Source organism: Inquilinus ginsengisoli (genome assembly GCF_031453975.1).
GTDB lineage: Bacteria > Pseudomonadota > Alphaproteobacteria > DSM-16000 > Inquilinaceae > Inquilinus > Inquilinus ginsengisoli_A.
This window is the reverse complement of record NZ_JAVDPW010000009.1, coordinates 336,460-391,531: the sequence shown is the minus strand read 5'-3', so window position 1 is coordinate 391,531 and position 55,072 is coordinate 336,460. Positions and strand designations below refer to the sequence as shown.

The window sequence follows — 55,072 nt, the reverse complement described above, 5'->3', positions numbered from 1 at the left end:
GGCGAGACCCGCAGCACCGGCGCCTTCCTGCAGGACGCCTTCGGCGGCCGGGTCGAGATCGGCGACCGGCTGCCGGTCGGCGGGGTCGAGCTGATCGTCCGCGCCGTCGACGACGAGAATCTGGTGACCGAGGTCGGGCTGGCGCTGGAGCCGAGCCGCGGCGCCCAGCCCAAGCTGCCGGTGTTCCAGAACCTGTCGGAGATCGCGGCCTGGTTCCGCCACCGCCTGCGCGAAAGACGGGCCCGGCGGGCCGCCCCGCCGCCCCGGCCCGCGGCCGCCGACCCGGCGCCGCAGCCGGCGGCCGAAGCGCTGCCGACAATGCCCGAAGGCACCGGCCGGCCAGACTGAGCCGCGGCCCCAAAGGTCGGACGATCCCCGTTCCGGCGCCCGCGCGCATCCGCTATCGTCGCCCGGCGACAGGAAAAGCGGGGACACGATGCTGACGATCTATTCAGAGGACCACCGGCTGCAGCACGGCAAGGTGGAGCTGACCGGCGGGCACTTCATCCCGGTGGTGGAGAAGCCGGAGCGGGCCGAGACAATCCTGGCGCGGATCCAGGCGATCGGCCTGGGCGAGGTGCGGGCGCCGGAGCGCTTCGGCACCGACCCGATCGCCCGGGTGCACGCCCCCCATTTCATCCGCTTCCTCGAGACCGCCTGGGACGAGTGGGCGGCCGCGCATGGCGAGATCGACGCGCTGCCGACCAACTGGGCGGTGCGCAACATGCGCCAGGTCATCCCCAGCTCGATCGAGGGCAAGCTCGGCTATTATGCCAGCGACTGCGGCACCCCGATCACCGCCGGCACCTGGCGCGCGGCGCTGAGCTCGGTCGACGTCGCCCTGACCGGGGCGAAGCGGGTGGCAGCGGACGGCAAGCCGGTGTTCTCGCTGTGCCGGCCGCCGGGGCACCACGCCTCGACCGATGTCTATTGCGGCTACTGCTTCTTCAACAACGCCGCGGTGGCGGCGCAGTGGTTCCGCGACAACGGCGCCGCCCGCGTCGCCGTGCTGGACATCGACTACCACCATGGCAACGGCACGCAGGAGATCTTCTACGGCCGCGACGACGTGCTGTTCGTGTCGCTGCACGCCGACCCGAATGTCGAATATCCCTATTATCTCGGCTATGCCGAGGAGCGCGGCGAAGGCGCCGGCGAAGGCTTCAACCTCAACCTGCCGATGCCGTTCGGCACCATCTGGGACCGTTATCGCGAGGCGCTGGACGCCGCCCTGGCGCGGATCCGCGACTACGGCGCGGACGCGGTGGTGCTGTCCTTCGGCGCCGACACCTTCCAGGAGGACCCGATCTCGCAGTTCAAGCTGAACAGCGACGATTTCACCCGGATGGGCGAGATCCTGGGCCGCGGCCTGGGCGCGCCGACGCTGACGGTGATGGAGGGCGGCTACGCCGTCGACGCGCTGGGCGTCAACGTCTCGAACCTGCTGCAGGCGCTGGACGGATCGGCGCGCTGAGACCGGACCGGGCATAGCTGCCATCGACATGTCACGGCTGCGGATACCATCAGTATCCGCAGCCGCCCGGGAAATATCAGAGGAAGCCGCCTGACATCGGCGCGATCATCCTTCCAAATCGGCGTGAGATCCCATAATTTTCTCAATATAACATTTGTTAAACTCGAACCGGGTATCGCCGGATTTGGGGAAAATATAAAAACCGATCTGTCTTTTTGTCGCCGAAGATGCGCTTCACGGCGAAATTAAAGCGGAACATCTGCCGGTCTGCTTCGTTTAGTTCGCATCAACGACAACAGGATGCGATGCCATGACGGCCATCTCCGCCGCGACAGAGCGACAATTCCTGCAAATCGTCGCTCCCTGCATTCCCGACCTGCGCCGCTATGCGCGGTCCCTGACCCGAAACAGCGCCGACACCGACGATCTGGTCCAGGAGACCATGGTGCGGGCCGCCCTCAAGCTGCATCTGTGGCAGCCGGGCACCAACATCATGGCGTGGCTGGTGGTCATGATGCGCCGCCTGCACCTGTCGCAGAACGTGGTCGGCAAGCGCAACCAGGCCATCATGGTCCCGATCGACGATTGGGATGCCGTGACCCCGCCGTCCCAGACCCAGGCGGTCGAGCTGCGCGAGATCGCGGCGCGCTGGCCCGAACTCTCGGCGATCCATCGTGACGTGCTGGAGGCCGTGGCCGTCGGCGGCGAATCCTACGAGCAGGCGGCGGAGCGCTTCCAGGTGCCGGTCGGCACCATCCGGTCGCGCTTGGCCCGCGCCCGCTTAAGCCTGCGCGAGGCCGTCGCGACGGCGCATTGACGGGCTGCTGACCGACTACGCTTCCGGATCGCGCTGATCCGGAATGTCGATGGTGAAGCGCGTGCCGGCCGGGCTGCTGGCGATGTCGATGGCGGCGTCGAGCTGCCGCACCTGCGCCTGCAGCACCATCATCCCCAGCCCAGTGCCGTTGGCCGGCGGCTTGCCCTCGGGCAGGCCGACCCCGTCATCGGCGACGGTCAGGCGATAGCCGCCCTCGGCCCTATGCCTGAAGCCGATCTCCACCCGGCCCTCGCGCCGGTCGGGGAAGGCGTATTTCACGGCATTGGTGACCAGCTCGTTGACGATCAGCCCCAGCGGCACGATGCGCGACGGCGGCAGGTCCGCCTCCACCGCGTCGATCACGATCTCTTTGGCGCCGTTGTCGGGCAGCAGTGCGCGGGACAGGTCGTCGCACAGCCCGGTCAGATAGCTCTTCACCTCGACCCGGTCGACGGCGGCATGGGCGTAGAGCCGGCGGTGGACGATGGCCAGCGCCTGGATCCGGTCGTTGGCCTCGGCCAGCGCCTGCTTCGCCTCCGGCGTCCTGGCCCGCCGCGCCTGCAGCCCGAACAGGCTGGACAGCAGCTGGAAGCTGTTCATCACGCGATGGTTGATCTCGCGCAGCAGCAGGTCCTTCTGCTTCAGGTTCTGCTCGATCTTCTCCGCCATGCTGTCGAAGGCGAGGCCGAGCCGCCCGAACTCGTCGCGGCCGTGGCGCAGCGGGACGCGGGCGCTGAGGTTGCCGCGCTGCCACTCCCGGGCGGCCGACAGCAGCCGGTCGATCGGCCGCAGCAGGAACAGCCGCCCGCCGATGCCCGCGGCGGCGAGCGAGACCAGCAGGCCGGCGACGATCATGGCGATGCCGCGCTGGGTGGCGGCGTCGATCGTGGCGAAGGCGGCCGCCCGGTCGATGCCGACCAGGACGAAGAGGTCCAGCTCCTCCGATCGCATCGGCACGTAGCCATAGATCCGCACCGTGTCGTCCAGGGCGCCCGATGTGACCGAGCCGGCCTGCGGCGAGGCCAGCAGGTCGAGGAACGGTTCCGGCACCTGGCGCCCGATCCAGCGGCTGTCGGGCCCGGGCAGTCGCGACATCACCACCCCGGCCCGGTCGGTGATGGTGATCACCGCGCTGCGCGATTCGGTGTCGATGTTGATCGCCGCGGCCATCGCGTCGACGCTGAGCGCCGCCACCACCGCGCCCTGGAAGCTGTCGCCGTCGAAGATCGGATAGGCGACGTGCAGCACCTTCTCGCCGACCGCGTCGGTGGTGGCGAAGCCGCCGACGGCGAAGCCGCGGATCTCCCGCGCCCGCTGGAAGAAGCCCTGATGGCCGACCGAGGTCGAGATCGCCGCGGTGTGGTTGGCGCCGCACAGCAGGTTGCCGTCGGCATCGACCACGGCGATGGCGGTCAGGCTCGGCACCTCCGACCGGAGGTCGTCGACCACCTCGGTGCAGCGCCCGCCCTGGCCTTCGCGGATCGCCGGCACCCGGGCCATGGCGGCGAGCAGCTGGCGCACCCCGTCGACGATGCGGAACTGCGCCCCGGCGGCGACATTGGCCAGCCGGATCGCATCGTCCTGGATCTCGTTGGTCCGGGCGATCCGCAGGGCATACTCGTTGTAGCCCTGCAGGACGATCCCGGGCGCGACGGCGAGGACGACCAGGAGGAACAGGCGCGACAGCAGATTCATGTCGGCGGGACCCCGGACGTCATCGTCGGGCACCGCCGTCGCGACCCGGACCGCCCGCCCTTGTCATCATCGCCTCTGCCACGTCCCGATGCCTCCGTCATCGTCCCCATCCTGAAGCGCAAGCCATGCGCCCCCAATTCCTTCGCCCTGTCTCCGGCCGCGACGGCCGGCATGATGCCGGGCGATCCGGGTCCTGTCCCGGCCGTTCGTCCTGCCGGCGCGACATGGCGGATTCTGTCGCCTTCTACGGGACGGGCCATCGAAATGCCATCGCCGAGCCACAGAATGGTCACCAATGGAAATGGGAACAAAGTTATGCGCAATCTGTTTTTCAGTTGTGAAGTGCTGGCTTTGACTGGCGCTTGAGATGGAGAAGAGAATGTTGAAACCAACCATGATCGTGCTGGCGGCCACCCTCGCGCTCGCGGCCTGTGGTCGCGACCCGGGCACCCGCGCCCTCACCGGCGGCGCGCTCGGCGCCGGCGCCGGCGCCGGCATCTCCGCGATCACCGGCGGCAACATCGGCACGGGCGCCCTGATCGGCGGTGCGGTCGGCGCCGTCGGTGGCGCGGCCACCAATTGCCACGCCGTCGGCCGCTGCTGATTTTCACGTTGTCGGTCCTCTGAGCCGACATCGGCGGGCGGTTCTCCGCCCGCCGATGTCGGAGAGAGGCTTGAATCGCGCCAGGCGTCAAAAGATGCAGACGTGGCGGGATTGAGGTCTCTATGGTGACTGCCGACGAAGGGGACGGACGGTCACCGTCCGTCCCCTTTCCATTTTTGCGGCGCGGCGCGCCCGTCCAACCGAATGAGGACAGAGACATGGCCACGCGGAATTTGGACCAGGAACTCGACACGCTGCGCGCCGATCTCGGCAAGATCCGCGACGACATCGCCTCGCTGGCCCGCACGCTGGGCGACGCCGCGACCGCCGAGGCCAAGGCCGGTGGCGCCAGGATCAACGAGGCGGCCCATGCCGCCAAGGACCGGGCCCAGCGCTTCGCCGAGAGCGCGCGGACGCAGGGCGAGGACAGCATCGCGGCGCTGGAGGAGCGGATCGAGCAGAACCCGATCACCAGCATCCTCGTGGCCTTCGGCGTCGGTCTCGTCATCGGCAAGTTGCTGGACCGCTGAGGCAAGGCGAGATGATGGATCTCGGCGGCGCGCTGCTCGGCGCCATGGCCGCCCGCCAGCGCCTGCGGCTCGGCCGGGCGCTGCGGCGGGCCTGCATCGCGGCCGGGCTGCTGCTGTTCGCCTTCGTGCTGGTGGTGATCGCCCTGGTGCTGCTGGCCTGGTCGGGCTTCTACCTGCTGCTGCCGCAGCTGGGGCCGGCCGGCGCCGCCCTGGTGGTCGGGCTGATCGCCCTGGGCCTCGCCGCCATCGTCGCCCTGATCGCCGTCCTCGCCGGCCGCGCCCCGCGTCGCCGGCCGGCCCCGCCCCCGGCGGCCGCAGCGGCCGGGCTTGAAGGCATCGCTGCCGGCCTTGGCCTGACCGCGGCCAAGATGGCGCCGAAGGCCGCGCTGGCCGCGCTGGTGGTGGGCGTCGCGATGGGCGCCCTGCCGATCCTGCAGGGCCGTCGCCGCCGCGACTAAGCTGCGACCAGTTCCCTCATGACCTTGCCCGGGATTCGATTATAATCCCGCGCCCTCCTCCGCGGGGGCCCCGGTTCCAGCGCCGGGGGCGGAAGGGTTTCGGTATCCCAGAAAAACAAAGGTCGAGACATGATCAACAGACGGACGGTGCTGACCGCAGGCGCCATGATGACGGCAGGGCTGCTTCTGGCGGGGCTGCCGCGACTGGCGGCGGCGCAACAGACCGACCCGGCCGCGGCCTTCATCGACGACATGGCCAAGCGGGCAATCGGCATCCTCCAGGCCGGCGGCGCCGGGACGGCGCAGGGCCAGGCCGAATTCACCCGGATCCTGAACCAGGGCTTCGATCTGCCGACGATCGGGCGCTTCGTGCTCGGCCGCTACTGGAACAGCGCGACCCCGCAGCAGCAGCAGGACTACATGCAGCTGTTCGAGCGGATGATCATCGAGACCTATTCCCGCCGATTCCAGAACTACCAGGGCGAGACCCTGGTGGTGAAGGGCACCCGCCCGGTCGGCAGCAGCGGCGACACCCTGGTCGGAACCGAGATCCGGCAGAAGGACGGCCCGCCGATCCAGGTCGACTGGCGCGTGCGCCAGGCCGGCGGCAGCTACAAGGTGGTCGACGTCATCGTCGCCCGGGTCAGCATGAGCGTGACCCAGCGCGACGAATTCGCCTCGGTGATCGCCCAGAACGGCGGCAGCATCGACGGCCTGCTGCAGGCGATGCGCCAGCGCGCGGGCGGCTGATCCACCGGAGCCTGGCCGGGACGGATGCCATGACGGTGACGGAAGGCGGCAAGGACGTCGCGGAGTGGCTGGTGGCCGAAGGCCGGCTGCTGGCCGACCCGGTGGCGCTGGTCGACGGCTTTTGCCGCCGCCTGATCGCCGCCGGCCTGCCGCTGCAGCGGGTGCGGATCGGCCAGAGCATCACCCATCCGCTGCTGACCGCCTGGGGCGTGGTGTGGACCACGGCCCGGGGCGGCGAGGACTTCGTCATCGACCGCAAGGTGCTGGCCACCAGCGCCTTCCTCGGCAGCCCATACCAGGCAGTGCTGGAGAGCCGGCAGCCGCTGCACCGCCCGCTGGCCGGGCTGGGGCCGGACGATCACACCATCTTCCATGAGCTGGCCGAGGCCGGCGGCACCGATTATGTCGCGGTGCCGATCGTCTACGGCAACGAGACGGTGCAGGTGGCGAGCTTCGTCACCGACCGGCCCGGCGGCTTCACCGCAGACGAGGTGGCGGTGCTGGAGCGGCTGCGCCATCCGCTGGCGGCGGCGATGGAGCCGACCGCCATGCGCCGCTCCGCCGCCAGCCTGCTGCGCACCTATCTGGGCGTCGGCCCTGCCGACCGCGTGGCAGCCGGCGCGATCCGCCGCGGCGATGTCGTCGCCGTCGATGCCGCGATCCTGTTCGTCGACATGCGCGGCTTCACCGCCCTGTCCGAGCGCTTGACCTCGGCCGCCGTGCTGGCGGTGCTGGACCGCTATTTCGAGACCGTCGCCCAGGCCATCGTCGACCGTGGCGGCGACGTGCTGAAATTCCTCGGCGACGGGGTGCTAGCGATCTTCCCGGTCGAGCAGGCCAGCAGCGCCGCGGCCGCCTGCGAAGCCGCGGTCGGCGCGGTGCGGGCGATCCACCGGGGCCTGGCCGCCGGGCCCGAGCCCATGGCCTTCGCCGCGGCGCTGCATCTGGGGCCGGTGATGTACGGCAATATCGGCAGCCCCGACCGGCTGGACTTCACCGTGCTGGGCCCCGCGGTCAACCTGACCAGCCGGCTGGAAGCCCTGGCCAAGCAGCTCGACCGCCCGACCGTGTGCTCCGACACGTTCCGGCAGGCCTGGGGCGGATCCGCCGAGCCGCTGGGCGCGCACCCGATCCGCGGCCTGGCCGACCCGCAGCCGGTGTTCGCGATCCAGGCGTGAGCAGACGGGCATCGCCGCTTCAGTGCCGCCCCCTCCCTCGTCATTGCGAGCGCAGCGAAGCAATCCATTGGGCAGCCCGCACCGGCGCCATGGATGGATTCGTCGGCTTCGCCTCCTCGCAATGACAGAGGGGGGACGGCTCGCAGGAGAGGGCGGGTGGCCTCAGGCCGCGAGGCCGCGCACCAGGGCGTCGGACAGGCGGCGGGAGAAGGCGGCCGGGTCGGGCAGCGGCTCGCCCTCGATGATCCGCGCCTGGTCCAGCAGCAGCAAGGCGCAGTCCTCCAGCCCCTCGCCACCGTTGCCCGCACGCTCGGCGAGGCGGCGGATCAGCGCGTGGCCGGGATTGACCTCGAGGATGCGCTTGGCACCGCTCTCGACCCGGCGGTGCTGCTTCAGCAGCCGTTCGAGATGCAGGTCGGTGTCGCCCTCGTCGGCGACCAGGCAGACCGCGCTGTCGGTCAGGCGCTGCGACACGCGCACATCCTTGACCTGGCCGGTCAGCGCCAGCTTCAGCGTGGCGATCAGGCTGTCCAGCCCCTCGCCGCCGGCCTCGGGCTTCGGCGCCTCGGCCGGGGCCTCGACCTTCGACAGGTCGGCGCCGCCGCGGGTGGCCGATTTGAACGGCTTGCCCTCGAACTCGCCCAGCGAGGGCACCGCGAACTCGTCGACCGGGTCGGTCAACAGCAGCACCTCGATGTCGCGGGCGCGGAAGCCCTCGAGCTGCGGCGAACGGGCCAGCGCCGCGGCGTCGTCGCCGGTGATGTACCAGATCTCGTCCTGGCCCGGCCGCATCCGGCCGACATACTCCTCCAGGCTGACCAGATCGTCGCCTTTGGTGGTGCGGAAGCGCATCAGCGGCAGCAGCGCGTCGCGCTGCTCGCGATCCTCATACAGCCCCTCCTTCATCACCGCGCCGAAGGCGGTCCAGAAGGTGGCATAGGCGGCCGGGTCGTCCTTGGCCTTGCGGTTCAGCTCGGCCAGCACCTTCTTGGTCACGCCCTGCCGGATCTTGGTCACGGTCGGGTTCGACTGCAGCATCTCGCGGCTGACGTTGAGCGGCAGGTCCTCGCTGTCGATCACCCCGCGCAGGAAGCGCAGATAGGGCGGGATCAGCCCGTCCGCCGCCTCGGTCACGAATACCCGGCGGACATACAGCTTCACCCGGTGCTTGCGGTCCGGCTCCCACAGGTCGAAGGGCGGGCTGGTCGGCACGAACAGCAGAGAGGTGTACTCGATCGCGCCTTCCGCCTTCCAATGCGCGGTCAGCCACGGCTCGTCATAGGCATGGGCGGCGTGGTGGTAGAATTCCTTGTACTGCTCCGGCGTGATCTCGGCCTTCGGCCGGGTCCACAGCGCCGAGGCGCGGTTCAGCGTCTCCTGCTTGCCCTCGGCCTCGACAAGCACGATCGGGACGGCGATGTGGTCGGAGTGGGTCTTGACGATCTGGCGCAGCCGCAGCGGCTCCAGGAACTCGTCCTCGCCGTCCGACAGATGCATGACGATGCGGGTGCCGCGGGCGACGTCGTCGGCTTGGCTGACGGTGAAGCTGCCCTTGCCGTCGGACACCCAGCGCCAGCCCTGCTCCTCGCCGGCGCGGCGGGAGAACACCTCGACCTCGCGCGACACCATGAAGGCGGAGTAGAAGCCGACGCCGAACTGGCCGATCAGTCCGACATCCTTCTTGGCGTCGCCCGACAGCGTGTCGAGGAAGGCCTTGGTGCCGGACCGGGCGATGGTGCCGAGATTGCCGACGAGGTCCTCGCGCCCCATGCCGATGCCGTTGTCAGCGACGGTCAGGGTGCGCGCCTCGCGGTCGACCGCCAAGGTGATGCGGTAGTCGGCATCGCCGGCCAGCAGCTCCGGCGTCGTGATCGCGGCGTAGCGCAGCCGGTCGCAGGCGTCCGACGCGTTCGAGATCAGCTCACGGAGGAACACCTCCTTCTGGCTGTACAGCGAATGCGCGACGATCTCGAGGAGGCGGCTGACTTCAGCCTGGAAGGACAGGGTCTCGTCGGTCTTCGGATGATCCATCTCGGGGTCCCGGCTGCTTTCTCGTCGATGCCGCCCGATATGGGCAAAGCGGCGGCGGCCCGCAACCCCGTGCCGCCACAGTGCTCGCCTGCGCCGGTCCTATTGCGGGGACTTCGGGACCATCGCCGCCAGATCGGTGCCGTTGAGCAGCATCTTACCGCTGGAATCGACCACGATGTCGTAGTCGCGCGCCGCCTTGCCGTCCTCGGTCCTGGCCTGGCGGCCGATCACCTGGAACATGGTCAGCCCGGCGGCCGTGCCGGCGCTGTCCTCGCCCGGCTGGGCCTGCAGCGCCTTGATCAGGGTGTCGAAGCCGACCAGGCGCAGCGTCGCGTCGCCGGTCACGCCATAGGTGGCGGCCCGGTCGGCCCGGACCGAGCCCCCGAGCCGGATCGCCCCCTGGGGCGCCGCGATGTGGAAGGCGTCGACATCGAGGCTGGCGCTGGAGTTGCGCAGGACCCCGCCCATCGCCTTGGCGAAGGCCATCTCGGCCTCCTCGCCCCCGCCCGGGGATTCGATCGTGTCGGTGACGCCGGACCACAGCGCGGCGGCGATCGACCGGAAGGGCACACTCTTCAGCGACAGCGCGATCTCGCCGTCCCGCGGGATCCAGTCCGCCAGCGGCGGCGGCGGATCGATCGCCAGGCCCTTCAGCTCGGCGGTGACGCGGCCGGTGCCGTCGTCGCGGTCGAGCCCCTGGTAGGATTCGCCGAAGCCGATGCGGCCGAGGGCGACTTTCACGTCCGGCGCGGCGACGCGCAGGCCGTCGAGGCCGAGATCGACCTGATAGCCCGACAGGGCGGCCGTGATCGCCTGCGCCTTGGCGACCAGCCCGTCGATCTCCTGCGGCGAGGGCTCCCCGGTGGGATGGCGCGCCGCGAGGCCCTGCAGCGTCTGCACCGCATCGATGATCGCGGCGACGTCGACACCGTCCAGCCGGCCGCCGTAATGGCCGTTCGCCAGACTGACATCCACGTCGTCATCCGGCGCCTTGACCGCCAGGCCGTCGAGATCGACGCCGTAGGTCAGGCTGGCGCCCTTGCTTCCCGTCCCGGCCCCGCCTGCGGCCGGATCGAGCGCGCCGGCCAGCCGCAGCCGGCCGATCGTGACATCCGGCTGATCGCCGGTCCTTGCGCCCGCCGCGGCGCCGACCTTGAGGCCCTTGAGCTCCATGGCCACCGCGCCGCCGAGGCCGGGGCCCGGGGCGGCCGGATCCAACCCATGGTAGCCGCCCGAGACGGTCAGCGATTCGAACCCGGCGACGGTGTCGCGCGACGTGCTGCGCATGTCGGTCAGCACCATTTCGGTCTGCGACGCCCTGCCGGCCAGCGCCATGACCTGGCGCAGCAGCACATCCGCCTTGCGCTCGAAATTCGGCGGGGCCGGCGCTTTGGGGTCGCGCTGGGCGGCGTCGAGGGCGAAGGCGACCAGCCGCCACACCCGCTCGCGGAGCGCCACGGCGTCGACATCCTCGAGCCGGGTGCTGTAGCGGGCATGGGCCAGGCGGGCGGCGTCCCCGGTCGTCGGATCGCCGGCCGAAATGCCCCGAGCCTCGACCTGCAAGGCGACGTCCTGGCGCGGTGACCCCGCCCGCGGCGTGGTGGCGCTGGTCAGCCGCAGCCGGTCGACCGTGACCTGGACCTTGCCGTCGGCCGTGATCGTGACGCCGTCGGACTGGTCGGCCGAGGCGGTCAGCAGCGAGGCGGCGAGATCCAGCGTCAGGTCGGCCCTGCGGGCGCGGCTGGTGACCACCGCCGCAGGCTCGCCGCCGCCCGGCTGGATCTCGCAACGGAACGGAGTCTCGCCATGCAGCCGGTAGACCGCCGCCTCGGTCGGCGTCGCGGTGTAGCGGTCGCCGTCGCAGCGGATCCGCAGCACCCGCTTCTGCCCGTCGGCATCGTCGCGCAGGGCCAGTGCCAAAGCGGGGCCGGTGATGCGGTACTCCGCCCCGGCCGGCTCCACCGTCCAGCCGCCCTCGAAGATCGGCGTGCCGGCGCCGGGCGCCGCCAGCGCCGGGGTCAGGATCGTGGTCAGCCCCTTCTGCAACGCCGCCGCCCCCTCCGGCGTCGCCTGGGCGAAGGCGGCCGCGCTGAGCCAGAGCGGGACGGTGCCGAGCAGGGCCGAGCCGAGAAGGGTGGAAGCGAGACGACGCATGGTCTTTCCTCTCCTAGGCCCGATCCGCCTCAGTGCTACTTCTTCGGGGCCAGCGCGCTGAGATCGGTGCCGTTGACCAGGATCTTGCCGGCCTCGTCGACCACGATGTCGTAGTCCCGGGCCGGCTTGCCGCCGTCGCCTGTGGCCTGATGGCCCATCACCTGGGCCATCGACAACCCCGCGGCGGCCTGCTCGCCATCATGTGAGGACTGCAGGAACTTGATCAGCCCGTCGAGATTGGTGAAGCGCAGCTTCAGGGCGGCGGTGACGCCATGCGCCGCCGTGGCGCTGCCCTGGACCTTGCCGCCGAGGTCGATCGCCGCCTCCGGCGCCGCGACGTGGAACGCGTCGATGTCCAGACGGCTGCCGGCACTGCGCAGGATGCCGCCGATCTGGGCCATGGACTCGGCCATGCGCTGCTGCGCCTGCTCCGGCGCCGTGACCTGGTCCGCCGAGGCCTCCATCATCGAGATGTAGGCCGTGCCCACCTCGCTCCACGGGATGTCGCTGGCGTTGAGTTTGATCGTCGCATCGGTCGGAATCCACTGGGTGAAGGGCGGCTTCGGCGCCAGCGCCAGGCCGGCCATCTCGACCTCGAGATTGCCGGTGCCCTTGGGGTCCGACGCCCCGGCGAAGCCTTCGCCGAAGCGCAGCGAATCGAGCGTCACCTGCACCTCCGGCGCCTTCACCCGCAGGTCCGTGAACGTCCCGGTGAAGACCCCGGCGTCGCCGTAGCCGGCCATCATGCGCTTGAAGACGGCCATCACCTTGCGCATGGTCTCGGCCGGGACCTGCTGCGTCAGCTTCTGGTCGCCCGAGGCGAGGCCCTCGAACATCCCGGAATAGGCGTCGATCAGGTCGCCATAGCTGGCGATGATCGTCTGCACATCCATGCCGTCGACATGGCCGTCATAGACCACGTTGCCGAGGCTGACACGCTCGACGCCGGTCTCGTCGACGGCGCTGAGATGCCCGGCCTCCATCTTGAAGACGGCGTTGTGGCGGCCCGGGGTGGCGGCCGGCACGAGGCTGCCGGTGCCGGAGAACCGGTCGATGGTGAAGGCGTTGGACTTGCCCTCCTGCTTGAGCGCGATGCCGTCCGCCTGCCATCCGGATTCGGTCATCAGCTTCTGGTCGAGATCGACCACCATATGGGCCTGCAGCGACCGGGTGGTCACGGTGACCTTGGGCTTGCCCGACGCCTCCGCCGTGCAGTTCAGCGGCTGGCTCGAATCCAGCCGGTAGCTGTTGCCGGTGGCCACTGCCGTGGCCTGATAGGTCTGCGCACCGCACTGCACGGTCAGGGATTTCGGCCCTTCCGGCTTGGCCGAGGTGACGGTCAGGTCGATGCCCGGGAACACCACCGTGTAGTCGGCGCCGGCCGGCTGAACCGTGATCGGGCCGGAGAACAGCGGCTTGCCCTGGACCTGGGCGGACAGGATCGGCTTCATCATCCCGGTCAGCCCGTCGCGCAGCGCCGCGGCGCCTTCCGGCGTCGCCTGGGCGAAGGCGGAACCGGTCAGCCAGAGCGGCGTGGTGCCGAGCAGGATCCAGACCGAACGACGCATGCTTCGCTTCCTTATCCGGGTTTGCGGCGTGGGATCGCCGCGCCAAGAGACGAACGCCCGCCGACGGCGGGCGTTCCCATCCTAGGATCCGACGGTCAGCCCGCCCGCCTCAATGCATGCCCTGCATCAATGCATGCCGAGCAGCGGCTTCAGGTCGGTGCCGTTGAGCAGGATGTCGCCCTTCTCGCTGACCACCAGCTGGTAGGTGCGGGCCGGCTTGCCGTCGACCGTGTCCTGCGCCCCCAGGGTCTGCAGCATGGTCAGGCCCTGCACCGCCTCCTGGCCGTCAGGCATGGTCTTGGCCGCCTCCAGCGCGTCCTCCATCCCGATCACCACCAGCTTGACGTCGCCGGTCACCATCAGCGGCGCCCGGGGGTTCGGCTTCAGCGTGCCGGTCAGGTCGATGCTGGTCAGCGGCGACACCGCCTTGAACGACCGGATCTCGAGCGCGCCCTTGCTGTTCAGCAGGGCCTGCTGCAGCTGGCCGGCCGCGATTTCGGCCGCCTGGTCGGGGCCGAGCGTGGCCGAGGAGTCGAGCATGCTGGTCAGGGCCTGCAGCAGCACCTGGTTGGGCAGGTTGGTCAGCGCCAGGTCGACCGTCGCGGTGTGCGGCACGAACTGGCCGAATTCCGGGGTCGGAACGATGCCCAGCTTGTCCAGGTCCAGCGTGACCTGGAAGGTCGAGGCGTCCTTGGCCAGGCCGGCGATGCCGATGCCGAAGCTCGTGGACGCGAGCGTCACCTGTTCCGGCTCGCCCTCGGCGGGCGGCGGGGTGACCGTCAGCCCCTTCAGCCCGTAGGTGAAGCCGAAATCGTCGAACAGGTTCGGGGTGCCGTTGAACACCTTGCCGAGCTCGCCCAGGAACTCCTTCGACGGCTCGCCCTCGCCGGCGTTCGGATAGCGCTTCTGCAGGGCCTCGAGCTTCTGGCTGAAACCGTACAGCGCCGCCAGATTGGCGGCTGTCGCCGTGCCCGCGACCGTCGCCTCGTCGAGCTTGAACAGCTGTGCGCCCTTCTCGTCGACGAAGGCGCTGTCGGAGATCGTCACAGTGCCGGTGCTGTCATAGGTGTCCTGGCCGACCGCCTTGCTGTCGCCGTCGACCGCGATCGCACCGATCTTGAGCGAACCCTTCGCCTCCGTCGGGTCGAGCGAACGCATCTCGATGCCGCCGAGCTTGCTGTCGAGCGCCATGAAGGTCTGGTACTGCGGCGCGAACACGCCGTGCAGCGCCTGCGACCCGATGGTCACGTCGATGCCCTTGCCGTCCTTGCTCTCGGGCCGGTAGTGCGACGGGATGGTGATCGCGGTGTCCAGCCAGCCATTCTCCTGCGGCGTCAGCACCAGTTCGATCGTGTCGACCGGCAGCGTCACCGGGTCGTCGCCGTCGGCGAACACCACCTCCGACTTCGGGATCACCGCCTTGTAGGACTTGCCCTGCGGCACGACCGTGATCGGGCCCTGGAAGTTGAACACCACCGACTTGTCGGCCGTGGTCAGGTGGCTGGCGATCCACTCCTTGAGGCCGAGCCGGATCTTGTCCGCCCCCTCCTGCGTCGTCTGGGCCTGGCCGGCGAAGGGCACGCAGAAGATCCAGGCGGCGATGCCGCCGGCAAACAGAGTGGATGTGCGCATCGTGATTTTATCTCCGTCAATATGGGCGGAGCCCTGAGGCAGGCCGGCCAAAATATGGTGCGACTGAAGGTACCGTCCGCGCCGCTCGCACCGGCGCAGTCTTGCATTAGAGGCTTGCAGCGTTCAATTGTCCCTTATGTACCTCGCCGGTCACCGTCCGCGACTCACGGCCGTTCTCGGCCCGACCAACACCGGAAAGACTCATCTCGCCATCGAACGCATGCTCGGCCATGCGAGCGGCATGATCGGCTTTCCGCTCCGGCTGCTCGCCCGTGAGAACTACGACCGGATCGTGGCAATCAAGGGACGCGCGCATGTCGCTTTGGTGACCGGGGAGGAAAAGATCATCCCGCCCGGCGCGCGCTGGTTCCTGTGCACGGTCGAGAGCATGCCGCTCGACCGGCCCGTCGCCTTCGTCGGCATCGACGAGATCCAGCTGTGCGGCGACCCCGAGCGCGGCCATGTCTTCACCGACCGGCTGCTGCACGCCCGCGGCCATGCGGAGACCATGGTGATGGGGTCGGAGACGATCCGCCCGCTGATCCGCAAGCTGGTGCCGGAGGCCGAGTTCGTGACCCGGCCGCGCTTCTCCGAACTGCGCTACACCGGCACGCGCAAGCTGACCCGGCTGCCGGCGCGCAGCGCCATCGTGGTGTTCTCGGCCAACGACGTCTACGAGATCGCCGAGCTGATGCGGCGCCAGCGCGGCGGCACCGCGGTGGTGCTGGGCGCGCTGAGCCCCCGCACCCGCAATGCCCAGGTCGGGATGTACCAGTCCGGCGAGGTCGACTACCTCGTCGCCACCGACGCCATCGGCATGGGGCTGAATCTCGACATCGACCATGTCGCCTTCGCCCGGCTGACCAAGTTCGACGGCCGCGCCCCGCGCCGGCTGCACGCCACCGAGATCGCCCAGATCGCCGGCCGCGCCGGGCGGCATATGACCGAGGGCAGCTTCGGCACCACCGACGAGGCCGGGCCGCTGGACGAGGAGCTGGTCGACCGGGTCGAGAACCACCAGTTCGACCCGCTGCAGGCGCTGATGTGGCGCAACGCCGAGCTCGACTACCGCAGCCCGCTGGGGCTGCTGCGCAGCCTGGAGCGCCGGCCGCCGCGGCCGGAGCTGCGGCGCGCCGCCGAGGCCGACGACCACCTGTCGCTCGGCATCCTGATGCGCGACGCCGAGCTGATCAAACGCGCCAGCAACCCGGCGGCGGTGCGCCTGCTGTGGGACATCTGCCAGATCCCGGACTTCCGCAAGGTGCTGTCCGACGCCCACACCCGGATCCAGGCCCAGATCTTCCGCCAGCTGACCGAGCCGGCCGGCCGGCTGGACCCCGACTGGGTGGCCCGTCAGGTCACCCGGCTGGACCGCACCGAGGGCGACATCGACACGCTGGTCACCCGCATCGCCCACATCCGCACCTGGACCTATGTCGCCCATCGCGGCAGCTGGATGGCGGATCCGGCGCATTGGCAGGAGCGCACGCGCGCGGTCGAGGACCGGCTGTCCGATGCCCTGCACGAGCGCCTGACCCAGCGCTTCGTCGACCGCCGCACCGCCCTGCTGGTGCGGTCGATGAAGGCGGGCGGCGAGCTGCTGGCTGCGGTCAACGCCGCCGGCGAGGTGCTGGTCGAGGGCGAGCATGTCGGCAGCATCGAGGGCTTCGCCTTCACCCCCGACGCCACCATCGAGGACGACGACCTCAAGGCGATCCGCAGCGCGGTGCGGCGGGCGCTGCGGGACGAGATCGCCGGCCGCATCGGCCGGCTGGAGGCGGCGCCGGGCGCCGATCTCGCCCTGGCCCCGGATGGCGTGCTGTCCTGGCTGGGCGTGCCGGTCGGCCGCATCGCCGCCGGGCCGTCGCCGCTGGCCCCCGCCGTCCGGGTGCGCGAGACCGACCTGCTGGACGGCGCCGGCCGCGACCGGGTGGCGGCCCGGCTGCAGCGCTTCCTGGCCGACCACATCGACCGCGAGCTGCGGCCGCTGCTGCGGCTGCGCGACGCCCCCCTGGCCGGCGCCGCCCGCGGCATCGCCTTCCAGCTGATCGAGGGCTTGGGCCTGCTGCCGCGGCGGGCGCTGGACGGGCTGATCGCCAGCCTGACCTCGGCCGACCGGCGGCAGCTGGGCGCCTTCGGCGTGCGCTTCGGGCCCGCCCATGTCTATCTCGCGCCGATGCTGAAGCCGCGGCCGACCGGCTTGCGCGTGCTGCTGGGCGCCGTCGCCGCGGGCTGGACGCTGCCGGTCGCCCTGCCCGACCCGTCCCGCATCTCGGTCCCGGCCCCCCCGGCCGACGACGATGGCAACGCCGCGGCGCTCGACCTCGCCGGCTTCGTCGCCTTCGGCCCGCGCCGGGTGCGGCTGGACCGGATCGAGACGCTGCGCGACGCCGCCGAATCGCGCCGGCGCCAGGGCGGGCTGACCGCCGACCCGACGCTGGCGCCGATCGTCGGCTGCACCGTCGCCGAAATCCCGGCTATCCTGCAGGCGGCCGGGTATCGGCCGACCCAGGATGGCGAGGGACGCGTGAGCTATGTTCCGGTGAGGTCGCGGCGACCGCAGGCCGCGCGCCCGGCTGCGGTGGCGGCCGACAATCCGTTCGCCAAGCTTGCCCTGCTGGCCCGCCGCGATGCCTGACCAGCCCGATCACGAGACCGAACGCCCCCGACTCGACAAATGGCTGTGGCAGGCGCGCTTCTTCAAGACGCGCAGCCTGGCGGCGCGGATCTGCGCCACCGGTGCCGTGCGCATCGACGGCACGCCCACCTTGAAGGCGCATGCGGCAATCCGCCCCGGCCAGGTGCTGACCTTCGTCCAGGGCCGCCACATCAGGGTGATCGAGGTCGTCGCATTGGCCGAACGCCGCGGCCCGGCGAGCGAAGCGCAGCGTCTGTACCGCGACCTGCAGCCGCCGACGCCGGAGGCCGCCCTGCCGGAAGCGGGCCCGCGCCCGACCAAGCGCGACCGCCGGTCCCTTCAAAGGCTGCAGGACAGCGACTAGATCTCCGCCATGCTGAACCAGATTCTCGATTGGGCGCGGGGCGACGCCCGCCCGCCGCGCGACGACGGCGCCCTGCGCCGGGCCGTGGCCGCGCTGCTGATGGAAGCCGCCCGCGTCGACGACATCACCGACCAGGCCGAGCGCGAGCGCATCCAGGCGCTGCTGGCCTGGCGCTTCCGGCTGGGCCCGTTCGAGGCCGCCCAGCTGGAGACCGAGGCCGAGCGGGCGAGCGACGGCGCGGTGTCCTGGCACGCCCTGACCCACACCATCCGCGAGCATTGCGACGAGCCGGCGCGCATCCGCATTGTGGAAATGCTGTGGGATGTGATTGTGGCCGATGGTAAGATCGACGATCTCGAAGCCAATCTGATGCGGCGAGTCGCGGCCCTCCTGTTCGTTTCGGACGCGGATAGCGGCGCCGCCCGCCGCCGTGTGCTTGCGCGTAATGGTGCCGAAACGGCCGCGGAAGAGGATCCGGAGTAAAGTATGACCTATGTCGTGGGTGAGGCTTGCATCAAGTGCAAGTACATGGATTGCGTCGAAGTCTGCCCCGTGGACTGCTTCTACGAGGGCGAGAACATGCTGGTCATCCATCCGGACGAGTGCATCGACTGCGGCGTGTGCGAGCCGGAATGCCCGGCCGAGGCGATCAAGCCGGACACCGAGGCCGACGCCGCCGAGAAATGGGGCGAGCTGAACCGGGAATACGCGACGCTGTGGCCGAACATCACCCGCAAGAAGGATGCCCCGGCCGACGCCGACGCCTGGAAGGACGTCGAGAACAAATTTGCCGAGCATTTCAGCGCGACTCCGGGCGAAGGCAATTGACGATTCGCCGAGTCCGCCGCCCTGCATTGCAAAAAAAGCGTCATGTATTGGCGGGACCGGCCTTCATATCGGAAGCGCAACGTATTATAGTACACGCCTATTCCCGGTGCTGACGATCACTTCCGACCCAGCCCCCTATGGTTCGGAATCGGTTTCTGTGTCCGACTTTTCGGCGTGGAATTCGAAAGTGGTCGTCGCGCGGTGAAGGCGCGCGGAGCGGTAGCCGCCCGTCGGCATACCGCCCACTGGGTCCGACCATAGAGGGTGACTCCATTGGCAGACATGGCTCAGGAACTTGAGTACGACGTCGGCGACTATGTGGTGTACCCGGCGCATGGCGTCGGCCGCATCGAGGCGCTGGAGACGCACAGCATCAGCGGCTTGACCGTGCAGCTGTATGCCATCAGCTTCGAGAAGGAGCGGATGACGCTCAAGGTTCCTGTCGGCAAGGCCAAGAAGTCGGGCCTGCGCAAGCTGTCGTCGAAGGACCGGATCAAGACCGCGCTGGAGACCCTGACCGGCCGCAGCCGCGTGCGCCGGACCATGTGGAGCCGCCGCGCCCAGGAATACGAAGCCAAGATCAACTCCGGCGACCCGGTGTCGATCGCCGAGGTGGTGCGCGACCTGCACCGCGCCACCGACCAGCCGGAGCAGTCCTACAGCGAGCGCCAGATCTACCAGGCGGCGCTGGAGCGGCTGGCCCGCGAACTGGCCGCGGTCGAGAAGATCGACGAGGTCAAGGCGACCCAGCGCCTGGAACAGGTGCTGAAGAAGGCGGCCTGACCGCCATCGCTTCCGACAAAGGCGGCCTTCGGGCCGCCTTTTTCATGCCCGGACGCCCTCTTCGTCACGAAACCGTGGATCACGACGCGGGGCTGGGACGTTGGGTGTGGGAATTGGGCTGGCCTCGCGGGAGCCAGTTGCTAGACTGCGGCAGGATATGATCGACCTCAACACCCCGGGCCTGACGTGACAGGCGATTCGGAGAAATTCGCCAGGCTCGGCCGCCCTCGGCGGGTCTGGGCCATCGGTGCCGTGCACGGCGCGGTCGACCGCCTGGTCGCGCTGCACGACCATGTGCTGGCCCATTTTGCCCCGGGCGACCGGCTGGTCTATCTCGGCAACCTGATCGGTCATTCCGACCGGGTGCACGCCCTGGTCGACGAGGTGCTGTCGGTCCGCCGCAGCCTGATCGCCCGGCCCGGCGTCCTGGCCGAGGACGTCGTCTTCCTGCGCGGGGCGCAGGAGGAGATGTGGCAGAAGATGCTGCAGCTGCAATTCGCGCCCAACCCGCAGGACGTGCTGCGCTGGATGCTGGCCCAGGGGGTCGAGCCGACGCTGCGCGCCTATGGCGGCCGCGCCGAGGAGGGCCTGGCCGCGGCGCGCGAGGGCGCGATCCGGCTGACCCGCTGGACCAATGCCTTGCGCGAATCGATCCGCAGCGCGCCGGGGCACAATGCCCTCTACGCCGCGCTGCGCCGGGCCGCCTTCACCGAGCGGGCTGGCACCGACGCCGCCGCCGAAGGCGGAGGTGGCGCCCTGTTCGTCAGCGCCGGGATCGACCCCAGCCGTCCCCTGGCGGCCCAGGGCGACGCCTTCTGGTGGTCCTCCGGCAGCTTCGCCGCCATCACCGCGCCGTTCGACGGCTTCCACCGCCTGGTCCGCGGCCACGACCCGGCCGGCGGCGGGCTTCAGCTCGAGGGCATGGCGGTGACCCTCGATTCCGGCTGCGGCCGCGGCGGCCGCCTGGCCGCCGGGCTGTTCGAACCCGATGGCTCGCTGATCGAGATCGTCGAAGTCTGACGACTCTCTCCGGCGTAACCATCCACCTCAATCCGACGAATCGTTGGGTGATCGACCCCGGCATGATCCGGCGATGGAACGACGCCGTATCCGGGGGTGTTCGTCTATCGAGGTCGCGGTCCGGATCCGCGGCGCCATTCGGCCGAAGAGGGGGCGTTCATGCCGCATCTCGACGATCCCGAGACCCAGCGCGCCAATCTGAAATACATCAAAGCCTCGATGGGCGAGCCGCTGCTCTCGCGCGAGACCGAGTTCGATCTGGCGCGGCGCTGGCGCGAGCAGCATGAGGAGCCGGCGCTGCACGCGCTGGTGCGGGCCTATACCCGCCTGGTCATCTCCACCGCCTCGCGCTTCCGCAACTACGGCCTGCCGGTCGGCGACCTGGTGCAGGAGGGCAATGTCGGGCTGATGCAGGCCGCCGCCCGGTTCGAGCACGACCGCGAGGTGCGGTTCTCGACCTACGCCGCCTGGTGGATCCGCTCGGCGATGCAGGACTATGTCCTGCGCAACTGGTCGATCGTGCGCACCGGCACCACCGCGGCGCAGAAATCCCTGTTCTTCAACCTGCGCCGGCTGCGCGCCAAGATCGAGAATGCCGGCGGGCAGAGCGGCCTGACCCAGGCCGGCCGCGCCTGGATCGCCACCGAGCTGCGGGTCGGCGTCGCCGAGGTCGAGGCCATGGAGATGCGGCTGGCGGCGGGCGACCAGTCGCTCAACGCCCCGATCTCCGACGAGGGCGAGGACGACTGGCAGGGCATGCTGGCCGACACCCGCCCCTCGCCCGAGGAGGTGGTGATCGGCCTGCGCGACAACGTCACCCGCTCGCGCTGGCTGGCCGAGGCGATCGGCGCCCTGAGCCCGCGCGAGCAGACCATCATCCGCCAGCGCCGGCTGCGCGACAGCGGCGCGACGCTGGAGGAGCTGGGCCGCCAGCTCGGCGTCAGCAAGGAGCGGGTGCGCCAGCTCGAGCACCGGGCGATGCTGAAGCTGCGCGCCTCGATCGCCCAGCACGTCACCCGGCCCGAGGAGCTGTTCCTGGAGGAGTGAGAGCCGCGGCCAGCCGTCGCGGTCCCTGCGGACCCGGTCGTCCATTGCCCATCGCCATGCCGTCCGCCGCTCGGCGAGGCGGCGCTGCCGTCCTTCGCGCGCTGGTTGGCGAGTGAGGCGGCTTTGCCGCGTGTGAAGGATGACCTCCCCGTCACGCCTGCCGGCAGGCTGCAGCTCCACCGGCAGCGAGGCGCCTTCCCGGACCTGGGCTTCGGCATTCCCGTCGACTGAAGCGCGCAATGCTCGCGCAACCGAAGCGCGCGATCGTGCTGCGGCAAGGGCCGGTGCGCGCCCGCGCCCGGCCTGCCGGGAGCCGGCGGCGGCGCTTCGCCGCCCGCTCGCGCCGTCCAGGATCACTTCGAAAGGGAACAGTCATGACCAGGAGTTCCGGCTCACCCGGCGCCCTGCTGATCGCGCTCGCCATGGCGGCCGTCGTCCCGGTGCCGGTGCAAGCGGTGCCGTTGCCGGTCTTGCCGACCGCCGGCGGAGCGCCCGTATCGCCGGTCCGGGACCGTTACGACCCGTGCACGGATGGCCGCTTCAGCGACGGCCACCCGCACAGCTGCGCCGAATTGCACGACTGGCTGGACCGCCGTCGGGACCGCGAGGACCGGCGCGGCCGCTACGACCCCTGCACGGACGGCCGGGTCAGCGACGGCCGGGCGCGCAGCTGCGACGAGCTGCTGGACTGGCTGGACCGCCGACGTGACCGGGATGACGAGCGGCCCTGGCGCGGCTGGAGGTAGCCGCGCCGAAGTCCCGCCCGGTCAGCCGGACGACCGGGCGGCGGCGTCACCGGTCCGCGGCTGCCGGGGCGCCGCCCCGAGGATCGCGCGGACACCGGCCGCGGTGAAGGGCTGCGCCAGCTGCCGCAGGAAGCCCGATGCGATCCGCCCGCGGATGCCGATATCGACCGGCGGGCGCCGCGCCGGGTTGTGGTAGGTGCCCAGCAGCTGGTCCCACAGCATCAGGTTCTCGCCGTAGTTGCGGTTGCCCTCCTCCAGCACCTTCGAGTGGTGCCAGCGATGCAAGGCCGGCGTGCTGACCACGCGATCGAGAAGGCCGGTGCGGAGATCGATGTTGCAATGGGTCAGAAGACCGGTGAAGGCGGTCACGGCGCTGATCCACAGGAACACCGGCAGAGGCGCCCCCAGCAGGTACAACGGCGTCTGGCTGAGGGCGATCTTCAGCGACGAATCGACGAGGTGGAAGCGGCCGGTGTTGAGAACCCAGAGCCGGCGCACGCTGTGGTGCAGGGCATGGAACCGCCACAGCGCCAGCCGCTCATGCGCCAGCCGGTGCGCGGCGTAGAGCCCGACCTCGGCGAGGACAAGGCCAAGGATCACCTGGACGGCCAGCGGCCATTGGTCGGGCCAGGGCGATCCCGGGATGCGGATCGCCGGCTGCGCGACGGCGGCCGTGACCATGGCGACGCTGGAGATGATCGCGGCGCCGAGCTGGGCCAGCCCCTTGGTCAACAGGGTGTGGGCGAGATTGTCGACCGTCTCGCCATCGGGCTGCAGCCAGGCCTCCTCATGCGGCATCAGCCGTTCGAACAGGCCGATCGCCACGGCGACCGAGACATAGACGGCGTTGAACCACAACAGCGGATGGGCGCTGGCCAGCGCCAGGCCGGTGCCGACCAGCCCGCCGCCATACAGCAGCGGCCACAGGGTCCAGGCCAGCACCATCCGCGGCCGGCCGTGGCGGGAGAGGCGTGTCATCATCGTCTCCGTGATTGGGGGGAAGGCCGGCCTCGGACGGCCTTGCGCCGGCGGCGACAGAGCAGCAGCAGGACCAGCAGTTCCGCGGCGACCAGAATGCCGATCAGGGCCAGCCCCAGGCTGCCTGGATCCGCTCCCTCCCCGCACCGGGCAAAGCCGAGCCCCGGCAGCGGCGATTCCAGGCCAGGGTTGCCGAGGCGGATCGGCATCCCGGGCCTCAGACTTCGGCCGCAGGGGATCGGGACTGCCGGGTGATCCGATAGACCGCCGCCGGCGGGATGTTGCGCAGGGTAGCACCGATCCGGGCCGCGTCGAGGCCGAGCCCGTCCGGCAGGCGGCGCCGAACCGACGGCACGATCGAGGCGATGCGCAGCGACGGGGCGTGGGACGGCATGGCGATGGCTCCGGATCGAATCGGCGCGGGATGCGACCGGTCCGGTGTCTCACCCCGAGATTGCGGCAGCCTTGCGCCCTTCCCGCTGGCGGGTGGGATCGTCGCCATGCTGCCGCAATCTCGGGCTGCTATCCGCATGGGGCGACGGACGGGTGGGACGATGCGACTGCTGCTGGTCGAGGACGAACCGGAAATGGTCGCGGCGCTTCGCTCCGCCCTGAAGCGGCATGACATGGTGGTCGATCACGCCGCGACCCTGGCCGAGGCGGCGGAGGTGGCTGTCAACGATGTCTACGATGTCATCCTGCTCGACCGCCGCCTGCCCGACGGTGACGGCCTGTCCCTGATTCCCCAGCTGCGCGCCGGCGGGAACCGCGTCCCGGTGATCGTGCTGACCGCGCGCGGCGGCCTGGTCGACCGGGTCTCGGGCCTGGACACCGGGGCCGACGACTACCTCGCCAAGCCCTTCGCCTTCGAGGAGCTGCTGGCCCGGCTGCGCGCGGTGCTGCGTCGCCCGGCCGAGATGCGGTCCGACGTCATCCGGCTCGGCCGCCTGGCCTTCGACGCCGCCCATCGCGAGGCCAGCGTCGGCGGCACCCCGCTGGAGCTGCCGCGGCGCGAGTTGCTGGTGCTGGAGACGCTGGTGCGGCGCATGGGCCGGATGGTGCAGCGGCCGGCCCTGATGGAGGCGGTCTTCGGCCTCGATGACGAGATCCAGTCCAACGCGCTGGACACCCATGTCTCGCGGCTGCGGCGCAAGCTGGCGGAGACCGGGGCCGGCGTCACCATCAACGGCGTCCGCGGCGTCGGCTACCTGCTCCGGGAGGAGTCATGACCGCTCGGCCGCAACGGTCGCTCCGGAGGCGGCTCGTCGTCCGCTTGGTGGCGTTCCAGGCGGTCGTCCTGCTGGCGGTCACGCTGACCCTCAAGGCTTTCGGCTTCCTGGTCGACATGACCTCCACCGACGCGACCATCGAGAGGCTGCGCCCGGCGGTGGTCCGCGATGCCGCGGGCGGGCTGGCGCTGGACCAGACGCCGCAGCTCGACTCTCTGCGGGTCGATGCGCCCGATCTGTGGTTCGTCATCCGCGATCGCGAGGGCCATCGCCTGTCGGAAGGCTCGGTCCCGATGGAATTCGCGGCTCTGGGTGACGCCCTCGACCGCATCGGGCAGGCGCGTCTCGGCTGGAATATCGGGGATCCGCCTGGGCCCACAGGCCGGCTGCGCTGGGTCGACAGCCCGGCCGGCGAGGTCCAGATCCTCACCGGATCGGAAAGCCCGCTGCCGCTGTCGATGATCGGGCTTTCCGTCGCACTGCTGCTCCTGAACGCCATCCTGCCGATCATGGCGGTGATGGCCCTGGCCACGCTGGTGGCGACGCCGCTAGTCGTCCGCGGGGCGCTGGCCGGGCTGGACCGGGCGGCCGCGCAGGCGAAGCGGATCGACATCGACCAGCGCGGCGTGCGGCTGCCGGTCGACGACATGCCGACCGAGGTGGCACCGCTGGTCAAGGCCGTCAACGATGCGCTGGGGCGCCTCGACGAGGGTTATGAGCGGCACCGCCGCTTCCTGGCCGATGCGGCGCATGAGCTGCGCACCCCGATCGCCATCCTGAACATCCGGATCGCCTCGCTGCCGCCCGGCCGGGACAAGACCCGCCTGCTGGAGGATGCCGCCCGCCTGGCGGTGCTGACGGAACAGCTGCTCGACCTGCAGCGGCTCGACCGGCAGGGGCAGATGGCCCCGGTCGACCTCGTCGTGCTCGCCCGCCGGGTGGTGAGCGACATCGCCCCCCTGGCCTTCGCGGCGGGCTACCAGATGGCGTTCGAGGCCGGGGCTGCGGAGGCGGCGGACGCCCGGCCGGTCCTGGTGTCGGGCGACCGGACGTCGCTGGAACGGGCCCTGACCAACCTGGTGCAGAACGCCATCGACCATGGCGGCCGCCGCGGCCTGATCACGGTGCGCGTCGCGGCCCCGGGGATCGTCGAGGTCGCCGACGAGGGCGCGGGCATTCCGGCCGAACAGCACGAGCGGGTGTTCGAGCCCTTCTACCGGCTCCATCCCCAGGGACAGGGCGCCGGCCTCGGCCTGAACCTAGTGCGGGAGACCATGCGCCTGCATGGCGGCCGGGTCGTGGTGTCGGACGGGGCGTCCGGCGGCGCCTGCCTGCGGATGATCTTTCCCGCTCCGGACGCGGCGCCATAGCCGGCGGTGCCGCTCGCCATCGGGCGTTGGCAGGACTCCCGGGGCCCGCCCCTGCGCGGCCAGAGCCCGGAAATCCTGCCTGGGCCGGTTCAGCCCGCCACGGCCGCCGCGGTCTCGACCGGCAGCCCGGCCTCGATCCAGTCCTGCTTGCCCTCGACGTAGTCGCGCACCCTGGTGTAGCCGAGCTGGGCCAGCCGGCGCGCCGCGATGCTGGAGTTCTGGCAGGGCGTGTTGGCGCAATAAACCACGATCTCCGCCGCCTTGTCCGGCAGCAGGCCGGCCGCCAGGGCGTCGACCTTGTCATGCGGCAGGCTGAGCGCCCCCGGCAGGTGCTGGTCGCGCCAATAGGCCTCGGGCAGCGCCTCGACCAGGGTCACGGCGTCGCCGCGGTCCAGCTTCGCCTTCAGCTCCGCCCGGCTGATCTTGTCGGTCATCGTCATCTCCATCTGCTCCGCCGCACCGGTTGCGGCGGTCGGATCGACGATAGGCTTTGCATCGACGCAACGGCTGTTGTGTATTGGCCAATCGCCATTGCGTGGATGCAATCCATGTCCGAACTGTCCTGGGAGGAGCTGCGGTCGGTGCTGGCGATCGGCCGGGCCGGCCGCCTTGCCGTCGCGGCGCAGGCGCTGCGGCTGGACCATTCCACCCTGTTCCGCCGCCTCAAGGCGCTGGAGGCGCGGCTGGAGACCCGGCTGTTCGACCGCGCCGAGGGCGGCTACGCCCCGACCGAGGCCGGCGAGCGCCTGATCGCGGCGGCGCTGCGGATCGAGGCCGAGCTGCTGACGGTCGAGCGCGACCTGGCCGGCCATGACATCCGCCTGTCCGGCACGCTGCGGGTCACCGCGTCGGAGACCCTGGCCTATCGCCTGCTGACGCCCGAGCTGGCCCGCTTCCGCACCGCCCATCCCGGCATCACGGTCGAGCTGATCCTGGACAACCGGGCGCTGGACCTCGGGCGGCGCGAGGCCGACATCGCCCTGCGCGCGCTGCGCCCGGCCGAGCCCGAGCTGTTCGGCCGCAAGCTGGCGGACATCGCCTGGGCCGTCTATGGCCGCGCGGGCGACCCGGCGCCGGCGCGGATCGAGGATCTCGGCGCCCATCCGGTGATCGGCTGGGCCGAGGGCGCCGGCGCGGTCGGCACCGCCGCCTGGCTGGCCGCCGCGGTGCCGCCGGGGGCGATCGCCTATCGCAGCTCCAGCCTGGTCAACCAGCTGGTCGCCACCAAGGCCGGGATCGGCCTCGCCATCCTGCCCTGCTACCTCGCCGACCCGGAGCCGGAACTGCGCCGCCTGTTCCCGCCGATCCCGGCGCTGCGCCGTGAGCTGTGGCTGATCACCCATGCCGACCTGCGCCGCACCGCCCGCATCCGCGCCTTCATGGAGCTGGTCGGCGACGGCCTGGCCGCCCAGCGCGCGGTGATCGCCGGGGACGTCGCCTGAGGGGTGTGGGGTGAAGCTTGGGGTCTCAAGGTCGAACCTTACCGAGTCCCCCCTCCCCTTGCGGGAGGGGGTAGGGGGAGGGGGAGGGGGTTTTCTCCGCCCGGGGCCGACCGCCCTCGGCACCACGCGGCAAGGTCCTTGTCCATTCGCGCGCGGACGCGCGCAGACCCCTCCCCCTACCCCTCCCGCAAGGGGAGGGGGGACAAGGAAGAGGCGCGCTGGGTCTACTCTGAAAAGGCCTCGCAAGCGGGGGAGGCGACGCGGTGGCTCCCTTTCCCCTCCCTCACTCGACGATCAGCTTCACCAGGCTCCCCGGCGCCGGCCGGTCGCCGTCGTTCAGCAGCCGGAACCGGTCCTCCGCCGCCTCGACCCGCATGCGGCCAACCAGCGACGCCACCGTGTCGCCCGGCCGCACCTTGGCGATGGCGAGGCGGCGGGGACGCACCTTGGCGGCCTCCGCCGCGCTGATCCGGCGGAAGCTGTCGACCGCCGCGCGGGCCGGCGCCTGGGCCGGGCTGCCGGCCCGGGTCAGCACGGTGAAGCGGTCGCGCCGTTCGGCCGAGGTCTCGATCATCACCAGCAGCACATCCCAGGCCCCCGACGCGCCGGCCACCAACGCACGGCCCCGGGCCGCCGGGAAGCCGCCAAGATCCAGCGCCTCGACATCGCGGACGCCGCCCACCGCCTTGCCCCAGACCCGTTCGAGATAAAGCCGGGCCGGCAGGGCCCCCGGCTGGCTGAGATGGTCGAACAGGATCACCGATTCGTCAGGCCCCACCCCCATCACCCGGCGGCGCTGCCGCATCAGCGCCACGCCCGGCGGCGCGTCCCAGCGGAACCGCGCCACCGGGTCGATCACGGCCTGGCCCCGGAACGGGATCTGGCCGGGGCTCTCGCCCCAGGGCAGCCCGTCGGTGGCGGCGAGCCACTCCGCCTCCCCGCTCTCGCCCTCCGGCAGCGCCGCCGCCTGGGCGCGGGCGGCCGCGACCCGGTCCGCCGTCTCCGGATGGTCGGCGCCGTTGGCGGCGGCCGAGGCCAGCTCCGGCCGTCCCACCAGAGCGGCGGCGAGGCGGTGATCCGCATCCAGCCTGGCCAGAAAGGCGGGCGCCGCGCCGGGGTCGTAGCCGGCCGCGGCCATCGCCTCGATCCCGATCCGGTCCGCCTGCCGCTCCTGTGCCTGGTCGAAATCGGCCTCACCCGACGGCCCGGCGATGTCGGGACGGGTCTGCGCCCGCTGCGCCCGCAGCCTGGCGTGGTCGGCGACGACATGGCCGATCTCATGCGCCAGCACCGCCGCCACCTCCGCCTCGCTGCGCGCCAGTGCCAGCAGGCCGCGGGTGACCAGGATCCGGCCGTCGGGCAGCGCCACGGCGTTCACCCGGTCCGAATCGATCAGGTCGACCGCGACCCGCATGGTGCCGCCGGTCTCGGCATCGGCGACCCGCTGGCCGATGCGGGCGACGCGGTCGCGCAGCGCCGGCGCCTGGTAGGGGCCGCCGAACTCCTCCTGCACATCCTTGGCGCCCTCCGCCAGGACGGCGTCCGCCGCCGCCAGCCGCGGCGCCAGGGCCAGCAGCGCCGTGGACAGCAGGAACTCTCGGCGTGTCGACGCCATGTCAGTCCAACCTTTCGATCTGTTCCATCCGCCCGACCGCGATCCGCGGCCCGCCCGACCAGTCGAGCCAGCCGCGCACCCGGATGCGCCGGCCCTGCAGCGCCAGCAGCTGCGGCCCGGCGCCGAGCCGGCGGACGGCGTCGGGTTCCATCATCACGGTGAAATCCTGCCGCTGATCCGTGCCGAAATTGAGGTAGGCGCGGCCGCGCAGGATCGTCGCCTGCAGCACCGTCCCCTCGACCACCTGGAAGCGATCCAGCCCGGCGCGGTCCAGCGCCTCCGCCGGCCTCACGGTGAAATCGGGGTCGGCCCACAGGCCGCGGCCGGCCGCCCGGGCCTCGCCTTCGGTCACCAGCAGCGAGACCAGCGCCGCGGCGGGGTCGGCGCCGCCGGCATCGACCCGCGCCAGGCCGCGGCCCAGCAGATCCTCCTCGATCCACAGCCCGTCGGCGCGCTGCAGATGGCCCGGCACGCGGCCGTAGCGGTCGGCCGGCGCCACCGGGGCCAGACGCACCGGCTGGCCGTCCACCAGCGCCGCTAGCACCGACCGGGCCGCGGCCTGCCAGCGCCCGAAGGGCACGTCGAGCCCGCTGAGGCGGACCACCGTGCCGTCGCTGAGCCGCAGCGTCCGGCCGTCGAGCACCGCGGCGACGGCCAGCGGCGGCCCGTAGTCGAGCCCGTCCGACGGACCGCCGAGTGCGTTGTCGGCCCGCGCGGCGGCGACGCCGCACAGCAGCAGGATGAGGGAGAGAAGCGCCCGGCGCATGCCGCGAGCATAGGCCAGGCTGCGGCGTCTTGCCTGCCCCCGTGCGATCGATTTTTGCAATGCGCCGCCGAGTCCGTAGAGTGGGAGGGGACCCCCAGCCGACAGCGAGACCATGCCGCGCGATCTGATCTTCCCGACCATCGAGCCCTTCGCCACCGGCCTGCTGCCGGTCGACGACCTGCACAGCATCTATTGGGAGCAGTGCGGCCGCCCCGACGGCGTTCCGGTGGTCTTCCTGCATGGCGGCCCCGGCGCCGGCGCCTCGCCCACCCATCGCCGCTTCTTCGACCCCGGCTTCTACCGCATCATCATCTTCGACCAGCGCGGCGCCGGCCGGTCGCGGCCGCTGGGCGAGACCCGGCAGAACACCACCGAGCACCTGGTCGGCGACATGGAGCAGCTGCGCCGCATGCTGGGGATCGAGCGCTGGCACGTCTTCGGCGGGTCCTGGGGGTCGACCCTGGCCCTGGCCTACGCCCAGGCGCATCCGCAGCGCTGCCGGTCGCTGACCCTGCGCGGCATCTTCCTGATGCGGCCGCAGGAGATCGACTGGTTCTTCAACGGCATGCGCACCTTCTTCCCCGAGGCGCATCGCAGCTTCGTCGAGTTCCTGCCCCCGGCGGAGCGCGCCGACCTGACCCGCAGCTATCACCGCCGGCTGACCGATCCCGACCCGGCGGTGCACCTGCCTGCGGCGCGGGCCTGGAGCATCTATGAGGGCTCTTGCTCCACCCTGCTGCCGAATCCGGAGATCGTGGCCTCGGCCGGCGAGGACGCGCATGCGCTGGGGCTGGCGCGGATCGAGGCGCACTACTTCCTGAACAACCTGTTCACCCCGCCCGACCGGCTGCTGCAGGACGTCGACCGGGTGCGGCACCTGCCGGCGACCATCGTCCAGGGCCGCTACGACACGGTGTGCCCGATCGCGACCGCCGACGAGCTGCACCGCGCCTGGCCCGAGGCGACCTATGTCGTGGTGCCGGATGCCGGCCATTCCGCGATGGAGCCGGGGATCCGCACCGCCCTGGTCGAGACCATGGAGCGGCTGAAGTCGGTGAGCTGACCCAGAAAGGGGGACCGGCCGGAAAGGCTGACCGGTCGTTCGGTCAATCCGCCAGCCCGCCGCTGCGGGCGTGGCGGACCAGGCGCACCAGCTCCTTCCGCGCCGAATCGGCGTCGGTCACCGGGGCGGCGAAGGCCAGGCGGGCGACGGCGCCGCCGCGGCGCAGATCCGCCCCGTCGGTGTCGATCCCGGTCATCCGCCAGCCCTCGCCCGCCTGGCCGAGCAGGACATGGGCGTAGAGGTCGATGGCATCGGCGTGGTCGTCGTTCATATGGGCGATGATGCCGGCCTCCGCCCCGGTCAGCGCCGCCGGCGGGTCGACCAGCAGCTCGGCCGCGTCGAGCCGGTGGATGGCGCCGAAGCCGGCGATCATGTGGCCGCGCTCGACCCGGATCCGCCACAAGCCGAAATCCTGGAAATCGGCATAGCCTGCTGCGTCCGGATGGCGCGCGAGGTAGCGGCCGCGCAGCGCCGGATCGACCACCGGCTCGGCCCGGCCGGACACCGTCAGCCGCGGCCCGGTCAGCGGCTGGTCGAGCCCCGCCGTGCCGTCCAGCAGCAGCGCCGCGCGGGCGTCGCGATCGAGGTTGCCGGTGTGCTCCGCCAGCCGCGAGATCAGCAGCAGCGGATGCCCCGCCGGGTCGGTGGCGGCCAGCACCAGCGAGGCGTAGGGACCGCCATCGGCGTCGAGCGTGGCCAGCGCGCCGCGGTCGAGACGGCGCAGCAGAGTGCGGGCGCGTTCACTCGGACCGGCGGCCGGGCCGGCGTCCTGGGATGTCATGGCGTTGCTACCCCGCTGGTTTTCCTGAAGATTACCGCGTTCGAGTGACATTTCGGCCGTATATACGCCATATTGAGCCTTCAGCGTCGCCGGCATCGAGGGTACTTGCCCGCCGGGGGCGGGTGGTGACAGTGGAGGGGGCCATGGCCCAGACCATCGCGCTGGTCGACGACGATCGCAACATCCTGACGTCGGTGGCGATATCGCTGGAGTCGGAGGGCTACGAGGTCCGCACCTTCTCCGACGGCGACGAGGCCCTGCGCGGGCTGCTGCAGAAACCGGTCGACCTCGCCGTGCTGGACATCAAGATGCCGCGCATGGACGGGATGGAGCTGCTGGGCCGCCTGCGCAAGACCACCAACATGCCGGTGATCTTCCTGACCTCGAAGGACGACGAGGTCGACGAGCTGCTGGGCCTGCGCATGGGGGCCGACGACTACATCAAGAAGCCATTCTCGCAGCGCCTGCTGATCGAGCGCATCCGCGCCCTGCTGCGGCGCGAGCAGCTGGCCACCGACAGCACCCCCGCCGACCCGGCCGCGGTGGTGTCGCGGGGCGACCTGACGCTGGACGGCAACCGCCATGCCTGCCTGTGGCGCGGCGAGACCATCGACCTGACCGTCACCGAATTCCTGCTGGTCAAGGCCCTGGCCATCCGCCCCGGCCACGTCAAGAGCCGGGACCAGCTGATGGACGCCGCCTATGGCGAGCACATCTATGTCGACGACCGCACCATCGACAGCCACATCAAGCGCATCCGCAAGAAGTTCAAGGTGGTCGACACCGAGTTCGGTCACATCGAGACGCTGTACGGTGTCGGCTATCGCTACAAGGAGGCCTGATCGCGGGCAGCGCCGGCCGCCCGTGATCGGAGTCTGACCGCCGCATGACGCCATGACGGCCCCATTGAGAGCGTCCCGCGGCCCCGCGCCGCCGCGCCTCGGCGAACCCGCCGAGCAGAATGCGGCTGCCCGGCCGGAGCCGATGGCGGAGCTGGTCGCCGAGCCCACGGTGGAGCCGATCACCGCCACCCCGGTCGGCGGCCGCGCCGTCGACGCGCCGATCATCCGGTTGCGCCGCCGCTTCTTCTCGAAGCTCACCGCCCGCGTCCTGGCCGTCAACATGATGGCGCTGATGATGCTGGTCGGCGGCATGCTGTACCTGTCGTCCTACCAGGAGCGGCTGATCGAGAACGAGCTGGCGTCGCTGGACGCCGAGGCCACCATCTTCGCCGGCGGCCTGGCCGAGGCAGCGGTGGTCGGCGGGGTCGACACCGAGCAGTCGCTGGACCCCGACAAGGCCCGCCAGATGATCCGCCGGGTCTACCAGTCGACCGACACCCGCGCCCGCCTGTTCGGCATCGACGGCAAGCTGGTGGCGGACAGCCGCATGCTGGGCCAGCCCGGCGGCATCATCGAGGTGCGGCCGCTGCTGCCGCCGGTGGCCAAGGGTTGGATCCGCGCCGCCTGGGACGCGGTCTACGACTGGAGCGCCGAGTTCGCCGGCCCGCGCAAGCGCTGGCCGACCTATGTCGAGCGCCAGGACCAGCAGGGCAACGACTATGCCAGCGTCCGCGCCGCGCTGACCGGCGGGGTCGGCCGCCAGATCTGGACCCGCGAGGACGGCCAGCTGATGCTGGGCGTCGCCGTGCCGGTGCAGCGCGTGCGGCTGGTGCTGGGCGCGGTGCTGGTGACCCGCGAGGGCATCAACATCGAGGGCAACCTGCAGACGGTGCGCGAGGAGATCCTGAAGGTCTTCGCCATCGCGCTGGCGGTCACCATCATCCTGTCGCTGTACCTCGCCGGCACCATCACCCGGCCGATCCGCCGGCTGGCCCGCGCGGCGGAGCGGGTGCAGCAGAGCCGCGGCCGCAAGGTCGAGATCCCCGACATGAGCGGCCGGCGCGACGAGATCGGCGAGCTGGCCGGCGCGCTGCGGGCGATGACCGCGGCGCTGTGGACCCGGATCGACGCGATCGAGCGCTTCGCCGCCGACGTGTCGCACGAGATCAAGAACCCGCTGACCTCGCTGCGCAGCGCGGTCGAGACCACCGCCCGGATCACCGACCCGGTGCAGCAGCGCCGGCTGATGGCGATCATCCTGGAGGATGTGCAGCGGCTGGACCGGCTGATCAGCGACATCTCCGACGCCTCGCGGCTGGACGCCGAGTTGTCGCGCGCCGAGACCGGGACCGCCGATATCGGCCGCATGCTGGGCATGCTGACCGACCTGTACAAGACCACGCTGGAGGACACCGACCTCAAGGTGTCCTTGAGCCTGCCGCCGGGGTCGTCGCTGACCGTGCCCGGCATCGAGGACCGGCTGGTGCAGGTGTTCCGCAACCTGATCACCAACGCGATCTCGTTCTCGCCGCCGGACGGCGCCATCACCCTGCGGGCCCGGCGCGAAGGCGCCTGGGTGATCGCGACCATCGAGGATGACGGGCCGGGCATCCCGGCCGCCAAGCTGGAGGCGATCTTCGACCGCTTCTACACCGAGCGCCCGGCCGGGGAGAAGTTCGGTACCCATTCCGGCCTGGGCCTCAGCATCTCCAAGCAGATCATCACCGCCCATCGCGGCCAGATCTTCGCCGAAAACCGGGAGGGCCGTCCCGGCGCCCGCTTCACGGTGAAGATCCCCGCCAAGTGATCTGCGGCAACAATCGACCCAATCCGCATCGAAGGGGAAATCCGATGAATTCGCGCCTGCGCCGACTGCTGCTCGGCAGCGTCTTCGCCCTGGCCACCCTCCCGGCCCTGGCCCAGACCCAGACGGTGGTGCCGCCGCCGGTCGTCGTCCAGGTGCCGGCGCCGCCCGCGCCGGTGGTCGAGGCGCCCGCCCCGGCGGTCCCGGCCGTCGCTGCCGCCCCCGCCGTGGCCGAGGAGATGGACGCACTGTCCTTCGTCACCTGGACCAGCGCCTCGGTCCGCGGCGCCCCGAACGGCACCGCCACGCTGGAGGAGACGCTGCCCTTCGGGTCCCAGGTCATCGTCACCGGCCGGCTGGCCGCCGGCGGCTGGGTGCGGGTGCAGACCCCGAAGACGCCGGTCGGCTACATGTGGGCGCAGACCCTGGCGCCGATGCGCGTCGCCCTGCCCGGCACACCCACCGGCCCGGCACCGACGCTGGGCCAGGCCGATGAATCCGCCGACGACACCATCGCCACCGCCACGGCGCTAGGCATGGTCGGCGCCACACCGCTGGTGGCCGAGGGCCGCGTCTCGCAGACCGACCAGACCGACGCCTACAGCGTCACGGTCGAGGGCTGGACCGAGCTGTCAGTGGACCTGGCCGGCATGACCGGCGACGCGGATATCGAGCTGCGCGACGGCGACGGCCAGACCGTCGCCTCCTCCGCCAACAGCGGTTCGGATGCCGAGCACATGGGCAAGCTGGTGGCCCCCGGCACCTATTACTTCGTGATCACCAGCTATGGCGACGGCACGCCGTACCGCCTGACCGTCTCTGGCACGCCGGGCGCGGCGCCGCCGCCCGACGCGGCCGGATCCAGCCAGTCCGACGCGCATGACCTCGGCGACGTCACCGGCACCAGCGCCGAGGCCGGCGACTGGGTCGGCCCGGCCGATGCCAGTGACTACTACGCCTTCCAGGTCACCGAGCGGCAGACGGTCACCATCGGCCTGGACGGGATGTCGGCCGATGCCGACATCAACCTCGAAGGCGCCGACGGCAGCTACCTCCTCAGCGGCACCAATGTCGACACCGAGGCCGAGGCGCTGACCGCGACGCTCGACCCCGGCACCTACTACCTGAACGTCTATCCGGCCGGCGAGGGCGCCACCGACTACCGCCTGACCGTGGCCGGCGGCCCGGCCGAGCCGCCGCCGCCGGACCATGCCGGCAACACGCCGGACGCCGCCGGCACCATCGAGAATGTCGGCCGGACCCCGGTGACCCTGAGCGACTGGGTCGGCTTCACCGACAAGGACGACTACTGGCGCTTCACCCTGGCGTCGCGCGCCGACGTCACGGTGCGGCTGACCATGGAGAAGGGCGATGCCGACATCGACCTGCTGCGCGCCTCGGACCAGGAGAGCCTGATCAGCGGCGCCAATTCCGGCACCGATCCGGAGGAGCTGCAGCTGCGGCTGGACCCCGGCACCTACCTGCTGCGGGTCTACTCCTACCAGGGTGACACGCCGTACACGCTGGAGACCAAGGCTGTGCCGGCGAAATAACGCGTCGTCTTGTCCGACCTGTCGCCGTCGCGATTGACAGGGAGGGAGGTGCCAGTCACCTTCCCTCCCGCGATGGCGACGATCCATGCTACCTGCGTCGCAGTCGACGGTCGTGGCGTGCTTTTGCGCGGACCGTCGGGCAGCGGCAAATCCGATCTGGCACTGCGGCTCATCGATGCCGGCGGGCGGCTGGTGGCCGACGACCGCGTGCAGCTGTCGCTCGAAGGCGGGCTGGTGATCGCCCGCCCGCCCGCCATCCTGGCCGGACTGATCGAGGCCCGCGGCTTCGGCCCGATCCCGGTGCCGTTCCTGCCGGAGGTGCCGGTGCTGCTGGTCGCCGACCTGAAGCCGGACGGGGCGATCGAGCGGCTGCCCGAGCCCGGGACCTGCGCCTATCTCGGCATCATCCTGCCGCTGGTCTCGGTCTCGCCCTTCGAGGCCTCGGCCCCGATCAAGCTGCGCTTCGCCCTCGCCGGCCTCGCCGCCCCCGAACGCCGCCTGGCACGATGATGGACACCCCCGACACCGGGACGCGGCCCCAGGCCCGGCACCGCCTCGTCCTGATCAGCGGCCTGTCCGGCGCCGGCCATTCCTCGTCGCTGAAGATCCTCGAGGATCTCGGCCATGAGGCGATCGACAACCTGCCGATCGTGCTGCTCGGCCCGCTGGTCGAGCATGCCGAGGGCCGGCCGATGGCGGTGACCATCGACACCCGCACCCGCGGCTTCTCGGTCGCGGCGCTGGAGGCCGAGATCGCGGTGCTGCGCGCCCGGCGCGACACCGACGTCAAGCTGCTGTTCCTCGATGCCGACGACGAGATCTTGCAGCGCCGCTTCACCGAGACCCGGCGGCGCCACCCGCTGGCGATCGACCGCCCGGTGGCCGACGGCATCCGGCGCGAGCGGCTGGAGCTGCATCCGCTGCGCGCCATGGCCGACGTGGTGCTCGACACATCGCTGACCAGCCCGCAGGATCTGCGGCGGATCGTCGAAGGCCATTTCGGCATCGGCGCCGCGCCCGGGCTGTACGTCTCGGTCGTCTCCTTCTCCTTCAAGCGCGGCCTGCCGCGCGAGGCCGATCTGGTGTTCGACGTCCGCTTCCTCGACAATCCACACTGGGTTCCGGCGCTGCGCCCGCAGACCGGCCAGAACCCCGAGGTGCAGGCGATGATCCGGCGCGACATCCAGTTCGACCCCTTCATGGCGTCGCTGTTCGGCCTGCTCGAACCGCTCCTGCCGCGGTACAACCGCGAGGGCAAGAGCTACCTCACCATCGCCGTCGGGTGCACCGGCGGCAAACACCGATCGGTGTTCGTGGCGGAGACGCTGGCGGCCTGGCTGGACGGCCAGGGCTACCGCCGCGGCCTGATCCACCGCGACATGCCGGCGCCGGGCTGACAGGAAGGCAATCAGACCAACATGACCACCCACCCCATGATCGGCATGGTCCTCGTGACCCATGGTCGCCTCGCCGATGAGTTCGTCGCGGCGATGGAGCACGTGGTGGGCGCCCAGCCCCAGGTCGCCACGGTCTGCATCGGCCCCGAGGACGACATGGAGCAGCGCCGGGCCGAGATCCTGGAGAAGGTGACCACGGTCGATGGCGGGCGCGGCGTGGTGCTGTTGACCGACATGTTCGGCGGCACGCCCTCGAACCTGGCGATCTCGATCCTCGACCGCGCCAATGTCGAGGTCATCGCCGGCATCAACCTGCCGATGCTGATCAAGCTGGCCTCGGTGCGCAAGACCGACACCCTGACCGACGCGGTGACCAGCGCCCGCGAGGCCGGCCAGAAATACATCAGCGTCGCGTCGGCGCTGCTGAGGCCGGAGAAGAAAAAATGAGTGGCCCGACGTCCCCGGACGCGGCCATGGACCGGCTGACCAAGACCGTCACCATCATCAACCAGCGCGGGCTGCATGCCCGGGCGGCGGCGAAGTTCGTCAAGCTGGCGGCCGAGTTCGAGGCCGAGATCTGGGTCGAGCGCAACGGCAGCGAGGTCGGCGGCCAGTCGATCATGGGGCTGATGATGCTGGCGGCCGGCCCGGGCAGCACGATCGACATCGCCGCCACCGGCGCGCAGGCGGAAGCGGCGCTGGCGGCGTTGGTGTCGCTGGTCGAACGCGGCTTCGACGAGGATTGATCCCATGGCGATGGAGATCGCCGACATTCCGGCCCCGGCCCCGAACCGCGAAGTGGCGCTGACCGGCTTGGCCGTGTCCGGCGGCATTGCCATCGGCCCGGCCCATCTGATCGAGAGCGGCGTCGAACAGGTGGCGGAGTACCGGCTGGACGAGGCCGACCTGGCGGCCGAGCGCGAGCGCTTCGCCGAGGCGCTGGCCAAGGCCCGGCGCCAGATCAAGAAGCTGAAGGCCAAGGCCCAGGGGCTGCCGGAGCAGGCGGCGGAGGACATCGGCTACCTGCTCGACGCCCATGCCGCGATCCTGTCCGGGTCGCGCCTGCTGCGCGGCGTCGAGACCCGCATCGCCGAGGAGCGCGTCAACGCCGAATACGCCGTGCAGTCGGAGATTGCGGCGCTGGCGGTGCAGTTCGCGGCGATGGACGACAGCTACCTGGCGAGCCGGATCGACGACATCCGCGAGGTCGGCGCCCGGCTGATCCGCAACCTGACCAAGCGCCAGTTCCAGGCCTTCGCCAACCTGCCCGAGGGCAGCATCGTGCTGGCCGAGGAGATCACCCCGGCCGATACCGCCCTGATGGACCCGCGCCGCGTCGTCGGCTTCGCCGCGGCGCTGGGCGGGGCCCAGAGCCATACCGCGATCATGGCGCGGTCGCTCGGCCTGCCGGCGGTGCTGGGCGTGCCCGGCCTCTTGGTCGGCATCCGCTCGGGGCAGATGGTGATCGTCGACGGCAGCGCCGGCCGCGTCATCATCGACCCGACCCCGGAGACCCTGGCCGCCTTCCGCATCCGGCGCGACCTGCAGCGCGCCGACCGCAAGCAGCTGCACGCCCTGGTCGGCCTGCCTGCCCGCACCCGCGACGACGTCACCATCACCCTGTCGGCCAACATCGAGCTGCCGCGCGACGCCCAGGTGGCCACCGACCTGAACGCGGCCGGGGTCGGGCTGCTGCGCACCGAGTTCATGTTCATGAACCGGGACGACCTGCCGACCGAGGAGGAGCAGTACGCGACCCTGAGCGGCATGGTCGACGCCATGGCCGGCAAGGTCGTCACCATCCGCACCCTCGACCTCGGTGGCGACAAGATCGCGGCCGCGCTGGGCGGCCGCTTCGCCGAGATCGCGAATCCGGCGCTGGGCCTGCGCGCCATCCGGCTGTCGCTGAAGGAGCCGAAGCTGCTGGAGGCGCAGCTGGCCGCCATCCTGCGGGCCGGGGCGCACGGGCCGATCCGCGTCCTGCTACCGATGATCACCACCATCGGCGAGATCCGAACCGTCAAGGCGGCGCTGGACCGGACGATGCGGCGGCTGCGGCGGCGCAAGGTGCCGGTGCCGGCCGCGATGCCGCCGCTGGGGGTGATGATCGAGGTGCCGGGCGCGGCCCTGATCGCCGACGCCCTGGCGCGCGAGGTCGACTTCTTCGCCATCGGCACCAACGACCTGGTGATGTACACGCTGGCCGCCGACCGCGGCGACGAATCCGTGGCCCATCTCTACGACCCGCTGCACACCTCGGTGCTGCGGCTGGTGCAGTTCACGGTCGAGGCCGCGCTGCGCGCCCGCATCCCGGTCAGCGTCTGCGGCGAGATCGCCGGCGATCCGCGCTTCACCGCGCTGCTGGTGGGCCTGGGCATCCGCGACCTGTCGATGGCGCCCTTGCGGCTGCTGGAGGTCAAGCGCCGGATCCTGACGCTGGACAGCGTCGCCGCCGCCCGGCGCGCCCGGATGATGCTGGACCAGACCGATTCCGGCCGCATCGCCGCGCTGCTGGACGACTTCAACGAGGGCGGCTGAAGATACCGGGCAACGGCGCCTTCGCTGGGAGGGATGCGATGTCGACCATGAACACCGAACGCGTGCTGGAGGTCCGCCACTACACGGACCGGCTGTTCTCGTTCAAGACCACGCGCGACCCGGCGTTCCGGTTCCTCAACGGCCAGTTCACCATGATCGGGCTGGAGGTCGACGGCAAGCCGCTGCTGCGCGCCTATTCCATGGCCTCGTCCAATTACGAGGACAATCTGGAGTTCTTCTCGATCAAGGTGGCGGACGGCCCGCTGACCTCGCGGCTGCAGAACATCCGGGTCGGCGACCACGTCCTGGTCGGCCGCAAGCCGGTGGGCACCCTGATCCAGGACAGCCTGCTGCCCGGCCGCACCCTGTATCTCTGCGCCACGGGCACCGGCCTGGCCCCGTTCCTGAGCGTGATCAAGGACCCCGAGGCCTATGAGCGGTACGAGAATGTGGTGCTGGTCCACGGCACCCGCTTCATCGCCGAGCAGGCCTATGACGACTTCATCACCCGGGTGCTGCCGCAGGACGAGTTCATCGGCGAGATGGTGCGGGCCAAGCTGAGATACTATCCGACCGTGACGCGCGAGCCCTATGTCCACAACGGCCGCATCACCGCGCTGCTGGAATCGGGCCAGCTGCCGGCCGATCTGGGGCTGCCGCCGCTGAACCGGGACAGCGACCGGGTGATGATCTGCGGGTCGCCGGTGTTCCTGAAGGACCTGGTCGCGATGCTGCACCAGCGCGGCTTCGAGGAAGGCGCCAACAATCGGCCCGGGCATTTCGTGGTCGAGAAGGCCTTCGTGGAGAAATAGGCTGGGGGCGCGTCGTCCGGTTGCGGCCGTAGCCGGGGCGACATCCTTGTGCAATCCCGGCGGCCCAGCATCACCCTGGAAGCCCGGCGGATGGCGCCGGGCATGGCAGGGAATCCCGCCCATGCGTGTCCGGACGCTCAAGCTGTACCACTATCCCGCCGTGCGCAGCGCCCGGGTGAAGTGGCTGCTGCACGAACTGGTCGGCGACGCTTTCGAGCTGGAGGTCGTCGACCTCTATGAGGGCGAGCAGTACAGCCCCCGCTATCTCGACATCAACCCGAACCATGGCGTGCCGGCGCTCGAGATCGTCACCGAGGATGGCCGGTCCACCCGCATGCTGGAAAGCGGCGCGATGGTGGTGGTGCTGGCGGACAGCTTTCCGGAAAAGGGCCTGGCCCCCGTGCCCGACGGCTTCTCGCCGGAGCGCGCCGACTATTTGCAGGCGATCCATTTCTGCGGCGCTGCCATGGACATGATGCTGTGGCAGATCCGCATCCACGAGCACATCCTGCCCGATCGCGAGCGGGACGACCGCACCATCCAGCGCTACCGCCACAAATTTGCCGGCGAGGTCGAACCCCAGCTGAAGCGCCAACTGGAGGCCGGCGGCTTCGCCTGCGGCGGCCGCTTCTCCGCCGCCGACTGCGTCATCGGGCACGGCGTGATGTGGGCCCGGGCCTACCAGCTGTGCGGCGATCCGGTGTTCGCGGACTACATCGCGCGGCTGTCGCAGCGCCCCGCCTTCCAGAGCGCCTTCGCCGATCTGGGGGGCTTCACCCTGGCGGTGCCGCGCGATGCCCCGGTGGTCGAGCTCCTGACCGGCTGAGCGCTGCCCCCTAGACCCGCACCGCCCGGGCCGCGGCGGCGGTGGCGACCAGCAGCACTGCCACAAGGCCGAGCGCGAGCGGCAGGCCGAGATGGTCGGCGACGAAGCCGATCGCCGCCGGGCCGGCCAGGATGCCGCAATAGCCGAGCGTGGCGATGGTCGAGATCGCCAGCCCGGGGTCGGTTCCCGGCACCCGGCCGGCGGCGCTGAACAGCACCGGCACGACGTTGGCGGCGCCGACCCCGACCAGGAAGAAGCCGACCAGGCCGGCCACCGGCCAGGGCACCAGGATCGCCAGCAGGAAGCCCGCCGCCGCCAGGGCGGAGCCGAGGCGGACCACGGTCTCGCCGCCGAAGCGGCTGGTGATGCCGTCGCCGGTCAGCCGCATCACCGCCATCGCCACCGCGAAGACGGCGTAGCCGAGCCCCGCCACCGACGGGTCCTGGCCGCGAGCCTCGTGCAGGAACACCGCGCTCCAGTCCAGCACCGCGCCTTCGGCCTGGAACAGCACGAAGGTCAGCAGGCCGAGCACCAGGATCAGGCCGCGCGGCAGGCTGAGGCGCAGCCCCGCCCGGGTCCCGCCGCGCTCCGGCGGCAGCATCGACCCGGCCTGGGACAGCAGCAGCGCCAGCATCAGGCCGCTGACGATCAGGGCCGCGGTCAGCGGCGTGAGGCCGAGGCCGAGCAGCAGGCTGGTGCCGCCGGCGCCGAACAGGCCGCCGACGCTGAACATGCCGTGGAAGGAGGACATCACCGGCCGAGCGCCCCGCGCCTCCACCGCCGTGGCCTGGACGTTCATCGCCACATCCATCGACCCGGTGGCGGCGCCGAACAGGAACAGCGCCAGGGCCAGCAGCGGCGCGTCCGGCGCCAGGATGATCAGCGGCAGCGACAGGCAGATCACCAGCCCGCCCAGGGTGGTGATCAGCCGGCTGCTGAAGCGGGCGGCGAGGAAGCCGGCCAGCGGCATCGCCACCATCGCCCCAGCGCCGAGGCCGAGCAGGGTGAGGCCCAGCATGCCGTCGTCGAGCCCCAGCCGGGCCTTGGCCAGCGGCACCTGCGGCGCCCAACTGGCGGTGACGGTGCCGCAGACCAGGAACATGGCGCGGGTGGCGAGGCGCGCGGCGCGCGGGTCGGCGGTCTTCCCCTCCGCTTGGGCGAGGCTGGTCATGACGGCTCCGTCAGGCGAGAAGCAAGGTGAGGCCGGCCTTGCGGTAGGCGGCCAGGATGCGGGCGTCGACCGCCCGTTCGGTGATCAGCGCATCCAGCCGGTCGACGGCCAGGATCGGGAACGGGGCGGCGGTGCCCAGCTTGTCGGCGGTGACGACCGCGGCGACCCGGCCGGCGCAAGCGGCCATGCGGCGCTTCACCAACGCCTCCTCATGGTCCATGGCGCCGAGCCCGGCCTCGAGGTCGAGGCTGCAGACCCCGAGCAGGCAGAGATCGGCGCGCAGGCCTTCGAGCGCGGCCAGCACCGAGGTGCCGACCGTCACCTGGCCGCCCTTGTCGACCCGGCCGCCGAGCAGCACCACCTCGACCGTCGGGTGCCGGGTCAGGGCCAGCGCCGCGGGCAGGTTCGGCGTCACGATGGTGGCGCGCAGGTCGGGCGGCAGCGCCTCGGCCACCGCCAGCATGGTGGTGCCGCCGTCGAGCAGCACCACCTCGCCGGGCCGGATCAGCCCCGCCGTCACCCGCCCCAGCGCCGCCTTCGCCTCCGGCCGCGATTCGGCGCGCAGGTCGAAGGACCCGGCGGCTGGCGTCAGCGGCAGCGCCCCACCATGGACGCGGCGCACCGCCCCGTTGCGGGCGAGGTCGTTGAGGTCGCGCCGGATGGTGTCCTCCGACACGCCCAGCGCAGCGCTGGCGGCGGTGGCCAGGATCTTGCCGTCGAGGGCGAGGAGGTCGAGCAGGCGGCGGCGGCGCTCGTCGGGCAACAGGATGTCGGTCATGGCGATGTCCGCATGAGGTCGGCCAATCATGCATGATCATGCACGAACACGCAACCTCGGGCAGGAAGCCTGACCATCACCGGACCACGACGCGGCGAAAGATCCAACATGAACTTCTGGTAATCCTGGGACTGTCGCCCCATATCCCGGCGGCTTTCAGCCAAAACGGAGACCGACGAGCCGTGCTCGAATTCCTCGCCGATCCCCAGATCTGGGCCAGCTTCCTGACTCTGGCGGTGCTTGAGATCATCCTCGGCATCGACAACATCATCTTCATCGCCATCGCCACCGAGAAGCTGCCGGAGGCGCAGCGCGCCTCGGCCCGGCGGACCGGCCTGATCCTGGCGCTGCTGCTGCGCCTGGTGTTCCTGGCGATGATCTCCTGGATCATCGGCCTCACCGCGCCGGCGTTCTCCGCCTTCGGCCTCGTGGTGTCGTGGCGCGACCTGATCCTGCTCGGCGGCGGCCTGTTCCTGCTCTACAAGGCGACGATCGAGATCCACGCCGCGATCGAGGAGAAGGAAGAGGGCCACGCCATCAAGGCGGCCAGCTTCGCCGCGATCATCGGCCAGATCATCATCCTCGACCTGGTGTTCTCGCTCGACAGCGTGATCACCGCGGTCGGCATGACCAACAACCTGCCGGTGATGTACGCCGCGGTCATCGTCGCGGTGGGCACCATGCTGTGGGCGTCCGGCCCGATCAGCGGCTTCGTCCACCGCCACCCCACGGTGAAGATGCTGGCGCTGGCCTTCCTGCTGCTGGTCGGCGTGGCCCTGATCGCCGACGGGCTGCAGTTCCACATCCCGCGCGGCTACCTGTACTTCGCCATCGCCTTCTCGCTCGGCGTCGAGGCGCTGAACCTGCTGGCCAAGCGCCGCCACGCGAAGAAGGCCGGGACGGCGAAGGACTTGGCCTGACCTGATGCCCCGCCCCTCCCTGCCACGTCGCGGGGAGGGGTGAAAATCAAACATATAAAGATGTCTTTATGCTTGTGGCGGACGGGCGCCGCTGCTACACCCTGCGCCAATTCCGCATTTGCCGCAGGAGCATCCGATGCCTGACGCCACCACCTTCACCGACTACAAGGTCAAGGATCTCAGCCTCGCCGATTGGGGCCGCAAGGAGATCGCGATCGCCGAGACCGAGATGCCCGGCCTGATGGCGCTGCGGGCGGAGTTCGGCCCGTCGCAGCCGCTGAAGGGCGCCCGCATCGTCGGCTGCCTGCACATGACCATCCAGACCGCCGTGCTGATCGAGACGCTGACGGCGCTCGGCGCCACCGTCCGCTGGTCGTCCTGCAACATCTTCTCGACCCAGGACCAGGCCGCCTCGGCCATCGCCGCCGCCGGCGTCCCGGTCTTCGCCTGGAAGGGCGAGACCGAGGAGGAGTTCTGGTGGTGCATCGAGCAGACCCTGCGCGGCCCGGGCGGCTGGACCCCGAACATGATTCTGGACGATGGCGGCGACGTCACCCAGCTCATGCACGACAAGTATCCGGAGATGCTGAACGACGTCCGCGGCCTGTCCGAGGAGACCACCACGGGCGTGCACCGCCTGTATGAGATGATGAAGAAGGGCACCCTCAAGGTCCCCGCCATCAACGTCAACGACAGCGTCACCAAGTCGAAGTTCGACAACCTCTACGGCTGCCGCGAGAGCCTCGTCGACGGCATCAAGCGCGCTACCGACGTGATGATGGCCGGCAAGGTCGCGGTCGTCGCCGGATACGGCGATGTCGGCAAGGGCTCGGCCGCCTCGCTGCGCAGCCAGGGCGCCCGGGTCATGGTCACCGAGATCGACCCGATCAACGCCCTGCAGGCGGCGATGGAAGGCTACCAGGTCCTGACCATGGACGAGGCCGCCTCGCTGGGCGACATCTTCGTCACCGCGACCGGCAATGTCGACGTGATCACGCTCGACCACATGCGGCAGATGAAGGACCGCGCCATCGTCTGCAACATCGGCCACTTCGACAGCGAGATCGAGATCGAGGGCCTGCGCAACTACAAGTGGGAAGAGGTCAAGCCGCAGGTCGACGAGGTCATCTTCCCGGACGGCAAGCGCCTGATCGTCCTGGCCCAGGGCCGGCTGGTCAACCTCGGCTGCGGCACCGGCCACCCGAGCTTCGTGATGTCAGCCAGTTTCACCAACCAGGTGCTGGCCCAGATCGAGCTGTGGCAGAACCATGCCAATTACGAGCGCAAGGTCTACGTCCTGCCGAAGCACCTCGACGAGAAGGTCGCGGCGCTGCACCTGGAGAAGATCGGCGCCAAGCTGACCACGCTGACGCCGAAGCAGGCCGCCTATATCGGCGTGCCGAGCGAGGGCCCGTACAAGCCGGACCACTACCGCTACTGATCCCGGCCCGTCAGGTCCGGAACCGACCCAGCCCCCGCCTCCGGCGGGGGCTTTTTCTTGCCCGGTCAAAATCAGCATATCCAGATATGCAATATCGCGGATTTATCTTTTTTATGCCCAAATAAAGCCGCCAACGCAATCTAACGTCCCTTTCGGACGCGGGCGCTGATATTTAATTCCTATTCGTTGGGGGACTTCATGACCACATTCACAGGCACGAGCGGCGACGACATCCTGCCGCCGTTCAATTCCAACAACTCCGGCGACGACATCTTCCAGGGCCTGGCCGGGAACGATCAGGTCGACGCCGGCGGCGGCAACGACCTGGTCTATGGCGGCGACGGGGACGACTATGTCCAGGGCGGCGGCGACGATGACACCGTCTATGGCGGGGCCGGGACCGACTACATGGATGGCGGTGGCGGCGACGACTATCTCGACGGCGGCACCGGCAATGACACCATGGTCGGCAATTTCGGCGACGACACCTACATCGTCGATTCCGCTGCCGACGTCATCACCGAGTACACGGCCACCGACGGCGTCGACACGGTCTATTCCAGCGTCACCTACACGATGCCGCATTTCGTCGACCGCCTGATCCTGACCGGCAGCGCCGCCATCAACGCCACCGGGACCGCCGATGCCGACACCCTGGTCGGCAACACCGGCGACAACATCCTGATCGGGCTGGCCGGCACGGACTTCCTGTCCGGCGGCGACGGCAACGACAGGCTCTTCGGCGGGGCCGGCCCGGACACGCTGGACGGCGGCAACGGCTTGGATGCCGCCTATTACAGCGACAGCACGGTCGGCGTCACCGTCAGCCTCGCCTCCGGCATCGGGCTCGGCGGCTCCGCCCAGCACGACACGCTGATCAACATCGAAAACCTGTCCGGGTCGGGCTACGCCGACGCGCTGACCGGCAGCAACGGCGCCAACGTCCTGCGCGGCAACGGCGGAAATGACGTGCTGCTGGGCAATGGCGGCCAGGACATCATCGGCGGCGACGCCGGGGCGGACAAATTCCTCTACGCCGCCACGACCGACAGCGCGGTCGGCGCGACTGCGGACCGCATCCTGGACTTCACCTCGTCCCAGGGCGACAAGATCGACCTGCACCTGATCGACGCCAAGACCACGGTGGCGGGCGACCAAGCCTTCACCTTCATCACCGGCGCCTTCACCGGTGTGGCGGGCCAGTTGCACGCCATCGTCTCCGGCGCCGACACGCTGGTCGAAGGCGACGTCAACGGCGACGGGACGGCAGATTTCCAGATCAAGCTGTCCGGCCTGCCGACCCTGGTCGCCGGGGATTTCATCCTCTGACCTGCCATCCCTGACTCAGGGAGCTATTCCGTCGGGATACCGTCGAAATCAGCCTCGACCCGGTCGCCGGGTCGAGGCTGAGCCGATCGCGGTCTTGTCGGCCACGACCGCCGGCGAGAGCGGCTCGGCGCCGAAGCAGCCATGCATGCAGACGAATATCTCGGATTCTTCGCGTTTGTGCCCAAATAAAGCCGCCAATACAAACTAACTTCCGCTTCGGAAACGGGGGCCGATATTTAATTCCTAATTGCTGAGGGACTTCATGACCACATTCACAGGCACCAACGGCGACGACATGCTGCCGACCGGCAGCGACCCCAATGGTGGCGACGATATCTTCTTCGGCCTCGACGGCAACGATGACCTCAACATGGGCATCGGCAACGACCAGGGCTTCGGCGGCAACGGCAACGACCATATCGACGGCGGTGGCGGCGACGACTATCTCGATGGCGGCGCCGGCGACGACAACATGGTCGGCAATTTCGGCGACGACACCTACATCGTCGACTCCATCGGCGACACGGTCACCGAATTCTCGGCCACCGACGGCATCGACACGATCTATTCCAGCGTCACCTACACGATGCCGCACTTCGTCGACCGCCTGATCCTGACCGGCAGCGCCGCCATCAACGCCACCGGAACCGCCGATGCCGACACCCTGGTCGGCAACACCGGCGACAACATCCTGACCGGGCTGGCCGGCACGGACTTCCTGTCCGGCGGCGACGGCAACGACAGGCTGTTCGGGGGCCTCGGGCCGGACGTGCTGGACGGCGGCAACGGCTCGGATGCCGTCTACTACATCGACAGCACGGTCGGCGTCACCGTCAGCCTGGTCTCCGGCGCCGGCATCGGCGGCACCGCCCAGGGCGATTCGCTGATCAACATCGAAAGCCTGTCGGGATCGTCCTTCGCCGACACGCTGACCGGCAACAGCGGCGCCAACATCCTGCGCGGCAATGGCGGAAATGACGTGCTGCAGGGCAATGGCGGCCAGGACGTCATCGGCGGCGACGCCGGGGCGGACAGGTTCGTCTACGCCGCGATCACCGACAGCGCGGTAGGCGTGAATGCGGACCGCATTCTGGACTTCAGCTCGTCCCAGGGCGACAAGATCGACCTGCATCTGATCGACGCCAACACCACCGTGGCGGGCGACCAGGCCTTCACCTTCATCGCCGGCGCCTTCACCCATGTGGCGGGCCAGCTGCACGCCATCGGCTCCGGCGCCGACACGCTGGTCGAGGGCGACGTCAACGGCGACGGGACGGCGGACTTCCAGATCAAGCTGTCCGGCCTGCCGACCCTGGTTGCCGGTGACTTCATCCTCTGACGATCTGACGGCTATTCCGTCGGGATGCCGTCGAAATCGGTCTCGACCGTCAGGTCGTTCTGGTCGGCGCAGGTGAAGCGCGCCGACCCGGCGACCGGGTCGAGGCTGGTCAGCGTCAACGTCCCGCTAGCCTGCTGGTCGCAGCCGTCGAGCGAATCGCTGCCGGCCTCGAGGCTGAAGGAGACGCCGTAGCCGGTCGCGGTCTTGTCGGCCGCGACCGCCTGCGAGAACGGCTTGAGATCATGGGCGCCGAGGCTGGCGTCCTTCGGCAGCGCGACGACCACGGCACCGACCGGCATCTTCTGCTTGGTGCCGTGGACGTCGCGGTCCTGCTCCAGATACAGCAGCAGCAGGCGGCTGCCCGCGGCCTGCTTCTTGGCGGTGCCCGTGCCGGTGATGGTGGCGTTGACCGGCGCCCCGACCACGGTGCTGACCCGGCCGGGCCCGGGCTCGCCGCCCGGCTCGGACGGCACCACCTGGCCGGCGTCGACCGGCACCGCGTCGAAGGTCAGCGACAGCGTCGCCTCCGTCGAATCGCGGCAGGTGAAGTTCAGCGTGCCCGCGAAGGGCCCGGCCGCGGTCAGTTCCACCTTGCCCTGGGTGACCAGACGGCAATCGCGCACCCGCGACCCGTCCGACCCCATGGCCACATACAGCGCGCCGGCGGATTTGCCTTCCTTGTCGCGCCGCGCCGTGTCGTAGCTGCCGACGGCCAGGCTGCCCGGCGCCGCATCGGCCGGCAGCAGCAGCTGGATCTGCCGGGTGCGGATCACGCCTTCACCGGTCGAGGTCAGGCCGAGCACGAACCGCCCGCGATCATCCTTCACCGCCGCCGCGAATCCCTCGATCGCCGAGGTCTCGCCGCCCGGCCCTTCGACGGTGCCGCGAAAGGTGCCGAGGGTCTGGTTGTCCGCCGCCGCCGCGGGCAGGGCCGGGGCCAGGAGCAGCAGGGCGAGGGCGAGGCGACGCAGCATGGGCGCATTTCCGGTGGTGACGCCGCACCCTACACGCTGCGGCACCGCCGCGCCTCCCCGCCATCGCGTCGCAGGATCGTCAGGCCGCCGCCAGATGCGCCTCCAGCGCCGCCAGCGCCGACGGCGTCTTGGTCCGGCCGAAGCCGATGCGGAAACGGTCTGCCGGCACCGGGCCGAGGGTGGAGCGGTAGACCGAGGCCGGCAGCAGCAGCACGCCGGAGCGTTCGACCACATCGGCGGTGAAGGCCTCCACCCCCTCCGCCCCGCGGTAGCGCGGATAGGCGATGCAGCCGGCCGCCGGCGCCTGCCATTCGAAGCGGTCGGCATGGCGGGCGAAGAACGCCTCCAGCAACGGCAGGTTGGCGGCGATCAGGGCTTGGTTGCGGGCCAGGATGCGGTCGCGCGCGCCGAGGGCGATGACGCCCAGCGCCTCGCTCGGCGCCGGGCTGCAGATGGTGGTGTAGTCCTTCAGCCGCTCAATCCGGCGCAGCAGGTCGCGGTCGCGGCAGGCCAGCCAGCCGAGGCGCAGCCCGGGCAGGCCGTAGGCCTTGGACAGCACCCCGATCGACAGCCCGCGCTCATAGGCCTCGGCGATCGCCGGCAGCCGGTCCTCCGGCCGCCGCTCCAGCCCGCGATAGACCTCGTCCGACAGGATCCAGATGCCGCGCGACCGGGCGATGTCGACCACCGCATCGAACACCGCACGGGTCGGCAGGTATCCGGTCGGGTTGTGCGGTAGGTTCAGCAGGATGGCCCTGGTGTTCGGCCGCAGCGATGCGGCCAGCCGGTCGGGGTCCAGTGCCCAGCCGCCCGCGGCGTCGGGGGCCGGCTCCAGCAGCACGCCGGTGACGGCGCAGAGGCTGGCGGTCACCGATTCGAGCGACTGGTAGGTCGGGGTCAGGACGACCGCATGGTCGTCGGGGCCGAGCAGCGCCTGCAGCGCCAGGAAGATCCCCTCCTCCGCCCCGACCGTGACCAGCACGTCGTCGGCCGTGAGTCCGCCCTGGGGGCCGTCATAGGTGCCCGCGATCGCCGCCCGCAGCGCCGGGGCGCCGCGGGTTTCGGTGTAGCCGAGCCACAGCTGGTCCCAGGCCTCGCGCTGATCCGGCGTCGCCAGGGCCAGCAGCTCGCCCAGCGTCATCGACTGCATGTCGGAGGGGCAGAGGTGGTGCCTGGCGGTGAACTCCCAGCGGGCGAAATAGCTTTCCAGGGCGAATTCGGGCAGGCGGCGCATCGTGATGTCCTCAGGCGGCGAGTCTTGACCGCGCAGCGGCGCGGTCGGCGTAGAGGGTGGCGCGGGAGATGCCGAGCTGGCTGGCGACATAGGCCGCGGCGTGGCGCATCTCCAGCAGGCCTTCGGCGTCGATCGCGGCGACCAGGGCGACCCGCCCGGCGCGGTCCAGCCGGTCGGCGGACAGGCCGGCGGCGGCCAGCCGGTCGCGCAGGATCAGGTTGACCGCCTCGCGCCAGTCGCGCCGGAACAGCGCCTCCGGCCGCGGCGCCACCGGCGGGAACAGCCCGGCCAGCAGCCGCGCCGCGGCGTCGAACCGGCCGAGGCCGAGATTGACGCACAGCAGCCCGGCCGGGCGCCCATCCTCGCCCGGCAGCACGGCGCTGACCGAGCGGATGCGGTCGCCGGACGGCCCGGCCTTCTCATAGGGGCCGAGCACCGCCTTGCCGGGCGCCAGGTCCCCGGCTTCCAGGTCGAGCAGCGACGCGTCCCCGACCCGGCGGCGGGACAGCGGGTTGACGATCTGCGCGATCCGGTCGGTGGCGAGGTCGTGGACCACCACCTCCGCCTCCGGGCCGAGCAGCGCCGCGATCGCCTCGGCGACCGTCTCGTAGCGCGAATGCCAGTTCATACAAACTGTCTAGATCAGATGGTTCGTATGAGTCCAGATCCGCGATTGACTCCGCCACACCGGCCGGATTGATCGGGACAATGTTCGAATTGTCTCGATTTTGGAGTCGGGCCAAGTTGGGGCCATGACTCCCGAACTGCTCTCGTCCTTCGTCTTGTTCGCCTTCGTCACCTCGATCACGCCGGGGCCGAACAACATCATGCTGACCGCCTCGGGCCTCAGCTTCGGCTTCCGCCGCACCGTGCCGCACATGGTCGGCATCGCCACCGGCTTCACCGTGATGGTGGCGGCGGTGGGCTTGGGCCTCGGCGCCGCCTTCGCCGCCTGGCCGCTGCTGTACCAGCTGCTGAAATACGGCGGCGCCGCGTATCTGCTGTATCTCGCCTGGAAGATCGCGCGGTCCGGGCCGCTCTCCGGCGGCAGCGAATCTGGCCGGCCGATGACCTTCCTCGAGGCCGCGGCGTTCCAATGGGTCAACCCCAAGGCCTGGGTGATGGCGGTCGGCGCCATCGCCACCTACACGCCGCAGGCCGGCTTCCTGGGCAATTTGGCGATCGTCACCGTGGTGTTCGGCCTGGTGAACCTGCCCAGCGTCGGCTGCTGGGCGCTGTTCGGCACGGCGCTGCGGCGGGTGCTGCACGCCCCCGCCGCGGTCCGCGCCTTCAATCTCGGCATGGCGCTGCTGCTGGTCGCCTCGCTGTACCCGATCGCGGCGGACCTGCTGGGGTAAGGTCGGCCGGGATCGAGCACACCTCCCCTCATTGTCGTCTTCGGGTCAAGCCCGGCAATGACACAAGAGGGAAGGGTCGCTTGTGCCTCAAACCCCCGGCACGCCGGCGGTCGTCGAATATTCGAAGTGCAGCACCTCGCCGGGGTGGACGAGGGGGTAGATCGCATGGGCGGCCGAGGCCGCCTCGGCGAAGCCGGTCAGGATCAGCTTCAGCTTGTGCGGATAAGTGGCGATGTCGCCGACCGCGAAGATCCCCGGCGCGCTGGTCGCCGCCGTCGCCTGGTCGATGGCGATGTGGTGCTTGTCCAGCGCCAACCCCCAATTCGCGATCGGCCCCAGATTCATCGACAGGCCGAAGAACGGCAGCAGCACGTCGGCCTCCAGCCGCCGCACCTCGCCCTCCAGCGTCGCCACGGTGACGGCCGAGAGCTGCCCGCCCGCGCCCTCCAGCCCGTGCAGCTGGTAGGGGGTGACCAGCTCGACCTTCCCGGCCTCGGCCAGGGCGTGCAGCCGGGCGACGCTGTCCGGCGCGCCGCGGAACTTGTCGCGCCGGTGCACCACCAGCACCTGGGCCGCGACATCGGCCAGCAGGATCGACCAGTCGAGCGCGCTGTCGCCGCCGCCGGCCACCACCACCCGCTTGCCCCGCAGCGCCTCCTTGCGGGTCACCATGTAGAACACCGAGCGGTTCTCGAAATCCTCGATCCCGGCCAGCGGCGGCCGGTTCGGCCCGAAGGCGCCGACCCCGGCGGCGACGATCACCGCCGCGGCATCGATGGTGGTGCCGGCGCCGGTGCCGACCAGCCAGCGCCCGTCCGGCTGCCGCGCCAGGGTCTCGACCTGCTGGCCGAGATGATAGGTCGGGGCGAAGGGCTCCGCCTGCTCCACCAGCCGGTCGATCAGCTGCGCCGCCTCGATTCGGGGATGGCCGGGGATGTCGTAGATCGGCTTTTCCGGATACAGCGCGGCGCATTGCCCGCCGGGTTCGCCCAGCGCGTCGATGACATGGCACCTCATCTTCAGCATGCCGCATTCGAACACGGCGAACAGCCCGACCGGGCCGGCCCCGATGATGGCGACGTCGGTGCGATGCGGGGTGGACATGGCGGCATCCCTCAGCCTTTGAGACCCGGATGTGGTAGCCGGTTCCGCGTCGGCGCGCATCATCGCGATAGGCCGCATGCCCCGGGCGTGACTGCGCAGGCGGGCTGTGCGAACAATCGGACGATGGACCGCTTCACCCTCGACCTGCCCGACGAAGCCGCGACCGCAGCCCTGGCCGCCCGCCTCGCGCCGCGGCTGCGCCCGGGCGACATCGTCCTGCTCTCGGGCGATCTCGGCGCCGGCAAATCCTTCTTCGCCCGGGCGCTGATCCGCGCTGCCACCGGCGAGCCGGAGCTGGAGGTGCCGAGCCCGACCTTCACCCTGGTCCAGTCCTACGACCTGCCAGCGGGCGAGCTGTGGCATTTCGACCTGTACCGGCTGGGGGCGCCCGACGAGGTGCTGGAGCTGGGCTGGGACGAGGCGCGGCAGGGCATCTGCGTGGTGGAATGGCCCGACCGGCTGGGCGGCCTGATCCCGCCCGACCGGCTGAAGATCGAGCTGGCCCATGCCGCCACGCCAGGCCGTGAGGACGGCCGCACCGCGGCTGTGATCGGGCTGGGCGGCCGCGGCGCCGCTTTGGCCCGGGCGCTGCGCGCCGCGCCATGACCGGGCGCATCCTCACCATCCCGGCCGGCCAGGGCGTCGCCGACGCGCTGGCCCGGGGCCTGCTGGCCCAGGCCGGGGGCGACCCGCTGGCGCTGGGCGCCATGACCGTGCTGCTGCCGACCCGGCGGGCCGGCGCCACGCTGCGCGACGCCTTCCTGCGCGCCGGCGAGGGCACCCCGCTGCTGCTGCCCCGGCTGATGCCGATCGGCGACATCGATGCCGACGCGCTGAGTCTGGCGGCGATCGGCGAGACCCCGGCGGTGGCCGAGGCGCTGGCCCTGCCGCCGGCGATCGCGCCGCAGCGCCGCCAGATCCTGCTGGCCCGGCTGGTCCTGGCCCGGCAGGAGCAGGGCATCGGCGCCGACCAGGCGATGCACCTGGCCGCCGCCTTGGCCCGGCTGATCGACGAGGTCCAGGCCGAGGGCTTGGGCTTCGACCGGTTGGCCGGGCTGGTGCCGGAGGAGCTGGCCGAGCATTGGCAGGAGACGCTGCGCTTCCTGGAGATCGTCACCACGGTCTGGCCCGGCGTGCTGCGCGACCTGGACGCCCTGGATCCCGCCGACTGGCGCGCCCGGCTGACCCTGGCCCAGGCGGCGGCATGGACCGCGCCACCGCCGCCCGGGCCGGTGATATCAGCCGGGCTGATCGGCACCAACCCGTCGGACATCGCGCTGCTGCGCGCGGTGGCGGCGCTGCCGCAGGGCGCCGTGGTGCTGCCCGGCCTGGACCGTGGCATGGATGAGGACACCTGGGCCCAGATCGACGACAGCCACCCGCAGCAGCCGCTGAAGCTGCTGCTGGAGGGACTGGGCGTCGCCCGCGCCGAGGTCGCCGACTGGCTTGCCCCGGCTGCCGCCGCCGGCCCGGACCGCAGCGCGCTGCTGCGCGAGGTGATGCGCCCGGCCGCCACCACCGACGCCTGGCGCAACCCGGCCGGGCTTCATGCGGCCGCGCTGGACGGGCTGTCCCGGATCGACTGCGCCACGGCGCAGGAGGAGGCCGGGGTGATCGCCCTGCTGCTGCGCGAGGCGCTGGAGACACCGGGCCGCACCGCCGCGCTGGTGACGCCCGACCGGGCGCTGGCCCGCCGGGTGGCGGCGCAGCTGGGGCGCTGGCAGGTGGCGGTCGACGACAGCGCCGGCCGGCCGCTGGCCGACACCCCGGTCGGGGCCTATCTGCGCCTGGTCGGCGACATCGCCTTCCGCGACGCCTCGCCGCTGGCGCTGCTGGCCCTGCTGAAGCATCCGCTGGCGGCGGGGGGCGAGGCCGTCGGCACCTTCCGCGAGACCCTGCGCCGGCTGGAGCGCGCGGTGCTGCGCGGCCCGTCGCCCGAGTCCGGCACTGCCGGGCTGGCCGCGGCGCTGGCGGCGAGCGAGGCGGCCGATGCCCTGGGTCCCTGGCTGGACCGCGTCACCGCCATCCTGTCGCCCTTCGTCGCCGCGGTCCGGGCCGACGGCCAATCCCCGGTCGAGCTGCTGCGCCTGC

At 70.8% G+C, this 55,072-nt stretch carries 55 protein-coding genes (2 of these 55 running past the window's edge); 37 read left to right on the top strand and 18 right to left on the bottom strand.

Annotated elements, in window-relative coordinates:
* The 3 genes from E9232_RS25875 to E9232_RS25865 form a co-directional block, all read left to right on the top strand.
* Positions 1–348, top strand: partial view of a potassium/proton antiporter gene (locus E9232_RS25875; RefSeq protein ID WP_309798959.1) — the end only. It extends 1,560 nt beyond the left edge of the window; the window shows 348 of its 1,908 coding nt (coding positions 1,561–1,908); its start codon lies beyond the left edge, outside the window; the stop codon is at positions 346–348.
* Between the two features lie 88 nt (positions 349–436).
* On the top strand, positions 437–1,474 hold the full coding sequence (locus tag E9232_RS25870; protein ID WP_309798957.1) for a histone deacetylase family protein: 1,038 nt from the start codon (positions 437–439) through the stop codon (positions 1,472–1,474).
* Positions 1,475–1,784: 310 nt separating this feature from the next.
* Positions 1,785–2,291 (top strand): RNA polymerase sigma factor, encoded by a 507-nt coding sequence (locus E9232_RS25865; protein ID WP_309798955.1) that lies wholly within the window; start codon positions 1,785–1,787, stop codon positions 2,289–2,291.
* 15 nt (positions 2,292–2,306) lie between these two features.
* Here E9232_RS25865 and E9232_RS25860 read toward each other — a convergent pair whose 3' ends face one another.
* Positions 2,307–3,986, bottom strand: a complete 1,680-nt coding sequence (locus E9232_RS25860; RefSeq protein ID WP_309798953.1) for a sensor histidine kinase — start codon at positions 3,984–3,986, stop codon at positions 2,307–2,309.
* Positions 3,987–4,365: 379 nt separating this feature from the next.
* Between E9232_RS25860 and E9232_RS25855 the strand changes: the two genes are divergently transcribed.
* From E9232_RS25855 to E9232_RS25835, 5 genes are all read left to right on the top strand, one after another.
* Positions 4,366–4,590, top strand: coding sequence for a YMGG-like glycine zipper-containing protein (locus tag E9232_RS25855; RefSeq protein ID WP_309798951.1), 225 nt, complete (start codon positions 4,366–4,368; stop codon positions 4,588–4,590).
* Positions 4,591–4,808: 218 nt separating this feature from the next.
* Positions 4,809–5,120, top strand: coding sequence for an ElaB/YgaM/YqjD family protein (locus E9232_RS25850; RefSeq protein ID WP_309798949.1), 312 nt, complete (start codon positions 4,809–4,811; stop codon positions 5,118–5,120).
* 11 nt (positions 5,121–5,131) lie between these two features.
* Complete coding sequence (locus E9232_RS25845; protein WP_309798947.1) at positions 5,132–5,578, top strand: hypothetical protein; 447 nt, start codon at positions 5,132–5,134, stop codon at positions 5,576–5,578.
* 129 nt (positions 5,579–5,707) lie between these two features.
* On the top strand, positions 5,708–6,328 hold the full coding sequence (locus E9232_RS25840) for an MlaC/ttg2D family ABC transporter substrate-binding protein (protein ID WP_309798945.1): 621 nt from the start codon (positions 5,708–5,710) through the stop codon (positions 6,326–6,328).
* A 29-nt stretch (positions 6,329–6,357) separates the two neighbouring features.
* Positions 6,358–7,506, top strand: coding sequence for an adenylate/guanylate cyclase domain-containing protein (locus E9232_RS25835; RefSeq protein ID WP_309798943.1), 1,149 nt, complete (start codon positions 6,358–6,360; stop codon positions 7,504–7,506).
* Positions 7,507–7,668: 162 nt separating this feature from the next.
* Here the strand turns inward: E9232_RS25835 and htpG are convergent, their stop codons facing one another.
* The 4 genes from htpG to E9232_RS25815 form a co-directional block, all read right to left on the bottom strand.
* Positions 7,669–9,537, bottom strand: coding sequence for a molecular chaperone HtpG (gene htpG, locus E9232_RS25830; protein WP_309798941.1), 1,869 nt, complete (start codon positions 9,535–9,537; stop codon positions 7,669–7,671).
* 99 nt (positions 9,538–9,636) lie between these two features.
* Positions 9,637–11,691, bottom strand: coding sequence for a hypothetical protein (locus tag E9232_RS25825; RefSeq protein ID WP_309798939.1), 2,055 nt, complete (start codon positions 11,689–11,691; stop codon positions 9,637–9,639).
* 35 nt (positions 11,692–11,726) lie between these two features.
* Positions 11,727–13,259, bottom strand: a complete 1,533-nt coding sequence (locus tag E9232_RS25820; RefSeq protein ID WP_309798937.1) for a hypothetical protein — start codon at positions 13,257–13,259, stop codon at positions 11,727–11,729.
* A 126-nt stretch (positions 13,260–13,385) separates the two neighbouring features.
* On the bottom strand, positions 13,386–14,891 hold the full coding sequence (locus E9232_RS25815) for a hypothetical protein (protein WP_309798935.1): 1,506 nt from the start codon (positions 14,889–14,891) through the stop codon (positions 13,386–13,388).
* A gap of 136 nt (positions 14,892–15,027) precedes the next feature.
* Here E9232_RS25815 and E9232_RS25810 point away from each other — a divergent pair, with 136 nt between their 5' ends.
* From E9232_RS25810 to E9232_RS25775, 8 genes are all read left to right on the top strand, one after another.
* The gene (locus E9232_RS25810) at positions 15,028–17,529 is read left to right on the top strand and encodes a helicase-related protein (protein WP_374710649.1); all 2,502 of its coding nucleotides are present in this window, start codon (positions 15,028–15,030) and stop codon (positions 17,527–17,529) included.
* Positions 17,522–17,893, top strand: coding sequence for an Hsp15 family ribosome-associated heat shock protein (locus E9232_RS25805; RefSeq protein WP_309798932.1), 372 nt, complete (start codon positions 17,522–17,524; stop codon positions 17,891–17,893). Before E9232_RS25810 ends, E9232_RS25805 begins: the two co-directional genes overlap by 8 nt.
* Before the next feature lie 9 nt (positions 17,894–17,902).
* Entirely contained in the window at positions 17,903–18,376 is a 474-nt protein-coding gene (locus tag E9232_RS25800; RefSeq protein WP_309798931.1) for a tellurite resistance TerB family protein, read from the top strand.
* A gap of 3 nt (positions 18,377–18,379) precedes the next feature.
* Positions 18,380–18,721, top strand: a complete 342-nt coding sequence (gene fdxA / locus E9232_RS25795; RefSeq protein WP_309798928.1) for a ferredoxin FdxA — start codon at positions 18,380–18,382, stop codon at positions 18,719–18,721.
* 282 nt (positions 18,722–19,003) lie between these two features.
* Positions 19,004–19,504 (top strand): CarD family transcriptional regulator, encoded by a 501-nt coding sequence (locus E9232_RS25790; protein ID WP_309798926.1) that lies wholly within the window; start codon positions 19,004–19,006, stop codon positions 19,502–19,504.
* 186 nt (positions 19,505–19,690) lie between these two features.
* Entirely contained in the window at positions 19,691–20,524 is an 834-nt protein-coding gene (locus E9232_RS25785) for a hypothetical protein (RefSeq protein ID WP_309798924.1), read from the top strand.
* 159 nt (positions 20,525–20,683) lie between these two features.
* Positions 20,684–21,571 (top strand): RNA polymerase factor sigma-32, encoded by an 888-nt coding sequence (locus E9232_RS25780; RefSeq protein WP_309798922.1) that lies wholly within the window; start codon positions 20,684–20,686, stop codon positions 21,569–21,571.
* Between the two features lie 374 nt (positions 21,572–21,945).
* Positions 21,946–22,317 carry a hypothetical protein gene (locus tag E9232_RS25775; RefSeq protein WP_309798920.1) on the top strand — a complete coding sequence of 124 codons (372 nt, stop codon included), beginning with the start codon at positions 21,946–21,948 and terminating at the stop codon, positions 22,315–22,317.
* 21 nt (positions 22,318–22,338) lie between these two features.
* Here E9232_RS25775 and olsE read toward each other — a convergent pair whose 3' ends face one another.
* From olsE to E9232_RS25760, 3 genes are read right to left on the bottom strand one after another with little or no spacing between them, the layout of a single operon-like run.
* Positions 22,339–23,295 (bottom strand): ornithine lipid hydroxylase OlsE, encoded by a 957-nt coding sequence (olsE, locus tag E9232_RS25770; RefSeq protein ID WP_309798918.1) that lies wholly within the window; start codon positions 23,293–23,295, stop codon positions 22,339–22,341.
* Positions 23,295–23,504, bottom strand: coding sequence for a hypothetical protein (locus tag E9232_RS25765; protein ID WP_309798916.1), 210 nt, complete (start codon positions 23,502–23,504; stop codon positions 23,295–23,297). The genes olsE and E9232_RS25765 overlap by 1 nt, the downstream gene beginning before the upstream one ends.
* A gap of 8 nt (positions 23,505–23,512) precedes the next feature.
* Positions 23,513–23,689 (bottom strand): hypothetical protein, encoded by a 177-nt coding sequence (locus tag E9232_RS25760; protein WP_309798914.1) that lies wholly within the window; start codon positions 23,687–23,689, stop codon positions 23,513–23,515.
* A gap of 160 nt (positions 23,690–23,849) precedes the next feature.
* Here E9232_RS25760 and E9232_RS25755 point away from each other — a divergent pair, with 160 nt between their 5' ends.
* Both E9232_RS25755 and E9232_RS25750 read left to right on the top strand, forming a co-directional pair.
* Positions 23,850–24,524, top strand: coding sequence for a response regulator transcription factor (locus tag E9232_RS25755; RefSeq protein ID WP_309798912.1), 675 nt, complete (start codon positions 23,850–23,852; stop codon positions 24,522–24,524).
* On the top strand, positions 24,521–25,894 hold the full coding sequence (locus E9232_RS25750; protein ID WP_309798910.1) for a sensor histidine kinase: 1,374 nt from the start codon (positions 24,521–24,523) through the stop codon (positions 25,892–25,894). The genes E9232_RS25755 and E9232_RS25750 overlap by 4 nt, the downstream gene beginning before the upstream one ends.
* 89 nt (positions 25,895–25,983) lie before the next feature.
* Here E9232_RS25750 and E9232_RS25745 read toward each other — a convergent pair whose 3' ends face one another.
* The gene (locus tag E9232_RS25745; RefSeq protein ID WP_309798908.1) at positions 25,984–26,328 is read right to left on the bottom strand and encodes a rhodanese-like domain-containing protein; all 345 of its coding nucleotides are present in this window, start codon (positions 26,326–26,328) and stop codon (positions 25,984–25,986) included.
* Positions 26,329–26,442: 114 nt separating this feature from the next.
* Here E9232_RS25745 and E9232_RS25740 point away from each other — a divergent pair, with 114 nt between their 5' ends.
* A complete protein-coding gene (locus E9232_RS25740; RefSeq protein WP_309798906.1) occupies positions 26,443–27,336 on the top strand; it encodes a LysR family transcriptional regulator in 894 nt (297 codons plus the stop codon).
* A gap of 283 nt (positions 27,337–27,619) precedes the next feature.
* Here E9232_RS25740 and E9232_RS25735 read toward each other — a convergent pair whose 3' ends face one another.
* Entirely contained in the window at positions 27,620–28,951 is a 1,332-nt protein-coding gene (locus tag E9232_RS25735; protein WP_309798904.1) for a M48 family metalloprotease, read from the bottom strand.
* A 1-nt stretch (position 28,952) separates the two neighbouring features.
* On the bottom strand, positions 28,953–29,717 hold the full coding sequence (locus tag E9232_RS25730; protein ID WP_309798902.1) for a thermonuclease family protein: 765 nt from the start codon (positions 29,715–29,717) through the stop codon (positions 28,953–28,955).
* A 112-nt stretch (positions 29,718–29,829) separates the two neighbouring features.
* Here E9232_RS25730 and pip point away from each other — a divergent pair, with 112 nt between their 5' ends.
* The gene (pip, locus tag E9232_RS25725; RefSeq protein WP_309798900.1) at positions 29,830–30,780 is read left to right on the top strand and encodes a prolyl aminopeptidase; all 951 of its coding nucleotides are present in this window, start codon (positions 29,830–29,832) and stop codon (positions 30,778–30,780) included.
* A gap of 43 nt (positions 30,781–30,823) precedes the next feature.
* Here pip and E9232_RS25720 read toward each other — a convergent pair whose 3' ends face one another.
* Entirely contained in the window at positions 30,824–31,561 is a 738-nt protein-coding gene (locus E9232_RS25720; protein WP_309798898.1) for a HugZ family pyridoxamine 5'-phosphate oxidase, read from the bottom strand.
* A gap of 143 nt (positions 31,562–31,704) precedes the next feature.
* Between E9232_RS25720 and E9232_RS25715 the strand changes: the two genes are divergently transcribed.
* From E9232_RS25715 to E9232_RS25670, 10 genes are all read left to right on the top strand, one after another.
* Positions 31,705–32,403, top strand: coding sequence for a response regulator transcription factor (locus E9232_RS25715; protein WP_309798897.1), 699 nt, complete (start codon positions 31,705–31,707; stop codon positions 32,401–32,403).
* Between the two features lie 52 nt (positions 32,404–32,455).
* Positions 32,456–34,210 carry a stimulus-sensing domain-containing protein gene (locus E9232_RS25710; protein WP_309798895.1) on the top strand — a complete coding sequence of 585 codons (1,755 nt, stop codon included), beginning with the start codon at positions 32,456–32,458 and terminating at the stop codon, positions 34,208–34,210.
* A 44-nt stretch (positions 34,211–34,254) separates the two neighbouring features.
* The gene (locus E9232_RS25705) at positions 34,255–35,760 is read left to right on the top strand and encodes a pre-peptidase C-terminal domain-containing protein (protein WP_309798893.1); all 1,506 of its coding nucleotides are present in this window, start codon (positions 34,255–34,257) and stop codon (positions 35,758–35,760) included.
* A gap of 72 nt (positions 35,761–35,832) precedes the next feature.
* Complete coding sequence (locus tag E9232_RS25700; protein WP_309799092.1) at positions 35,833–36,270, top strand: HPr kinase/phosphorylase; 438 nt, start codon at positions 35,833–35,835, stop codon at positions 36,268–36,270.
* Entirely contained in the window at positions 36,270–37,157 is an 888-nt protein-coding gene (rapZ, locus tag E9232_RS25695) for an RNase adapter RapZ (protein WP_309798891.1), read from the top strand. The genes E9232_RS25700 and rapZ overlap by 1 nt, the downstream gene beginning before the upstream one ends.
* Before the next feature lie 36 nt (positions 37,158–37,193).
* Entirely contained in the window at positions 37,194–37,604 is a 411-nt protein-coding gene (locus E9232_RS25690; RefSeq protein ID WP_309799091.1) for a PTS sugar transporter subunit IIA, read from the top strand.
* The gene (locus E9232_RS25685) at positions 37,601–37,903 is read left to right on the top strand and encodes an HPr family phosphocarrier protein (protein WP_309798889.1); all 303 of its coding nucleotides are present in this window, start codon (positions 37,601–37,603) and stop codon (positions 37,901–37,903) included. Before E9232_RS25690 ends, E9232_RS25685 begins: the two co-directional genes overlap by 4 nt.
* Before the next feature lie 4 nt (positions 37,904–37,907).
* Complete coding sequence (ptsP, locus tag E9232_RS25680; protein WP_309798887.1) at positions 37,908–39,695, top strand: phosphoenolpyruvate--protein phosphotransferase; 1,788 nt, start codon at positions 37,908–37,910, stop codon at positions 39,693–39,695.
* Positions 39,696–39,733: 38 nt separating this feature from the next.
* Complete coding sequence (locus E9232_RS25675) at positions 39,734–40,507, top strand: ferredoxin--NADP reductase (protein ID WP_309798885.1); 774 nt, start codon at positions 39,734–39,736, stop codon at positions 40,505–40,507.
* A gap of 121 nt (positions 40,508–40,628) precedes the next feature.
* A complete protein-coding gene (locus tag E9232_RS25670) occupies positions 40,629–41,333 on the top strand; it encodes a glutathione S-transferase family protein (RefSeq protein ID WP_309798883.1) in 705 nt (234 codons plus the stop codon).
* Positions 41,334–41,343: 10 nt separating this feature from the next.
* Here the strand turns inward: E9232_RS25670 and E9232_RS25665 are convergent, their stop codons facing one another.
* Complete coding sequence (locus E9232_RS25665; protein ID WP_309798882.1) at positions 41,344–42,504, bottom strand: MFS transporter; 1,161 nt, start codon at positions 42,502–42,504, stop codon at positions 41,344–41,346.
* A 10-nt stretch (positions 42,505–42,514) separates the two neighbouring features.
* The gene (locus tag E9232_RS25660; protein WP_309798880.1) at positions 42,515–43,282 is read right to left on the bottom strand and encodes a DeoR/GlpR family DNA-binding transcription regulator; all 768 of its coding nucleotides are present in this window, start codon (positions 43,280–43,282) and stop codon (positions 42,515–42,517) included.
* Positions 43,283–43,464: 182 nt separating this feature from the next.
* Between E9232_RS25660 and E9232_RS25655 the strand changes: the two genes are divergently transcribed.
* From E9232_RS25655 to E9232_RS25640, 4 genes are all read left to right on the top strand, one after another.
* Positions 43,465–44,202, top strand: a complete 738-nt coding sequence (locus tag E9232_RS25655; protein WP_309798879.1) for a TerC family protein — start codon at positions 43,465–43,467, stop codon at positions 44,200–44,202.
* Positions 44,203–44,338: 136 nt separating this feature from the next.
* Positions 44,339–45,643, top strand: a complete 1,305-nt coding sequence (gene ahcY, locus E9232_RS25650) for an adenosylhomocysteinase (protein ID WP_309798878.1) — start codon at positions 44,339–44,341, stop codon at positions 45,641–45,643.
* Between the two features lie 198 nt (positions 45,644–45,841).
* Positions 45,842–46,972, top strand: a complete 1,131-nt coding sequence (locus E9232_RS25645; protein WP_309798876.1) for a calcium-binding protein — start codon at positions 45,842–45,844, stop codon at positions 46,970–46,972.
* Positions 46,973–47,234: 262 nt separating this feature from the next.
* Positions 47,235–48,311 carry a calcium-binding protein gene (locus tag E9232_RS25640; protein ID WP_309798874.1) on the top strand — a complete coding sequence of 359 codons (1,077 nt, stop codon included), beginning with the start codon at positions 47,235–47,237 and terminating at the stop codon, positions 48,309–48,311.
* A gap of 11 nt (positions 48,312–48,322) precedes the next feature.
* Here E9232_RS25640 and E9232_RS25635 read toward each other — a convergent pair whose 3' ends face one another.
* The 3 genes from E9232_RS25635 to E9232_RS25625 form a co-directional block, all read right to left on the bottom strand.
* Entirely contained in the window at positions 48,323–49,285 is a 963-nt protein-coding gene (locus E9232_RS25635) for a hypothetical protein (protein ID WP_309798873.1), read from the bottom strand.
* Between the two features lie 79 nt (positions 49,286–49,364).
* Positions 49,365–50,519, bottom strand: coding sequence for an aminotransferase class I/II-fold pyridoxal phosphate-dependent enzyme (locus tag E9232_RS25630; RefSeq protein WP_309798871.1), 1,155 nt, complete (start codon positions 50,517–50,519; stop codon positions 49,365–49,367).
* 10 nt (positions 50,520–50,529) lie between these two features.
* Positions 50,530–51,147 (bottom strand): helix-turn-helix transcriptional regulator, encoded by a 618-nt coding sequence (locus tag E9232_RS25625; RefSeq protein ID WP_309798869.1) that lies wholly within the window; start codon positions 51,145–51,147, stop codon positions 50,530–50,532.
* A 124-nt stretch (positions 51,148–51,271) separates the two neighbouring features.
* On the opposite strand from E9232_RS25625, the gene E9232_RS25620 reads away from it, so the two are divergent.
* The gene (locus tag E9232_RS25620) at positions 51,272–51,877 is read left to right on the top strand and encodes a LysE family translocator (RefSeq protein ID WP_309798866.1); all 606 of its coding nucleotides are present in this window, start codon (positions 51,272–51,274) and stop codon (positions 51,875–51,877) included.
* An 87-nt stretch (positions 51,878–51,964) separates the two neighbouring features.
* On the opposite strand, the gene E9232_RS25615 is transcribed toward E9232_RS25620, so the two are convergent.
* A complete protein-coding gene (locus E9232_RS25615) occupies positions 51,965–52,981 on the bottom strand; it encodes an NAD(P)/FAD-dependent oxidoreductase (RefSeq protein ID WP_309798864.1) in 1,017 nt (338 codons plus the stop codon).
* Between the two features lie 123 nt (positions 52,982–53,104).
* Between E9232_RS25615 and tsaE the strand changes: the two genes are divergently transcribed.
* Complete coding sequence (gene tsaE / locus E9232_RS25610; RefSeq protein WP_309798862.1) at positions 53,105–53,587, top strand: tRNA (adenosine(37)-N6)-threonylcarbamoyltransferase complex ATPase subunit type 1 TsaE; 483 nt, start codon at positions 53,105–53,107, stop codon at positions 53,585–53,587.
* A protein-coding gene (addB, locus tag E9232_RS25605; RefSeq protein ID WP_309798860.1) for a double-strand break repair protein AddB crosses the window boundary here: on the top strand, positions 53,584–55,072 show its 5' portion. Its footprint extends 1,460 nt past the window's final position; only the first 1,489 of its 2,949 coding nucleotides appear in the window; the start codon lies at positions 53,584–53,586; its stop codon lies beyond the right edge, outside the window. Before tsaE ends, addB begins: the two co-directional genes overlap by 4 nt.

What these genes read in the sequence shown, in the direction of transcription:
- E9232_RS25850 (WP_309798949.1), top strand. Translation starts at nt 4,809, where the DNA reads ATGGCCACGCGGAATTTGGACCAGGAACTCGACACGCTGCGCGCCGAT.
- E9232_RS25840 (WP_309798945.1), top strand. Translation starts at nt 5,708, where the DNA reads ATGATCAACAGACGGACGGTGCTGACCGCAGGCGCCATGATGACGGCA.
- E9232_RS25865 (WP_309798955.1), top strand. Translation starts at nt 1,785, where the DNA reads ATGACGGCCATCTCCGCCGCGACAGAGCGACAATTCCTGCAAATCGTC.
- E9232_RS25750 (WP_309798910.1), top strand. Translation starts at nt 24,521, where the DNA reads ATGACCGCTCGGCCGCAACGGTCGCTCCGGAGGCGGCTCGTCGTCCGC.
- E9232_RS25740 (WP_309798906.1), top strand. Translation starts at nt 26,443, where the DNA reads ATGTCCGAACTGTCCTGGGAGGAGCTGCGGTCGGTGCTGGCGATCGGC.
- E9232_RS25705 (WP_309798893.1), top strand. Translation starts at nt 34,255, where the DNA reads ATGAATTCGCGCCTGCGCCGACTGCTGCTCGGCAGCGTCTTCGCCCTG.
- E9232_RS25685 (WP_309798889.1), top strand. Translation starts at nt 37,601, where the DNA reads ATGAGTGGCCCGACGTCCCCGGACGCGGCCATGGACCGGCTGACCAAG.
- rapZ (WP_309798891.1), top strand. Translation starts at nt 36,270, where the DNA reads ATGGACACCCCCGACACCGGGACGCGGCCCCAGGCCCGGCACCGCCTC.
- E9232_RS25835 (WP_309798943.1), top strand. Translation starts at nt 6,358, where the DNA reads ATGACGGTGACGGAAGGCGGCAAGGACGTCGCGGAGTGGCTGGTGGCC.
- E9232_RS25645 (WP_309798876.1), top strand. Translation starts at nt 45,842, where the DNA reads ATGACCACATTCACAGGCACGAGCGGCGACGACATCCTGCCGCCGTTC.
- E9232_RS25630 (WP_309798871.1), bottom strand. Translation starts at nt 50,519, where the DNA reads ATGCGCCGCCTGCCCGAATTCGCCCTGGAAAGCTATTTCGCCCGCTGG.
- ptsP (WP_309798887.1), top strand. Translation starts at nt 37,908, where the DNA reads ATGGCGATGGAGATCGCCGACATTCCGGCCCCGGCCCCGAACCGCGAA.
- E9232_RS25735 (WP_309798904.1), bottom strand. Translation starts at nt 28,951, where the DNA reads ATGGCGTCGACACGCCGAGAGTTCCTGCTGTCCACGGCGCTGCTGGCC.
- E9232_RS25710 (WP_309798895.1), top strand. Translation starts at nt 32,456, where the DNA reads ATGACGGCCCCATTGAGAGCGTCCCGCGGCCCCGCGCCGCCGCGCCTC.
- E9232_RS25625 (WP_309798869.1), bottom strand. Translation starts at nt 51,147, where the DNA reads ATGAACTGGCATTCGCGCTACGAGACGGTCGCCGAGGCGATCGCGGCG.
- E9232_RS25815 (WP_309798935.1), bottom strand. Translation starts at nt 14,891, where the DNA reads ATGCGCACATCCACTCTGTTTGCCGGCGGCATCGCCGCCTGGATCTTC.
- E9232_RS25780 (WP_309798922.1), top strand. Translation starts at nt 20,684, where the DNA reads ATGCCGCATCTCGACGATCCCGAGACCCAGCGCGCCAATCTGAAATAC.
- E9232_RS25690 (WP_309799091.1), top strand. Translation starts at nt 37,194, where the DNA reads ATGATCGGCATGGTCCTCGTGACCCATGGTCGCCTCGCCGATGAGTTC.
- E9232_RS25670 (WP_309798883.1), top strand. Translation starts at nt 40,629, where the DNA reads ATGCGTGTCCGGACGCTCAAGCTGTACCACTATCCCGCCGTGCGCAGC.
- E9232_RS25755 (WP_309798912.1), top strand. Translation starts at nt 23,850, where the DNA reads ATGCGACTGCTGCTGGTCGAGGACGAACCGGAAATGGTCGCGGCGCTT.
- E9232_RS25765 (WP_309798916.1), bottom strand. Translation starts at nt 23,504, where the DNA reads ATGCCGATCCGCCTCGGCAACCCTGGCCTGGAATCGCCGCTGCCGGGG.
- E9232_RS25700 (WP_309799092.1), top strand. Translation starts at nt 35,833, where the DNA reads ATGGCGACGATCCATGCTACCTGCGTCGCAGTCGACGGTCGTGGCGTG.
- E9232_RS25675 (WP_309798885.1), top strand. Translation starts at nt 39,734, where the DNA reads ATGTCGACCATGAACACCGAACGCGTGCTGGAGGTCCGCCACTACACG.
- E9232_RS25810 (WP_374710649.1), top strand. Translation starts at nt 15,028, where the DNA reads ATGTACCTCGCCGGTCACCGTCCGCGACTCACGGCCGTTCTCGGCCCG.
- olsE (WP_309798918.1), bottom strand. Translation starts at nt 23,295, where the DNA reads ATGACACGCCTCTCCCGCCACGGCCGGCCGCGGATGGTGCTGGCCTGG.
- E9232_RS25825 (WP_309798939.1), bottom strand. Translation starts at nt 11,691, where the DNA reads ATGCGTCGTCTCGCTTCCACCCTTCTCGGCTCGGCCCTGCTCGGCACC.
- E9232_RS25715 (WP_309798897.1), top strand. Translation starts at nt 31,705, where the DNA reads ATGGCCCAGACCATCGCGCTGGTCGACGACGATCGCAACATCCTGACG.
- E9232_RS25640 (WP_309798874.1), top strand. Translation starts at nt 47,235, where the DNA reads ATGACCACATTCACAGGCACCAACGGCGACGACATGCTGCCGACCGGC.
- E9232_RS25870 (WP_309798957.1), top strand. Translation starts at nt 437, where the DNA reads ATGCTGACGATCTATTCAGAGGACCACCGGCTGCAGCACGGCAAGGTG.
- E9232_RS25790 (WP_309798926.1), top strand. Translation starts at nt 19,004, where the DNA reads ATGGCTCAGGAACTTGAGTACGACGTCGGCGACTATGTGGTGTACCCG.
- E9232_RS25800 (WP_309798931.1), top strand. Translation starts at nt 17,903, where the DNA reads ATGCTGAACCAGATTCTCGATTGGGCGCGGGGCGACGCCCGCCCGCCG.
- fdxA (WP_309798928.1), top strand. Translation starts at nt 18,380, where the DNA reads ATGACCTATGTCGTGGGTGAGGCTTGCATCAAGTGCAAGTACATGGAT.
- tsaE (WP_309798862.1), top strand. Translation starts at nt 53,105, where the DNA reads ATGGACCGCTTCACCCTCGACCTGCCCGACGAAGCCGCGACCGCAGCC.
- E9232_RS25860 (WP_309798953.1), bottom strand. Translation starts at nt 3,986, where the DNA reads ATGAATCTGCTGTCGCGCCTGTTCCTCCTGGTCGTCCTCGCCGTCGCG.
- E9232_RS25745 (WP_309798908.1), bottom strand. Translation starts at nt 26,328, where the DNA reads ATGACCGACAAGATCAGCCGGGCGGAGCTGAAGGCGAAGCTGGACCGC.
- pip (WP_309798900.1), top strand. Translation starts at nt 29,830, where the DNA reads ATGCCGCGCGATCTGATCTTCCCGACCATCGAGCCCTTCGCCACCGGC.
- E9232_RS25855 (WP_309798951.1), top strand. Translation starts at nt 4,366, where the DNA reads ATGTTGAAACCAACCATGATCGTGCTGGCGGCCACCCTCGCGCTCGCG.
- E9232_RS25620 (WP_309798866.1), top strand. Translation starts at nt 51,272, where the DNA reads ATGACTCCCGAACTGCTCTCGTCCTTCGTCTTGTTCGCCTTCGTCACC.
- E9232_RS25805 (WP_309798932.1), top strand. Translation starts at nt 17,522, where the DNA reads ATGCCTGACCAGCCCGATCACGAGACCGAACGCCCCCGACTCGACAAA.
- E9232_RS25615 (WP_309798864.1), bottom strand. Translation starts at nt 52,981, where the DNA reads ATGTCCACCCCGCATCGCACCGACGTCGCCATCATCGGGGCCGGCCCG.
- E9232_RS25660 (WP_309798880.1), bottom strand. Translation starts at nt 43,282, where the DNA reads ATGACCGACATCCTGTTGCCCGACGAGCGCCGCCGCCGCCTGCTCGAC.
- E9232_RS25720 (WP_309798898.1), bottom strand. Translation starts at nt 31,561, where the DNA reads ATGACATCCCAGGACGCCGGCCCGGCCGCCGGTCCGAGTGAACGCGCC.
- E9232_RS25635 (WP_309798873.1), bottom strand. Translation starts at nt 49,285, where the DNA reads ATGCTGCGTCGCCTCGCCCTCGCCCTGCTGCTCCTGGCCCCGGCCCTG.
- ahcY (WP_309798878.1), top strand. Translation starts at nt 44,339, where the DNA reads ATGCCTGACGCCACCACCTTCACCGACTACAAGGTCAAGGATCTCAGC.
- E9232_RS25775 (WP_309798920.1), top strand. Translation starts at nt 21,946, where the DNA reads ATGACCAGGAGTTCCGGCTCACCCGGCGCCCTGCTGATCGCGCTCGCC.
- E9232_RS25760 (WP_309798914.1), bottom strand. Translation starts at nt 23,689, where the DNA reads ATGCCGTCCCACGCCCCGTCGCTGCGCATCGCCTCGATCGTGCCGTCG.
- E9232_RS25730 (WP_309798902.1), bottom strand. Translation starts at nt 29,717, where the DNA reads ATGCGCCGGGCGCTTCTCTCCCTCATCCTGCTGCTGTGCGGCGTCGCC.
- htpG (WP_309798941.1), bottom strand. Translation starts at nt 9,537, where the DNA reads ATGGATCATCCGAAGACCGACGAGACCCTGTCCTTCCAGGCTGAAGTC.
- E9232_RS25820 (WP_309798937.1), bottom strand. Translation starts at nt 13,259, where the DNA reads ATGCGTCGTTCGGTCTGGATCCTGCTCGGCACCACGCCGCTCTGGCTG.
- E9232_RS25845 (WP_309798947.1), top strand. Translation starts at nt 5,132, where the DNA reads ATGATGGATCTCGGCGGCGCGCTGCTCGGCGCCATGGCCGCCCGCCAG.
- E9232_RS25665 (WP_309798882.1), bottom strand. Translation starts at nt 42,504, where the DNA reads ATGACCAGCCTCGCCCAAGCGGAGGGGAAGACCGCCGACCCGCGCGCC.